53 protein-coding genes and 2 pseudogenes (2 of these 55 cut by a window edge) are annotated in these 56,623 nt (G+C 65.8%); 25 read left to right on the forward strand and 30 right to left on the reverse strand.

All coding sequences use genetic code 11. The features are described from left to right. From NFH66_RS12725 to NFH66_RS12760, 8 genes are all read right to left on the reverse strand, one after another. Nucleotides 1-163: the 5' end (the start) of a DUF192 domain-containing protein gene (locus NFH66_RS12725; RefSeq protein WP_349610595.1), read on the reverse strand. It extends 326 nt beyond the left edge of the window; 163 of the gene's 489 nt are visible here — the first part of the coding sequence; it begins with the start codon at nt 161-163; its stop codon lies off the left edge, out of view. Next, nucleotides 160-1,305 (reverse strand): ABC transporter ATP-binding protein, encoded by a 1,146-nt coding sequence (locus tag NFH66_RS12730; protein WP_349610596.1) that lies wholly within the window; start codon nt 1,303-1,305, stop codon nt 160-162. Before NFH66_RS12730 ends, NFH66_RS12725 begins: the two co-directional genes overlap by 4 nt. Next, nucleotides 1,298-1,966, reverse strand: coding sequence for a molybdate ABC transporter permease subunit (gene modB, locus NFH66_RS12735; protein ID WP_349610597.1), 669 nt, complete (start codon nt 1,964-1,966; stop codon nt 1,298-1,300). The genes NFH66_RS12730 and modB overlap by 8 nt, the downstream gene beginning before the upstream one ends. After that, nucleotides 1,966-2,820, reverse strand: coding sequence for a molybdate ABC transporter substrate-binding protein (gene modA / locus NFH66_RS12740; protein ID WP_349610598.1), 855 nt, complete (start codon nt 2,818-2,820; stop codon nt 1,966-1,968). Before modA ends, modB begins: the two co-directional genes overlap by 1 nt. A 209-nt stretch (nt 2,821-3,029) precedes the next feature. Continuing rightward, complete coding sequence (locus tag NFH66_RS12745; protein WP_349610599.1) at nt 3,030-3,761, reverse strand: GntR family transcriptional regulator; 732 nt, start codon at nt 3,759-3,761, stop codon at nt 3,030-3,032. A gap of 133 nt (nt 3,762-3,894) precedes the next feature. Beyond that, on the reverse strand, nt 3,895-5,385 hold the full coding sequence (gene pyk / locus NFH66_RS12750) for a pyruvate kinase (RefSeq protein WP_349610600.1): 1,491 nt from the start codon (nt 5,383-5,385) through the stop codon (nt 3,895-3,897). After that, entirely contained in the window at nt 5,382-6,725 is a 1,344-nt protein-coding gene (locus NFH66_RS12755) for a glycerate kinase type-2 family protein (RefSeq protein WP_349610601.1), read from the reverse strand. The genes pyk and NFH66_RS12755 overlap by 4 nt, the downstream gene beginning before the upstream one ends. 290 nt (nt 6,726-7,015) lie before the next feature. Continuing rightward, complete coding sequence (locus tag NFH66_RS12760; protein WP_349610602.1) at nt 7,016-7,501, reverse strand: ureidoglycolate lyase; 486 nt, start codon at nt 7,499-7,501, stop codon at nt 7,016-7,018. Nucleotides 7,502-7,678: 177 nt separating this feature from the next. On the opposite strand from NFH66_RS12760, the gene NFH66_RS12765 reads away from it, so the two are divergent. Continuing rightward, a complete protein-coding gene (locus NFH66_RS12765; protein ID WP_023006782.1) occupies nt 7,679-8,719 on the forward strand; it encodes an IS110 family RNA-guided transposase in 1,041 nt (346 codons plus the stop codon). A 379-nt stretch (nt 8,720-9,098) separates the two neighbouring features. Here NFH66_RS12765 and NFH66_RS12770 read toward each other — a convergent pair whose 3' ends face one another. Next, on the reverse strand, nt 9,099-9,932 hold the full coding sequence (locus tag NFH66_RS12770; protein ID WP_349610603.1) for a bifunctional allantoicase/(S)-ureidoglycine aminohydrolase: 834 nt from the start codon (nt 9,930-9,932) through the stop codon (nt 9,099-9,101). 169 nt (nt 9,933-10,101) lie between these two features. Further along, nucleotides 10,102-11,040 (reverse strand): allantoinase PuuE, encoded by a 939-nt coding sequence (gene puuE / locus NFH66_RS12775; protein WP_349610604.1) that lies wholly within the window; start codon nt 11,038-11,040, stop codon nt 10,102-10,104. A 333-nt stretch (nt 11,041-11,373) separates the two neighbouring features. Here puuE and NFH66_RS12780 point away from each other — a divergent pair. Then, nucleotides 11,374-11,691: pseudogene (locus NFH66_RS12780) on the forward strand (cytosine permease); the annotation flags it as partial. Between the two features lie 96 nt (nt 11,692-11,787). Here the strand turns inward: NFH66_RS12780 and NFH66_RS12785 are convergent. From NFH66_RS12785 to uraH, 3 genes are all read right to left on the reverse strand, one after another. Next, entirely contained in the window at nt 11,788-12,504 is a 717-nt protein-coding gene (locus NFH66_RS12785) for a GntR family transcriptional regulator (RefSeq protein WP_349610605.1), read from the reverse strand. A 128-nt stretch (nt 12,505-12,632) separates the two neighbouring features. Further along, the gene (locus tag NFH66_RS12790) at nt 12,633-13,838 is read right to left on the reverse strand and encodes a urate hydroxylase PuuD (RefSeq protein ID WP_349610606.1); all 1,206 of its coding nucleotides are present in this window, start codon (nt 13,836-13,838) and stop codon (nt 12,633-12,635) included. Nucleotides 13,839-13,890: 52 nt separating this feature from the next. Then, complete coding sequence (gene uraH / locus NFH66_RS12795; protein ID WP_349610607.1) at nt 13,891-14,244, reverse strand: hydroxyisourate hydrolase; 354 nt, start codon at nt 14,242-14,244, stop codon at nt 13,891-13,893. A 202-nt stretch (nt 14,245-14,446) separates the two neighbouring features. On the opposite strand from uraH, the gene uraD reads away from it, so the two are divergent. Both uraD and NFH66_RS12805 read left to right on the forward strand, forming a co-directional pair. Further along, a complete protein-coding gene (uraD, locus tag NFH66_RS12800) occupies nt 14,447-14,980 on the forward strand; it encodes a 2-oxo-4-hydroxy-4-carboxy-5-ureidoimidazoline decarboxylase (RefSeq protein ID WP_349610608.1) in 534 nt (177 codons plus the stop codon). 78 nt (nt 14,981-15,058) lie between these two features. Then, on the forward strand, nt 15,059-15,697 hold the full coding sequence (locus NFH66_RS12805; protein WP_349610609.1) for a phosphoribosyltransferase: 639 nt from the start codon (nt 15,059-15,061) through the stop codon (nt 15,695-15,697). 54 nt (nt 15,698-15,751) lie between these two features. Here NFH66_RS12805 and NFH66_RS12810 read toward each other — a convergent pair whose 3' ends face one another. Continuing rightward, nucleotides 15,752-16,459 carry a glutathione S-transferase family protein gene (locus NFH66_RS12810; protein ID WP_349610610.1) on the reverse strand — a complete coding sequence of 236 codons (708 nt, stop codon included), beginning with the start codon at nt 16,457-16,459 and terminating at the stop codon, nt 15,752-15,754. 335 nt (nt 16,460-16,794) lie between these two features. Here NFH66_RS12810 and NFH66_RS12815 point away from each other — a divergent pair, with 335 nt between their 5' ends. Further along, on the forward strand, nt 16,795-18,495 hold the full coding sequence (locus tag NFH66_RS12815; protein ID WP_349610611.1) for an L-lactate permease: 1,701 nt from the start codon (nt 16,795-16,797) through the stop codon (nt 18,493-18,495). A gap of 84 nt (nt 18,496-18,579) precedes the next feature. Here NFH66_RS12815 and glcC read toward each other — a convergent pair whose 3' ends face one another. Continuing rightward, entirely contained in the window at nt 18,580-19,359 is a 780-nt protein-coding gene (glcC, locus tag NFH66_RS12820) for a transcriptional regulator GlcC (protein WP_161430805.1), read from the reverse strand. A gap of 278 nt (nt 19,360-19,637) precedes the next feature. On the opposite strand from glcC, the gene glcD reads away from it, so the two are divergent. The 9 genes from glcD to NFH66_RS12865 all read left to right on the forward strand — a co-directional run bounded on the left by glcD (nt 19,638) and on the right by NFH66_RS12865 (nt 29,288). Next, the gene (glcD, locus tag NFH66_RS12825; RefSeq protein ID WP_349610612.1) at nt 19,638-21,143 is read left to right on the forward strand and encodes a glycolate oxidase subunit GlcD; all 1,506 of its coding nucleotides are present in this window, start codon (nt 19,638-19,640) and stop codon (nt 21,141-21,143) included. 14 nt (nt 21,144-21,157) lie between these two features. Beyond that, complete coding sequence (gene glcE, locus NFH66_RS12830; RefSeq protein ID WP_349610613.1) at nt 21,158-22,276, forward strand: glycolate oxidase subunit GlcE; 1,119 nt, start codon at nt 21,158-21,160, stop codon at nt 22,274-22,276. Nucleotides 22,277-22,297: 21 nt separating this feature from the next. Further along, nucleotides 22,298-23,542 carry a glycolate oxidase subunit GlcF gene (gene glcF / locus NFH66_RS12835; protein WP_349610614.1) on the forward strand — a complete coding sequence of 415 codons (1,245 nt, stop codon included), beginning with the start codon at nt 22,298-22,300 and terminating at the stop codon, nt 23,540-23,542. A gap of 158 nt (nt 23,543-23,700) precedes the next feature. Then, nucleotides 23,701-24,102 carry a GlcG/HbpS family heme-binding protein gene (locus NFH66_RS12840; RefSeq protein WP_349610615.1) on the forward strand — a complete coding sequence of 134 codons (402 nt, stop codon included), beginning with the start codon at nt 23,701-23,703 and terminating at the stop codon, nt 24,100-24,102. Between the two features lie 83 nt (nt 24,103-24,185). Then, the gene (locus tag NFH66_RS12845; protein ID WP_349611736.1) at nt 24,186-25,100 is read left to right on the forward strand and encodes a DMT family transporter; all 915 of its coding nucleotides are present in this window, start codon (nt 24,186-24,188) and stop codon (nt 25,098-25,100) included. Nucleotides 25,101-25,139: 39 nt separating this feature from the next. Further along, complete coding sequence (locus NFH66_RS12850; RefSeq protein ID WP_349610616.1) at nt 25,140-26,711, forward strand: GNAT family N-acetyltransferase; 1,572 nt, start codon at nt 25,140-25,142, stop codon at nt 26,709-26,711. A 4-nt stretch (nt 26,712-26,715) separates the two neighbouring features. Continuing rightward, the gene (locus NFH66_RS12855; RefSeq protein ID WP_349610617.1) at nt 26,716-27,555 is read left to right on the forward strand and encodes a M90 family metallopeptidase; all 840 of its coding nucleotides are present in this window, start codon (nt 26,716-26,718) and stop codon (nt 27,553-27,555) included. A gap of 27 nt (nt 27,556-27,582) precedes the next feature. Further along, the gene (gene ltaE, locus NFH66_RS12860) at nt 27,583-28,596 is read left to right on the forward strand and encodes a low-specificity L-threonine aldolase (RefSeq protein ID WP_349610618.1); all 1,014 of its coding nucleotides are present in this window, start codon (nt 27,583-27,585) and stop codon (nt 28,594-28,596) included. Further along, entirely contained in the window at nt 28,593-29,288 is a 696-nt protein-coding gene (locus NFH66_RS12865; protein WP_349610619.1) for a TVP38/TMEM64 family protein, read from the forward strand. Before ltaE ends, NFH66_RS12865 begins: the two co-directional genes overlap by 4 nt. On the opposite strand, the gene NFH66_RS12870 is transcribed toward NFH66_RS12865, so the two are convergent. After that, a complete protein-coding gene (locus NFH66_RS12870) occupies nt 29,289-30,593 on the reverse strand; it encodes a glycosyltransferase (protein ID WP_349610620.1) in 1,305 nt (434 codons plus the stop codon). Between the two features lie 115 nt (nt 30,594-30,708). Here NFH66_RS12870 and NFH66_RS12875 point away from each other — a divergent pair. From NFH66_RS12875 to NFH66_RS12900, 6 genes and pseudogenes are all read left to right on the forward strand, one after another. Then, nucleotides 30,709-31,033 (forward strand): annotated as a pseudogene (locus NFH66_RS12875) (transposase); the annotation flags it as partial. Between the two features lie 467 nt (nt 31,034-31,500). Beyond that, nucleotides 31,501-33,357, forward strand: a complete 1,857-nt coding sequence (locus NFH66_RS12880) for an ABC transporter ATP-binding protein (RefSeq protein ID WP_349610621.1) — start codon at nt 31,501-31,503, stop codon at nt 33,355-33,357. A gap of 99 nt (nt 33,358-33,456) precedes the next feature. Further along, nucleotides 33,457-34,989, forward strand: a complete 1,533-nt coding sequence (locus NFH66_RS12885) for an ABC transporter substrate-binding protein (RefSeq protein WP_502878677.1) — start codon at nt 33,457-33,459, stop codon at nt 34,987-34,989. An 86-nt stretch (nt 34,990-35,075) separates the two neighbouring features. After that, on the forward strand, nt 35,076-35,999 hold the full coding sequence (locus tag NFH66_RS12890; protein ID WP_349610623.1) for an ABC transporter permease: 924 nt from the start codon (nt 35,076-35,078) through the stop codon (nt 35,997-35,999). Between the two features lie 3 nt (nt 36,000-36,002). Beyond that, on the forward strand, nt 36,003-36,854 hold the full coding sequence (locus NFH66_RS12895; protein WP_349610624.1) for an ABC transporter permease: 852 nt from the start codon (nt 36,003-36,005) through the stop codon (nt 36,852-36,854). Further along, nucleotides 36,851-38,611: a M14 family metallopeptidase gene (locus tag NFH66_RS12900; protein WP_349610626.1), complete on the forward strand. Its 1,761-nt coding sequence runs from the start codon at nt 36,851-36,853 to the stop codon at nt 38,609-38,611. The genes NFH66_RS12895 and NFH66_RS12900 overlap by 4 nt, the downstream gene beginning before the upstream one ends. 69 nt (nt 38,612-38,680) lie before the next feature. On the opposite strand, the gene NFH66_RS12905 is transcribed toward NFH66_RS12900, so the two are convergent. The 11 genes from NFH66_RS12905 to ltnD form a co-directional block, all read right to left on the reverse strand. Next, on the reverse strand, nt 38,681-39,526 hold the full coding sequence (locus NFH66_RS12905) for a DMT family transporter (protein WP_349610627.1): 846 nt from the start codon (nt 39,524-39,526) through the stop codon (nt 38,681-38,683). Between the two features lie 74 nt (nt 39,527-39,600). Then, the gene (locus NFH66_RS12910) at nt 39,601-40,479 is read right to left on the reverse strand and encodes an NAD(P)-dependent oxidoreductase (RefSeq protein WP_349610628.1); all 879 of its coding nucleotides are present in this window, start codon (nt 40,477-40,479) and stop codon (nt 39,601-39,603) included. A 26-nt stretch (nt 40,480-40,505) separates the two neighbouring features. Further along, nucleotides 40,506-41,966, reverse strand: a complete 1,461-nt coding sequence (locus NFH66_RS12915) for an aldehyde dehydrogenase family protein (protein WP_349610629.1) — start codon at nt 41,964-41,966, stop codon at nt 40,506-40,508. Nucleotides 41,967-41,994: 28 nt separating this feature from the next. Beyond that, the gene (locus tag NFH66_RS12920) at nt 41,995-43,269 is read right to left on the reverse strand and encodes a TRAP transporter large permease (RefSeq protein ID WP_089676298.1); all 1,275 of its coding nucleotides are present in this window, start codon (nt 43,267-43,269) and stop codon (nt 41,995-41,997) included. Then, nucleotides 43,266-43,814 carry a TRAP transporter small permease gene (locus NFH66_RS12925; RefSeq protein WP_349610630.1) on the reverse strand — a complete coding sequence of 183 codons (549 nt, stop codon included), beginning with the start codon at nt 43,812-43,814 and terminating at the stop codon, nt 43,266-43,268. Before NFH66_RS12925 ends, NFH66_RS12920 begins: the two co-directional genes overlap by 4 nt. Before the next feature lie 62 nt (nt 43,815-43,876). Further along, entirely contained in the window at nt 43,877-44,869 is a 993-nt protein-coding gene (locus NFH66_RS12930; protein WP_349610632.1) for a TRAP transporter substrate-binding protein, read from the reverse strand. Nucleotides 44,870-44,915: 46 nt separating this feature from the next. Beyond that, entirely contained in the window at nt 44,916-45,878 is a 963-nt protein-coding gene (gene denD, locus NFH66_RS12935; RefSeq protein WP_349610633.1) for a D-erythronate dehydrogenase, read from the reverse strand. A gap of 86 nt (nt 45,879-45,964) precedes the next feature. Then, entirely contained in the window at nt 45,965-46,762 is a 798-nt protein-coding gene (gene otnI / locus NFH66_RS12940; protein ID WP_349610634.1) for a 2-oxo-tetronate isomerase, read from the reverse strand. Nucleotides 46,763-46,772: 10 nt separating this feature from the next. Continuing rightward, nucleotides 46,773-47,420, reverse strand: a complete 648-nt coding sequence (otnC, locus tag NFH66_RS12945) for a 3-oxo-tetronate 4-phosphate decarboxylase (RefSeq protein ID WP_349610635.1) — start codon at nt 47,418-47,420, stop codon at nt 46,773-46,775. Then, nucleotides 47,417-48,724, reverse strand: coding sequence for a 3-oxo-tetronate kinase (otnK, locus tag NFH66_RS12950; RefSeq protein WP_349610636.1), 1,308 nt, complete (start codon nt 48,722-48,724; stop codon nt 47,417-47,419). The genes otnC and otnK overlap by 4 nt, the downstream gene beginning before the upstream one ends. 2 nt (nt 48,725-48,726) lie before the next feature. Further along, nucleotides 48,727-49,656 (reverse strand): L-threonate dehydrogenase, encoded by a 930-nt coding sequence (ltnD, locus tag NFH66_RS12955; RefSeq protein WP_349610637.1) that lies wholly within the window; start codon nt 49,654-49,656, stop codon nt 48,727-48,729. 127 nt (nt 49,657-49,783) lie between these two features. On the opposite strand from ltnD, the gene NFH66_RS12960 reads away from it, so the two are divergent. Then, nucleotides 49,784-50,815, forward strand: coding sequence for a LacI family DNA-binding transcriptional regulator (locus tag NFH66_RS12960; RefSeq protein WP_349610638.1), 1,032 nt, complete (start codon nt 49,784-49,786; stop codon nt 50,813-50,815). A gap of 53 nt (nt 50,816-50,868) precedes the next feature. Here the strand turns inward: NFH66_RS12960 and NFH66_RS12965 are convergent, their stop codons facing one another. Both NFH66_RS12965 and NFH66_RS12970 read right to left on the reverse strand, forming a co-directional pair. Beyond that, entirely contained in the window at nt 50,869-51,087 is a 219-nt protein-coding gene (locus tag NFH66_RS12965) for a YMGG-like glycine zipper-containing protein (protein WP_349610639.1), read from the reverse strand. Between the two features lie 193 nt (nt 51,088-51,280). Further along, nucleotides 51,281-52,186 carry a LysR family transcriptional regulator gene (locus tag NFH66_RS12970; RefSeq protein WP_349610640.1) on the reverse strand — a complete coding sequence of 302 codons (906 nt, stop codon included), beginning with the start codon at nt 52,184-52,186 and terminating at the stop codon, nt 51,281-51,283. Between the two features lie 111 nt (nt 52,187-52,297). On the opposite strand from NFH66_RS12970, the gene NFH66_RS12975 reads away from it, so the two are divergent. The 3 genes from NFH66_RS12975 to NFH66_RS12985 all read left to right on the forward strand — a co-directional run bounded on the left by NFH66_RS12975 (nt 52,298) and on the right by NFH66_RS12985 (nt 55,254). After that, the gene (locus NFH66_RS12975; RefSeq protein ID WP_349610641.1) at nt 52,298-53,371 is read left to right on the forward strand and encodes a tartrate dehydrogenase; all 1,074 of its coding nucleotides are present in this window, start codon (nt 52,298-52,300) and stop codon (nt 53,369-53,371) included. A gap of 189 nt (nt 53,372-53,560) precedes the next feature. Then, nucleotides 53,561-54,895, forward strand: a complete 1,335-nt coding sequence (locus tag NFH66_RS12980; protein WP_349610642.1) for an NAD(P)/FAD-dependent oxidoreductase — start codon at nt 53,561-53,563, stop codon at nt 54,893-54,895. Nucleotides 54,896-54,906: 11 nt separating this feature from the next. Continuing rightward, on the forward strand, nt 54,907-55,254 hold the full coding sequence (locus NFH66_RS12985; RefSeq protein WP_349610643.1) for a hypothetical protein: 348 nt from the start codon (nt 54,907-54,909) through the stop codon (nt 55,252-55,254). Between the two features lie 25 nt (nt 55,255-55,279). On the opposite strand, the gene NFH66_RS12990 is transcribed toward NFH66_RS12985, so the two are convergent. Next, a complete protein-coding gene (locus NFH66_RS12990; RefSeq protein ID WP_349610644.1) occupies nt 55,280-56,155 on the reverse strand; it encodes a class I SAM-dependent methyltransferase in 876 nt (291 codons plus the stop codon). Nucleotides 56,156-56,406: 251 nt separating this feature from the next. Here NFH66_RS12990 and NFH66_RS12995 point away from each other — a divergent pair, with 251 nt between their 5' ends. Beyond that, nucleotides 56,407-56,623, forward strand: the 5' end (the start) of a protein-coding gene (locus NFH66_RS12995) for a succinylglutamate desuccinylase (protein WP_349610645.1). It continues 800 nt past the right edge of the window; 217 of the gene's 1,017 nt are visible here — the first part of the coding sequence; its start codon is at nt 56,407-56,409; its stop codon lies beyond the right edge, outside the window.

Below are 56,623 nucleotides of genomic sequence, written 5' to 3' on the forward strand. Positions count from 1 at the left end.
GGCGCTCGGCCGGATCATCCGCCACCTCGACCCGGAAGGCATGCTTTCCCGAGTCGCCGTGAACGGCGAGCCACCAGCGCTCCGCGGCTGTCTCGGCGCGGCTCGCCTTGGCGATCATGAGCGGCCCCAGAAGCAGGATGGCAACGTGAAGGAGGCGTTTCATGGCAGGCTCCTGGGATAATGACCGGAGGCGGGTGCATCCAGCATCAGGTGGATCCCGGCGGCGAGCAGCGAGACTCGCACCGCCTCGCCCCGGGCCAGGCCGTTGCGGCGGGCGGCATGGGTGGCAATCTCGAAGCCGAGCCGCCGCGGGGTATGGTCGAAGGCCAGGGTCACCGAGGTCATTCCGCCCAGCACCACCAACTCCTCGACGCGAGCACTCACCGGGTTCTCGCGCTCGCCGAGCGAAGGTCGCCCACGGCGATGCAGCACCACGTCGGAGGGCGGCAGATACCAGGTCACTCGAGCGCCCAGCGGCAACGACGCCAGCCCCTCGGCCACCTCCAGGCGCCATGGTCCCCAGGCCAGGCGGCGTTCGCCCCCCTCCTCCGCCACCTCGCCCTCGAAGACGTTGTGGCGATCGAGCAGTCGGGCCACCGCGGCAGAGGCCGGACGGCGGAACAGCGCTTCCGGCGGGCCATCCTGCAGGGTGCGACCGGCGTGCAGCACGCACAGGCGGTCCGCCAGCGCCGCCGCCTCATCGAGATCGTGGGTGACCAGCACGATGGGAATGCGGATCTCCTGACGCAGCAGCGCCAGCTCGCGCTGCAGGCGCCGCCGGGTGACCTGGTCCACCGCCGAGAAGGGCTCATCGAGCAACAGCACCTGGGGATTGCGCGCCAGCGCCCGGGCCAGCGCCACCCGCTGCCGCTGGCCGCCGGAGAGCTCGCCGGGGTGACGCCCGGCCAGGCCATCCAGGCGCACCCGGGAGAGCCACTCCCCTGCCCGCCGGCGGCGCTCGGCGGACGGCAGGTGTCCCAAGGCGATCATGACATTGCCCAACGCCGTCAGGTGGGGAAAGAGGGCATAGTCCTGGAACACCAGCCCGACACGCCGTCGCTGAGCGGAAAGGGAGAGTCGTCTGCCGGCATCGAACCACAGGGCACCACCGCAGGCGATGCGCCCAGCGGCCGGATGGTAGAGCCCGGCCACCGCGCGCAGCAGGGTCGTCTTGCCGCTGCCGGAGGGACCCACCAGGGCCAGCAGCTCGCCGGCCGCACAGTGGAACTCGGCGGCCAGCGGGATGGGCCCCGACTGGTGGAGGCTGACGGAGAGGCTGACGGCGGGGGCGGCAGGCTCAACCACGGCACCCCCTCCGTCGACCCGCCATGCCGTACACCACGCCGATGGTAAGGAAGGAGGCCAGCAGCAGCATGGCCGACATGATCCCGGCGCCGGCCTCATCGAAGGCCTGCACCCGGTCGTAGATGGCGATGGCCAGGGTGCGGGTCTCGCCATCGATGGCGCCGCCCACCATCAGGATCACCCCGAACTCGCCCAGGGTATGGGCGAAGGTGAGGGCCAGGGCCGAGACGATACCCGGCCACACCAGCGGCAGCTCGATGCGCCACAGGGTGTGCCATGGCGACAGCCCGCTGCACCAGGCCGCCTCGCGCAGGTTGGCCGGCACCGCCTCGAAGGCGCGCTGCACCGGCTGCACCGCGAAGGGCAGGTTGGCCACCAGGGAGGCGATCAGGATGCCCTCGAAGGTGAAGTTGAGCCCCTCTCCGAACAGCCGCTGCCAGAGCCCCCCGAAGGGCGCCTCGACGCCGAAGGCCTGCATCAGGTAGAAGCCCAGCACTGTGGGCGGCATCACCAGCGGCAGGGCCACCAGTGCCTCGCCAAGCGGCTTGGCCCGCGAGCGGCTGGTGGCCAGCGTGCGCCCCAGCCACAGCCCCACCGGCAGCAGCAACAAGCAGGTCAGGGCCGCCAGCTTGAGCGAGACCGAGAGCGCGATCCAGTCCATCAGGGACCAGCATCTTCAGGGAGGCGGAGGCCATCGCCGGGGGGGCGAAAACCATCATCGGGGGGGCGAAAACCATAGCCGGCCAGGATCGCGCGCGCCTCCTGCTGCTGCAGCCAGGCATAGAAGGCCCGCGCTGTCTCACCAGCACCCTCGACCAACGCCATGCGCTGGATGAGTGGCGCATGCCAGGATTCGGGAATCAACACATGCTCGCTGCGCGCGGCGATGGGCGGTGCCAGGGCCAACGACCAGGCCACCAGGCCGCCACGGGCATCACGGGTAAGGGCGAAACGGGCGGCCTGGGAGACGTTCTCGCCCAGCACCCGCAGCGGCGCGCTCGCCTCCCACAGCTCAGCACGCTCCAGTACCTGGCGCGCCGCTACCCCGTAGGGGGCGTGCTCCGGATTGGCCAGGGCGAGCCGCGGCCGGCCCTGACCCGCCGCATGGGCGTCGATCGCCTCGCGAACCGCGGCCAGGGGGGCCGACGCCGGGGGCAGCTCCCCCTGCCCTCGCGGCTGCAGCCAGGCCAGCCGTCCCACCGCATAGACCACCCCCGCATCCTCGAGGTGGCCCGCCTCGTGCAGCGCCAGCACATAGCCCTCGTCGGCGGAGAGATAGAGCTCGAACGGGGCCCCCTGGGCGATCTGGCGGCGAAAGTTGCCGGACGAGCCGAAATTCAGGCGCAGCTCGCGGCCGGTCTCGGCCGTGAAGCGTTCGGCGGCCTCGCCGAGGGCAAACTGCAGGTCGGAGGCCGCGGCCACGGTGGGTGGCTCAGCGGCGATAGCCAACGGTGACAGCAACAGGGCAAACCCCAGCAGCAGGGCGCGACACCCCGCGCGGGTGAAGGGTGACATGGCGAGGCTCCGCAAGGCATGGATGGCCGCATTGTCCGACACCCCGCCGACGCCCACAACCCGCCCGGTGTGCCTGTTGCCAGCGACGCCGGGGGCAGGTCTGGAGGGGGGCCGAGGAGCTGGGAAGGTCGAGGTAGCGCCCAGGGAGGGGGCACAGCGCCCCGAACAGGCCTGTCGCCGGATTCAGGCGCGGCGGCACCTGGCGCTGTTCAGCTCGTGGCGACGCCGGAGAAGATGGCGCGCAGGTCGATCTCTTCCTCACGATGGCCAAGGTCGAGCAGCTCCTCGAGGCTCGCCAGGTGGCCAACCACGGCTTCGCGGGCGCCCGCGGCATCGCCCTCACCCAGGGCGGCCAGCAACCGCGGATGGTCCCCCTCCAGGTAGCAGGAGGGCAGTGTCGGCCGCTTGTAGAGGGCGATGACGATGGAGGTGCGCATCACCAGGTCGGTGAGCATGGCGCCCAGCACGCGGTTGGGGGAGAGTGCGGCCAGGCGGTGGTGGATGGCCAGGGAGTGGGCGATGCGCGCCGGCTCGTCGCCGCGGCCGTGTGCCTCGGCCTCGGCCCGCGCCTCGGCCTCCAGGGCGACCAGCTCGCGAGACTCGATGCCCCGCCCCGCCAGCAGCGCGGCCACCTCGCCCTCCACCAGGCGGCGGGCGGCGAAGGTCTCGCGGGTCTCCTCCACGCTGGGCGCGCGTACCCGGGCGACCTGATTGGGACGCTGGTCGATGACGTGGTCGGCAGCCAGGCGAGCCAGGGCGCGACGCACCACCGAGCGGCTGACGCCGAAGACCTCACCCAGCGCCACCTCCGGCAGCCGCGTGCCCGGCGGCAGACGCTGACTGAGAACCGCCAGGCGAACCTGCTCGACGATATGGCGGTCGCCAATCCGTTCGCCGGCGCGCACGACGGCCTCGACCCCTTCCCTCCAGGACTGGCTCATGAGTGTCTCGCTGGTGATGGTCCCAGCGGAACCTTCGCACTTTTCAGGCAGAATGACTACATTCAGCGGACATCCTGTATACAGGATGTCCGCCATCAGCACACCTCGGCATGCCCGCCATCACTGCCCGCCATCACTGCCCGGGCAGATGGCCGGCATTGACGTCGAGGATCTTCATCGTGTTGGTGCCGCCATGGGCGTTCATCTCGTCGCCCCGAGTCAGGATCACGTGGTCCCCCGGCTCGGCGATACCCTTCTCCACCAGTAGGGCCAGGGCGCGGTCGTTGAGCTCCTCGGCCGTCATCTCGCTGGTATCGAAGGGCAGCGAGACCACCCCGCGGAAGAGTGCCATGCGCCGCTGGGCGATGGCGCTGTGGGCCAGGCCAACGATCGGCAGCCCCGAACGGATGCGCGAGGCGATCAGCGGCGTGTAGCCAGTGGACGTCATGCAGGCGATGGCCGCCACGCCGGAGAGATGGTTGGCGGCGTACATGGCGGAGAGCGCGATGGTTTCGTCCTTCTGGGTGAAGCCCTCGTGGATGCGGTGGCCCGATTCCTGGGCGATACGCTCGCGCTCGGCACCCAGGCAGACTCGATCCATGGCCTCGATGGTCTCCACCGGGAAGTCGCCGGCGGCGGTCTCGGCGGAGAGCATCACCGCGTCGGTGCCGTCGAGCACCGCGTTGGCGACGTCGAACACCTCGGCCCGGGTAGGCAGGGGCGCTTCGATCATCGACTCCATCATCTGGGTGGCGGTGATCACCGCGCGGTTGAGTGTGCGGGCACGCTTGATGATGCGCTTCTGGGTGCCGATCAGCTTCTCGTCACCGATCTCCACGCCGAGGTCACCGCGGGCCACCATCACCGCCTCGCAGGACTGGATGATGCCGTCCAGCGTCGCCTCGTCGGCCACCGCTTCGGCACGCTCGAGCTTGGCGACCAGGCCGATCTCGGCGCCGGCCTCGCCCAGCAGCTCACGGGCCTCGGCCATGTCGGCGGCGTTGCGCGGGAAGGAGACCGCCAGGTAGTCGACGCCGATCTCCACGGCGGTGGCGAGATCCGCGCGGTCCTTGTCGGTGAGTGCCGGGGCCGAGAGGCCGCCGCCCAGCTTGTTGATGCCCTTGTTGTTGGAGAGCTTGCCGCCCACCGTCACGGTGGTGTGGATCTCGCGCCCCTCGATGGCAATGACATCGAGCACCAGGCGGCCGTCGTCGAGCAACAAACGGTCACCGGGAGCGACGTCATCGATCAGCGTCTTGTAGTCGCAGCCGACGCGCTCCTGAGAGCCATCGTCGCTGCCCAGCGCCATGTCGAGGATAAAGGACTCACCCTCGACCAGTTCCACGGCCCCCTCGGCGAAGCGGGCGATGCGGATCTTCGGCCCCTGCAGGTCACCCAGGGCGGCGACACTCCTGCCCTGACGGGCGGCGATCTCGCGCACCTCGACCAGCCGGCGGCGGTGGTCGTCCGCCGAACCATGGGAGAAGTTGAGGCGTACCACGTCGACACCGGCTGCGATCATCGCCTCGAGGACCCCCGCACGGTCGCTGGCCGGGCCCAGGGTAGCGACGATCTTGGTACGGCGGATAGGGTCATGGATGGGGGCATGGGGGGGGTGCGTCATGGCGTCCTCGGCAGGATAAGGATGGCCCGCAGATCGTTGACGTTGGTTCGTGTGGGGCCCGTCACGATCAGTCGGTCCAGGGTCTGGAAGAAAGTGTAGGCATCATTGCGTGACAGAAAGGCGTCAGGGTCAAGCCCGAGGGAGTCGGCTCGTGCGCGGTCGCCGGCGCCGAACAGGGCCCCGGCGTTGTCCTCGGAGCCGTCGATGCCATCGGTGTCGATGGCCAGGGCGTGGATGCCCGAGGCGCCGTGGAGTGTCTCGAAGAGCCCCAGCAGATACTCGACATTGCGTCCCCCGCGGCCGTCACCTCGCACGGTGACACTGGTCTCGCCACCGGAAAGCAGCAGCAGCGGCCGCGCCAGCTCCTGCTGACAGCTGAGTGCCAGCCGGGCCTGGACGCGCCCCAGCTCGCGGGCCTCACCCTCCAGGTCATCGCCGAGCACGCGCACCTCCACATCGCTCGCCTCCGCGGCGGCCCGAGCGGCCGCCAGGGCATCGGCGGCGCGGGCCAGCACCCGGGCACGATCCCGTGCGAAGCCGGGGTCATCGGACACCGGGGCCTGACGGCCGGCACTCTCGAGGTGGTGCCGCACCGGGGCGGGAATGTCGATACCGTAACGCTCGAGGATCGCCAGGGCGTCCGCCGGGGTGGTGGTATCGGGCAGGGTCGGGCCGGAGGCGACCAGGGTCGGGTCATCGCCGGGCACGTCGGAGATCACCCAGGTCAGCACCGGCGCCGGATGAGCCGCGGCGGCCAGGCGCCCGCCCTTGATGGCCGAGAGGTGACGGCGCACGGTGTTGATCTCGCGAATCGGCGCGCCGCAGCGCAGTAACTCGCGGTTGAGCGCCTGCTTCTCGGCCAGGCTCACGCCCGGTGCCGGCAGGCTCATCAGCGACGAGCCACCGCCGGAGATCAGCGCGATCACCAGGTCGTCCTCGCCCACCAGCGCCACGGCCTCGAGCATGCGTCGCGCGGCCTTCTCGCTCAGGTCGTCGGGCATCGGGTGCGACGCCTCGAGGACCTCGATGCGCTGGCAGGGCGCCTCTCGATTTTCGATACCGTGCCCGTAGCGGGTCACCACCAGCCCCTCGAGAGGCGCCTCGGGCTGATGGGCCAGCCAGGCGCGCTCCAGGGTCGCGGCCATGGCGGCGGCGGCCTTGCCCGCGCCGACCACCACGGTGCGGCCGGCGGGCGGCGGGGGGAGTTCGCCGGGCAGCAGGCTGTCGGGGTGCACCGCGCGTACGGCCTCACCGGCCAGGCCGCGCAACCAGCACAGGAGCTCCGGCTCCGACAGGACGGCGATGGCATCGGGGGTGGATGGGGACGGCGTGGCGACCATGGGATTCTCCTCTATGCTGATGGCCCCACCGGGACCAACCATGGAATGCTTGGGTCGTGGCGTCGGGTACAGGCATCTGGAGCCTACCGGATTCTGCGGCGGTCATGCGGGCCATGACGACTCCCTGCCGAGGATCTTTTTATGGAAACACTTTCTGCATACCGAAACTAGGTCGGCGGGCACGGAGCGTCAAGCTCATTTGGAAAATATTTTCAAATACTCACCCGCCCAAAAAATACCCAAATCGCTGCAGCGGCTTGGGTACTCATAGGGAGGTCATGGATCCTGCGTTACAGGACGACTCGCATCGACAGGGGGGTCTCATCGCAGTTGCTGCCCTCGCCGCCACGATCGACGACCAGGAACTCCCCTTCCTGCTCCAGCACCGACTGGATGGCGTGCCAGGTGCCGGCGCGGTAGTTGACTCCCTGGCGCCCGTCGGTGACGAAGGCGCGCACCTCGGCAGGGTCGATCTCGTCGCCCGGTGGCGCCACCACCACCACGAACCTTTCTTGATGGAGCGGCATGAAGGCCTGGCTGCCCAGTGGGTGACGCTCCAGGAAGTCGAGTTCCAGTGGAATCTCGACGGGCTGGCTGACGAAGACGCTGATCAACGTCCGCGCACCCTCCCCCAGGGTCTCGACCTTGGCCAGGTCGTGGTGGCGCCGGGTACGCCCGGCGTTGATGGGAAACCACTCCGATGCCCGAGCGTCGATCACGTCGCCGAAGGGCGCGAAGGCCTCGGCGGTCAGCGGTTCGGCTTTCAGTTCCAGCATGTTCTTGTATCTCCGACGTTGGATGCGAGAGGCGCCGGGGACAGGCCTGGAGGGGGTCCTATGCCAGGGATGGCATCGGTAGCAATGGGATGGAGTCCTCCCCACCCTATATCGGCGTCGTTGCGCCACACTGGTGGGCGAGAACACCAACCAGCCTGAGGGTGAGGAGAACTCGTCATGAACATTACCCGTGTCGGCGTCGATATCGCAAAGTCTGTTTTTCATGTCCACGGCGTCGATCGCCATGATCAGGTGCAGTGGCAAGGTAAGTACACCCGCGAAAAATGGCTGAATGCGGTCAGCAAGCGGGTGCCGGCGGGAGCCGAGATCGGCATGGAAGCCTGTGCCTCGTCTCACTTCTGGGCGCGGGCCCTGCAGGCGCGGGGCTATCGCGTCAAGTTGATCGCCGCACAGTTCGTGACGCCCTACGTGAAGAGCAACAAGAATGACCGGGTCGACGCCGAAGCGATCTGTGAAGCCATGGGGCGGCCCAGTATGCGCTTCGTGGCCGTCAAGAGCGTCGCTCAGCAGGATACCCAGGCGGCACACCGCATTCGTGAAGAGCTGGTACGGCAGCGCACGGCCAAGGCCAACCAGATACGCGGGCTGGTGGGGGAGTATGGCCTGGTCGCTCCGGTGGGTATCGGTCAGTTGCGTGCCGCCCTGCCTCGCTGGCTGGAAGCGGCAGACAACGGGCTGACGGATGCCTTTCGTGTCCTGCTTGCCGGCCTTGCCGAGGATCTGCGCCACCTGGATGAGCGCATCGCGACGGTCACGGCAAGCCTCGAGCGACAGGCCAAGACCGACCCCGTGGCCAAGCGGCTGATGACGCTGCAGGGTATCGGTCCACTGACCGCCACCGCGCTGGCCGGCGCCCTCGGCGATGGCAAGAGCTTTCGGCGCGGGCGAGATTTTGCCGCCTCGCTCGGCTTGACGCCGCGACAGCACAGCACCGGGGGGCGAGACCGCCTGCTGGGCATCAGCAAACGCGGCGACAGTTACCTGCGCAAGCTACTGGTGCATGGCGCGCGCTCGGTGCTCCGGCATGTGGGCACCAAGGACGACGGCCTGAGCCAGTGGGTCAGGCACCTGGCCGAGCACAAGCATGCCAATGTGGCGGTCGTCGCACTGGCCAACAAGACGGCACGGATCGCCTGGGCGGTAACCCGCCATGAGACGGCCTATGATGCGTCGCTGGCGTCGCGGCTGTCGGCATGAAAAACGATTGGATTTAGCACGTTAGTGTAATATTGAGCATCGTCCACCACGATTGCTGAGCATGCTGCAGGATGGCGAACAGGTCGAACCGACGTCAGACAACCCCTTCTGGACGCTGAGCCTTTTGAGCTCGAGGTAGCGATTGGGAGCTGACGTGCGGATAGCCCATCAAGGTCCGATGCTCATCAGAGCATCATTAACGAGACCGGATATACGTGTGCAGTCGTACCTACCGACCATCGTGCCTCGTGCTTGCAAACGGGGAGGACTCCATATACGCCCAGGGAGGGGTTCACAGCGCCCCCGAACAGGCCTGTCGCCGGATCAGCCTCGAGCCCCGCCAACGCAGCTCGCGAGTCTCGGGCAGACGCCTGAATGCTCAGCGGCCACCCAGGCGCAGCTTGGGGTGGCGGTTGACGTCCTTGTAGAGCAGGTAGCGGAACGGGCCCGGGCCGCCGGCGTAGCAGGCCTGTGGGCAGAAGGCGCGCAGCCACATGAAGTCGCCGGCCTCGACCTCCACCCACTCCTGGTTGAGGTGGTAGACCGCCTTGCCCTCGAGCACGTAGAGGCCGTGCTCCATGACGTGGGTCTCGTCGAAGGGGATCACCGCGCCGGGCTGGAAGGTGACGATGTTGACGTGCATGTCGTGGCGCACGTCGTCGGGGTCGACGAAGCGGGTGGTGGCCCAGCGCCCCTCGGTACCCGGCATCTCGCTGGGGGCGATGTCGTTCTCGTTGACCACGAAGGGCTCGGGCACCTCGATGCCTTCGACCCGCTCAAAGGCCTTGCGCACCCAGTGGAAGCGCACCGGGGCGTCCGCTTCATTCCTCACCTGCCAATGGCAGCCCGGCGGCAGGAAAGCGTAGCCGCCGGGCACCATGCGGTGGCGCTCGCCGGCCAGGGTCAGGGTCATCTCGCCCTCCACCACGAAGAGCACTCCCTCGGCTTCGGGATCGGGCTCGGGGCGCTCGCTGCCGCCGCCTGGGGAGACCTCCATGATGTACTGGGAGAAGGTCTCGGCGAAGCCGGAGAGCGGGCGCGCCAGCACCCACAACCGGGTCTTCTCCCAGAACGGCAGGTTGCTGGTGACGATATCGCGCATCACCCCCCGGGGGATGAAGGCGTAGGCCTGGGTGAACACCGCCCGGTCGGAGAGCAGCTGGGTCTGGGGCGGATGCCCGCCGTGCGGGGCATAGTAGGTGCGTTGGTTCATGGTGTGTCCTGATCAGATAGGGCTCGTCTCCGGCGAGAGGCATCGGGGACAGGTCTGGAGGGGGTCCGAGGTCCAGGGACGGCCGAGGTAGCGTACAGGGACGTATTCACAGCGCCCCCGAACAGGCCTGTCGCCAGATCAGCCTCGAGCCACTCCGAATGGCCTGGGTTCAGCGCGCGGGCGCCGGGTGATGCTCCGCCCAGTGTCGGGCGATATCCACGCGGCGCGCCACCCACACCCGGTCGTGGGCCTCGATATGGTCGAGGAAGCGCTGCAGGGCGCGGAAGCGGCCGGGACGCCCCAGCAGGCGGCAGTGCATGCCGACGGAGAGCATCTTGGGGGCCTCCTCGCCCTCCGCGTAGAGCACGTCGAAGGCGTCACGCAGGTAGGTGAAGAAGTGGTCGGCGGTGTTGAAGCCCTGGGGCGCGGCGAAGCGCATGTCGTTGGTGTCCAGGGTGTAGGGCACGATCAGATGGTTGTGCTCGATGCCCTGGCTGTCGGCCTCGCGGGTCCAGAACGGCAGGTCATCGCCGTAGTAGTCGCTGTCATAGAGGAAGCCGCCTTCGTCGAGCACCAGGCGGCGGGTGTTGGGGCTGTCGCGGCCGGTATACCAGCCTTGGGGCTTTTCGCCGTAGAGGCGCTGAAAGATCGCCACGGCCTTCTGCAGGTGCTCACGCTCGACGTGTTCGGGCACGTTCTGATAGTGGATCCAGCGATAGCCGTGACAGGCGATTTCGTGCCCCAGTTCCTTGAAGGCGTGGGCCACCTCGGGGTGGCGCTCCAGCGCCATGGCCACGCCGAACACGGTCAGCGGCAGGCCGCGGCGCTCGAACTCGCGCAGGATGCGCCATACGCCGACGCGGGAGCCGTATTCGTAGATCGACTCCATGCTCAGATGGCGATCCGGATAGCTGGCCGCACCGATGATCTCGGAAAGGAACTGCTCGGAGCCTTCGTCGCCGTGGAGCACGCAGTTCTCGCCGCCCTCCTCGTAGTTGAGCACGAACTGTACGGCAATGCGGGCCTTGCCGGGCCAATTAGCATGGGGCGGAGTGCGGCCATGGCCGATCAGGTCACGGGGGTATTCAGTGGCAGAAACCAACGTCATGGCAGGGCTCCCGATTGTTATGGACAGAGAAGTAGCAGGCGAACACGGCAAGCACTTATGTATACAAGGATAAAAGTAAGCCGTTGCCATGCGGGCGGCAAGGGATGCAGCACGCCACATTTTGAATACAAAAGTATTATAAAAATGTCGCCATTCAAGCATTCACGAGCCTCATTAGACTAATGTCTCCCCCTCAGGCAGACCAGAGAGACCCGTCAAAACAGCCCTGAAGTCGCATGAAACGGCGCTTTCAGCGCGCTTCCCATGCCGGCCATCCGACTCTTGCCACACACACAAAATCAACTTACTTTGTGTACAAGACCATCCACCAGGAAGCTGGTTCAGCCCGACTCCGCCGCCGGCCTGCAGCTCTTCGTGCAGACCTAATCCGCCTTCCTCGGCCCGATCTTCGCGGTGCTGGTGGTGGACTACTTCCTGATCCGCCGCCGCACGCTGGACCTCGACAAGCTCTATGACGAGCACGGGCCCTACCGGGGCGTCAACCTGGCCGCACTGATCGCCACTGCCGTGGGCATCGTCACCGCCCTGAGCTTCTCCTCCATTTCCTGGTACGCCAGCCTGATCCCGGCGGGCCTAACCTACTACCTGCTGATGCGCCACTGGGCCCCCTGCCAGCGCTTCTGCCAGTAGGCCGACCAGGCATGAGCGCCAGCGCCCCGGACCAGGATCCGGGGCGCTGCGCATGGGGGACACGGTAGCCGCGGTGGATACCGCGGTCGAATCGAGTCAAGCGCCGAAGATGCGCTGCAGGTCGGGCGCCTCGTCCTCCTCCTCGAGGATCGACAGCGACGCCTCGATCGCCTTGAGATGCCGGCTCATGAAGGCCGTCGCACGCTCGCCGTTGCGATCCTCCAGGTAACCGATCAGGTCCTCGTGATCATGGGATTCACACCCCAGATGGCCTGGGTTGCCATAGACCGCCAGGATCAGGGAAGAGCGAAAGCACAGCCGCTCGACGAAATCGGCCAGGGTGGCGTTGCCGGCGATACGCGCCAGGCGGGTGTGGAAGTCGGCGGAGAATCGAATGGCAGTACTCTGCTCGCCGGCCCGCAGTGCCTCCCGTTCTCGCTGGGCCAGCTGACGCAGGTCGGCGGCCTCGTCGACAGTAATGCGTCGCGCCACTTCAGGCATCAGCCCACACTCCACCATCTGGCGAGCATCGAAGACGTCTCTGGCCTCCTCGGCGGTGGGTCGCGTGACGCTGGCACCGCGCCGCGGCGTGAGGGTGACCAGCTGCTCCAACGCCAGACGCTGCAGGATCTTGCGGATGCCGGTGCGGCTGACGCCGAACACCTCGGCCAGGGCATCCTCGCGTAGGCGCGCACCGGGCTTGAGACGGTGCTCGATGATGGCATCGCTGATCGCCCGGTGGATCGTCGCGTGGCGCTCGGCGCCGTCGCCATTCTTGCCGCGGCGGCTCGGGGCCTCCTGACGCTGGTTCATGTGGCCTGGTTCCCTGTGATTGGCTGCCCTCATTGTATACGTGATGCCGATGAAATCACGCCCCTGCCTCGGTGCAGGAGGAGCCGCCACGGGAGCGGATCATCTCGCTGGATGCTCAGAGCCAAGGCTCAGGGGGACCAGGTGGCGATGGTATCGCGCTCCTCCTCGGTCATGCCGGTGATATTGCCCAGCGGCATGTAGCCGCTCGCCACGACCTCCTGGATCTTGTGCCTCTGCTGCAGGATCTGCTCGTGGGTGTCGTAGGCCAGGCCCGCGGGCGGCGCATTGAAACCCTGCTGGGTGGGCTCGCTGGCATGGCAGGCGACGCAGCGGCTCTCGATGATCGGCTGCACCTCGGCCATGCCGACGGAAACCGGCACCTGGGCCTGCCCGGCGTTGCCACCGACGCTGGGCATGGCGATCCAGAAGGCCACCGCGATCAGCGCGGTGCCGGCCACCGGATAAGCCGGCTGGATCTTGCCGGCGTGCATCAGCACGAAGAACTGGCGGATCAGGGCGCCGGCGAAGATGAACAACGACATGACCACCCATGCATGCTCGTGGGAGTAGGCGAAGGAGTAGTGGTTGCTGATCATCAGCAACACCACCGGCAGGGTGAAATAGGTGTTGTGGACCGAACGCTGCTTACCGCGCTTGCCGTCCAGCGGGTTGGGTGCCTCGCCGGCCTTCATCGCCTTCACCATGCGGCGCTGACCGGGAATGATCCAGAAGAACACATTGGCCGACATGGCGGTGGCCATCACCGCGCCGGTGAGCAGGAAGGCCGCACGGCCGGAGAAGATCTGGGTGCTCAGGTAGGAGACCACCACCATCATCACCGCCACCGCGACACTGAGGACGCCATCACGCGTCATGTTGGGACTGATGCGCTTGCACAGCTCGTTATAGAGCACCCAGCCGCCGAGCAGGAACAGCAGCGTCACCACGTTGGCCTGCCAACCGCTCATGTTGGCGGCCCAGCCCCAGCTGGCATTAGGGTTGACCAGGTAGAAGCTGGGGCTGGCCATGTACAGCAGAACGAACAGCGCAAAGCCCGACAGCCAGGTGGTATAGGCCTTCCAGAACGACCAGTGCAGGTCCTCGGGAAGCTTGGCCGGCGCCGTGGCGTACTTCTGGTTGTGGTAGAAGCCACCGCCGTGAACCGCCCACATCTCGCCAAATACACCCTTGTCGCGCTCCTCTGCCGCCCTGGGCGTGCGCAGGCCGTTGTCCAGCATCACGAAGTAGATGGACTCGCCGATCCAGGCGATGGCCGCGATGACATGCAGCCAGCGCAGCATGAAGTTCCCGAAATCCAGCAGGTAGGCTTGCATAGGGGGCCTCGTCTAGCGTCTCGTCATGGGCACATCGACAGGGTGGTCCCCCTCAGCTGCCGCGATAGGTGGAATAGCCATAGGGCGAGAGCAGCAGCGGTACATGATAGTGCGCGCCGGCATCGGCCACGCCGAAGCGCAACGGGATGACATCCAGGAAGCGCGGCTCCTCGGCCACTACGCCCTGTGCACTCAGGTAGTCGCCGGCATGAAAGACCAGCTCGTACTGGCCGGTGGCAAACGCCTCGCCCTCGAGGATCGGCGCCTCGCAGCGACCGTCGGCGTTGGTCACCACTTCCTTCAGGCGGATGCGCTGCCCTCTCTCCAGGCGGTAGACCTCGATGCGGATGCCCTCGCCCGGGCACCCCTGGGCGGTATCGAGTACGTGGGTGGTCAGGCGTCCCATGCTGGACTCTCCTTGCGTGATGTAGTGAAGCGTATCGCGGTGAAGCTCGGGCTACGCTGTCGAAGACGGGGTGGCGACCACCACCCTCACTCATGAAGACAGCTTTATCCATCTTTGGGGTACATTTCAAAATATTTTTTGTATACATTCACTCGAAGCACACGATCGAACATCACCCGCCCCCGCCAGGAGGAGCATGACCATGAGCGACAGCACCCTGAGCCCACCCCCCAGTCAGCTGGATCAGGCCGCCTTCGTGGCTGCCTATGGCGAGATCTACGAGCACTCCCCTTGGGTGGCCGAGCTGGCCTGGGAACAGGGGCTGGGCCCCGCGCATGACTCCCCGGCGGGCCTGGCCGAGGCGATGAGCGCCGTACTCACCGGCGCCCCGGCCGAGCGCCAGTTGGACGTGATCCGCGCCCACCCCGACCTGGCCGGCAAGGCGGCCATCGCCGGCGAGCTCACCGACGACTCCACCCGGGAGCAGGCCGGCGCCGGCCTCGACCAGTGTTTGCCGGAAGAGATGGCACGCTTCGAGCGGCTCAATGCCGCCTATAAGGCGAAGTTCGGCTTCCCCTTCGTGATGGCGGTCAAGGGCAGCGACCGCTACGCCATTCTCGACGCCTTCGAGACGCGCCTGGAGAACACCCCGGCCGAGGAGCGCCGTACGGCAGTGGCGCAGATCAACCGCATTGCCCGCTTCCGCCTGGAGGCCAGGGCCAACACCAGGCAGTGACACCACCCACCCCGGGCAGGCGTGAGGCGCACCCTCTTCTATAGTGAAGAGAGGCACGCACCTAAGGGGAGGCTCGCCATGTTTCGACACCGCCTTGAGGCGGCCGAGCGTTTGGCCGAACGCCTGGGCCATCTGGCCGGCCAGCACCCGCTGGTGCTGGCCATACCCCGTGGCGGGGTGCCCATGGGCCGGGTCATCGCCGACGCCCTCGAGGGCGAGCTGGACGTGGTACTGGTACGCAAGATCGGTGCCCCCGGCAATCCGGAATACGCCATCGGCGCGGTGAGCGAGGACGGCAGCGTGCACCTGGAGGAGACGGCAGGGGAATACCCCGGCGACTGGATTGCCCGCGAGGTGGAGAGGCAACAGGCGCTGATCGGCGAGCGCCGCCGACGCTATACGCCGGTGCGCTCGCCGATCGACCCGTCCGGGCACACCGTGGTGGTGGTGGACGACGGCAGTGCCACCGGGGCGACCATGGCCGCGGCCCTGACGGCCCTGCGCCAGCGCGGGCCGGCACGCCTGATTGCCGCCCTGGGGGTGGCCCCGCCGGACACCCTGGCACGCCTGAAGGCCCTGGCCGACGAAGTGGTCTGCGGCGAGGTCCCCGAGCGCTTCGGTTCCGTAGGCCGGTTCTTCGCCGACTTCGACCAGGTCAGCGATGACGACGTGGTGCGGCTGCTCGGGGCAGGCCCCGGCGGTCGCCCGGCAGGGTAATGGCCCGACCAACGCCCGCCGTCCTCGACCAGCGCCTGCCCCTTCACGGTCACCTCAGCGATAGGCTCCTTCGACGTCGGTGATGCGCAGCGCCCGCCGCCCCAGCCCGTCGTGCTGATCGAGCATGCGCTCGATCCAGGCGTGTACCGGGTCGGCGTTGGAGACCAGGTCGGCGCTGGAGACGCAGCGGGCCCACATGAAGCAGCCGAAGACCAGGTAGTCGGCACCGGCCGGGGCGTCACCGTCCAGGAACGTCGCCTCCTTGAGCCGGCCGCGCAGCGGCTCGAGGCCGGCATCCAGCTGGGAGAGCCCCTTCGACGGCGAGTGGAACTCCTCCAGGGTGCGGCCGAAGCGCTGCTCGCGGCTCTCGCGGAAGTAGGCCCGATCGTCGGGGTGGATGGCGTTGAACAGGTCCATGATGATGGTGCGCATGATGGCCGGCTGCAGGGTGCGCTCGGCATAGTGGCGCAGGAAGCGCGCGCGCCCCTCGGCCAGGTCGTCGCCCAGCAGTGGCGCCTCGGGGTAGGCACGATCCAGGTAGCGCAGGATCTCGTAGCTGTCGGTGACCACCGTCTCGCCGTCGACCAGCACCGGCACCTTGTCATGGTCCGCAAAGGCCAGTGCCGCCTTGTCGGTGAAACGCCAGGGGCGGGTCTCCACCTCCAGCCCCTTGTGGGCCAGGGCGTAGCGCACGCGCCAGCAGTAGGGCGAGAAGCGCAGCCCCTCGTCGACGCCACACAGGTCATAGAGCACTCGTGTCATGCCATCTCCTCGTTCGCGTAACCGTCAGGGTGATACCGATGCAGTCTGGCAGCGATTGCCATGGCCGCCAATAGCGGTCACCGCCTGTCCATTAGTCTAACAATTATCATCGCGCGCCCCCCTCTGTCCCGCCGACACCACGACTTTTCTCCTGATCTGACAAATGGTTAGGATTTATATCAGCACTCCCGCCAGCTCATCACAATTTGGTCATACCAATTTCCCAACTATGGAAAGCACACCGATCAGGCCTTAAGGTCCCGCTGACCAACTCACCCGGCCGGCTCACCGCCGGTTGGACACCACACTGACAGCTGATCGAGGTAACCTGCCCCATGAATGACACCCTCCTTGCACTGCTGGCCTTCGTGCCCCTGGTGCTGGCCGGTGTGCTGCTGATCGGTCTGCGCATGGCGGCCAAGACCGCCATGCCCATCGTGTTCGTGGTCACCGTCATCATCGGCCTGTTCGCCTGGGAGATGAGCGCCACCCGCGTGCTGGCCTCCACCCTGCAGGGCCTGATCCTCACGGTCTCGATCCTGTGGATCATCTTCGGTGCCATCCTGCTGCTCAACACCCTGAAGCACTCCGGCGGCATCAAGGCGATCCGCAACGGCTTCTCCGGCATCAGCCCTGACCGCCGCGTGCAGGCGATCATCGTCGCCTGGCTGTTCGGCTGCTTCATCGAGGGCGCCTCTGGCTTCGGCACCCCCGCCGCCGTGGCCGCCCCGCTGATGGTGGCGCTGGGCTTCCCGGCGCTGGCCGCCGTGGTGGTGGGCATGATGATCCAGTCCACCCCGGTCTCCTTCGGCGCGGTCGGCACGCCCATCGTGGTCGGTGTCTCCGGCGGCCTGGACCGCGCCGGCATCACCGAGACCCTGGAGGCCGGTGGCGCCGGGTGGATGGAGTACTTCCGCCTGATCGCCGGTGAGGTCGCGGTGATCCACGGCATCGTCGGCATCCTGATGCCGCTGATCATGGTGGTGATCATGGTGCGTTTCTTCGGCGCCAACCGCTCCTGGAAGGAGGGGCTCTCCATCGCCCCCTTCGCGATCTTCGCCGGCATCAGCTTCGTGGTGCCCTATATGCTGGCCGGTGTACTGCTGGGGCCGGAGTTCCCGTCGATGATCGGCGCCATGGTCGGCCTGGCCATCGTCGTGCCGGCGGCCCGCCGCGGCTTCCTGATTCCCAGGGACAACTGGGACTTCCCCGAGTCCTCTGCCTGGCCCGACCAGTGGATCGGCAAGCTCGAGATCAAGCTGGACGATGTCACCGGCAAGGCACCGATCTCCACCCTGATGGGCTGGGTCCCCTACGTGCTGCTGGCGGTGATCCTGGTCGCCTCGCGCACCATCGAGCCGTTCAAGAATGCGCTGACCTCCTTCGCCTTCGGCTGGAGTGACATCCTGGGTGAAGCCGGCGTCTCCGGCAGCATCCAGCCGCTCTACCTGCCCGGCGGTATCCTGCTGATGGTGGTACTGCTCACCGCCCTGCTCCACCGCATGCGCCTGGGTGAGCTCAAGGCGGCCTTCGGCGAGTCCACCCGCACCATCTTCGGCGCCGGCTTCGTGCTGATCTTCACCATTCCCATGGTGCGGATCCTGATCAACTCCGGCGTCAATGCCGCCGACCTGGTCTCCATGCCGGTGGCCATGGCACAGCTGGTGGCCGACAGCGTGGGCGGAGTCTATCCGTTCTTCGCCCCGGCCGTGGGTGCCCTGGGGGCCTTCATCGCCGGCTCCAACACGGTCTCCAACCTGATGCTGTCCGACTTCCAGTTCAACGTGGCGCAGCAGCTCGGTCTCTCCACCGCCTTCATGGTGTCGCTGCAGGCCGTGGGGGCCGCGGCGGGCAACATGATCGCCATCCACAACGTGGTAGCAGCCTCGGCCACCGTGGGTCTGCTCGGTCGCGAGGGCGAGACCATCCGCAAGACGATCCTGCCGACGATCTATTACCTCGTCTTCACCGGGATCATCGCGCTGGTGGCCTTCTATGTGCTGGGCATCAGCGACCCGCTGCTCGGCCTCGGCTGATCGGGCCACGCCCGTTGCAAATGCATCGCCCCCGGCATGGCCGGGGGCGTTTGCGTTTCTGCGGCGCCAGGCTCGGTCGCCGGACTACTCCCACCCCTCCAGGCGCATCGCCGAGCGCTCCAGGCGCTCATCCTCCGCCTCGATCTCGCGCAGCGCCTCGCCGAGGCCATTGAGATGCTCCAGCGCCACGCGCTGGGCCAGCTGCGGCTTGCCCTTGACCACGGCGTCGTGAAGCCTGGCGTGCTGGCGATTGATCATCTCCCGGGGCTCCGGGCGGTGATAGAGGTTCTTCACCGAGGCGAACACCGAGCTCAGCAGCAGGTCGGTAAGGCTCTGCAGGGTATGCACCAGCACCGGGTTGTGGGAGGCCTGAGAGATCGCCAGATGGAAGGCGTGGTCGAGGCGCGCCAGGCGCTCGACGTCGATGGGGTCGGCGCTTGCCACGTAGTCGGCCATCTCGCGATAGCGCCGCGTGATCAGCACCCGGTCCGCCGGATTGCCGCGGCTGGCGGCCAGCCGCGCCGACTCGCCCTCGAGCAGGGCACGCACCTCGAGCAGGTCGAACAGGGTGCGCGGGTGGTCGCGGAAGAGGTGCATCAACGGGCTCTGCTCCCGGGCCGGCAGCAGCGAGGCCACCGTGGAACCTCTTCCCTGCCGGGTCTCGATGATGCCCTTGCTGCGCAGGATGCGCAGGCCCTCGCGCAACGAGGCGCGCGACACCCCCAGCCTCTCGCACAGTCGCCGCTCCGAGGGCAGCAGCTGCCCGGTGCGAAAGATACCGTCGAGGATCAGCCGCTCGAGGCGAGCGGCGACCCCTTCCGGGGTGCGCTGGCCGCTGAAGGGTTCATCGGGGGTCGACAACATGGGCACCTCCATCTGGCTGGCCGCCGATATCATGGGCCCGGCCGCCATGGCGAGGACAGCGGCGGACGGTTAGGCTGGGAGTGTACATTGGAAAAGCCTTCCATATAGCAGGTACACCAGTAGACCAATGGCTGGTCTGACCAGTGCACCACAGGCTGGACAGTACCACCAGCGTTGCCACGATAATGTAACAAGTGATGAGTGCCGAGAGACGCGCCACGGATGCGAGAGCCGCCATCCCGGCCATTCCGCCCTGACGAGACGCATGGGGAGCCACGATGAACACCCAGTACGACGCCCGGCTCGACGGCGAGCCACCCCGCATTGCCCAGGCCGAGGTCCTCGCCGACCTGCGCCAGGCACTGCCCGGCATGACCCTGCTGCATCGCGAGGAGGACCTGCGCCCCTTCGAGTGCGACGGACTCTCCGCCTATCGCGCCCTGCCGATGCTGGTCGCGCTACCCGAGACCCTCGAGCAGGTCGAGACCCTGCTCAAGCGCTGCCACGCCCTGGGCGTGCCGGTGGTCACCCGCGGCGCCGGCACCGGCCTCTCCGGTGGCGCCATGCCGCTGGAGCACGGCGTGCTGCTGGTGCTGTCGCGCTTCAACCGCATCCTCGAGATCGACCCCGACGCGCGCACCGCCCGGGTCCAGCCCGGAGTGCGCAACCTGGCGATCTCCGAGGCGGCCGCCCCCCACGGGCTCTACTACGCCCCGGACCCCTCCTCCCAGATCGCCTGCTCCATCGGTGGCAACGTCGCCGAGAACGCCGGCGGGGTGCACTGCCTCAAGTACGGCCTCACCGTGCATAACGTCATCAAGCTCGAGGTGCTGACCATCGAGGGCGAGCACATGACCCTGGGATCGGACGCCCTGGACGCCCCTGGCTTCGACCTGCTGGCACTGTTCAACGGCTCCGAAGGGATGCTCGGGGTGGTCACCGAGATCACCGTCAAGCTGCTGCCCAAGCCCGAAACCGCCAAGGTGCTGATGGCCAGCTTCGATGATATCGAGAAGGCCGGCGACGCCGTGGGTGCCATCATCGCCGCCGGCATCATCCCCGGGGGCCTGGAAATGATGGACAATCTGGCGATCCGTGCCGCCGAGGACTTTATCGGCGCCGGCTACCCGGTGGAGGCCGAGGCGATCCTGCTCTGCGAGCTGGACGGCGTGGAGGCCGACGTCGATGACGACTGCGCCACCGTTCGCCGCGTGCTGGAGCAGGCCGGCGCCACCGACATCCAGCAGGCCCGCGACGAGGCCGAGCGGGCGCTGTTCTGGGCCGGGCGCAAGAACGCCTTCCCGGCGGTGGGCCGTATGTCTCCGGACTACTACTGCATGGATGGCACCATCCCCCGCCGCGAGCTGGCCAGGGTGCTCAAGGGCATCGGCGACCTCGGCGAGGAGTACGGCCTGCGCGTCGCCAACGTCTTCCATGCCGGCGACGGCAACATGCACCCCCTGATCCTCTTCGATGCCAACCAACCCGGCGAATTCGAGCGCGCCGAGGAACTGGGCAGCCGCATCCTCGAGTTGTGCGTGGAGGTGGGTGGCACCATCACCGGGGAGCACGGGGTGGGCCGCGAGAAGATCCACCAGATGTGCGTTCAGTTCAGCCCCGGCGAGCTGGTCACCTTCCGCGCCGCCAAGGCGGCCTTCGACCCGGATGGCCTGCTCAACCCCGGCAAGAACATTCCCACGCCGGCGCGCTGCTCCGAGTTCCGCCTGACCAAGAGTGCCGGTGACGCCCCCGCCCCGACCCGGGCCCCCGAGAGCCAAGGCTGAGAGAGTTCGACGACATGGTGACCACACCCGATATTCCGAGCCGCGACGTTGTGAACCACGATGCCAGCGAGGCGCTGGCCGATCGCATCCGCCGCGCCGAGGCCGAGGGCACCCCGCTGCGCCTCGTCGGCGGCGACACCAAGGCCTTCTATGGCCGTACCGTGGAAGGCGAGACCCTCTCCACCCGCGAGCACCGCGGCATCACCGAGTACGACCCGGTGGAGCTGATCGTCTCGGTGCGCGCCGGCACCCCGCTGCGTGAACTGGAGGCCGCCCTGGCGGCCAACGGGCAGATGCTGCCCTGCGAGCCTCCCCACTTCGGCGACGACGCCACGGTGGGCGGCATGATCGCCACCGGCCTCTCCGGCCCGCGCCGGCCCTGGGCCGGCAGCGTGCGCGACTTCGTGCTGGGTACCCGCATCATCATGCGCCAGGGCAGCGAGCAGCGCTTCGGCGGCCAGGTGATGAAGAACGTCGCCGGCTACGACCTCTCGCGCCTGATGGTGGGCGCCCAGGGCACCCTGGGGCTGATCACCGAGGTCTCCATGAAGGTGCTGCCGCTGCCCGGCGCCAGCCGCAGCCTGCACCTCGACATGCCGCTGGCCGATGCCCTGGACAAGCTCGCCGAATGGGGCCGCCAGCCGCTGCCGATCACCGCTGCCGCCTGGCTTGAAGGAGCCCTGCACCTGCGCCTGGAGGGCGGCCCCAGCTCGGTGGCCGCCACCGCCGAGCGCCTGGGCGGCGACGAGTTGCTCGACGGCTTCTGGGAGGCCCTGCGCGAGCAGCGGCTGGACTTCTTCGCCGCCGAGGACCCGCGCGCGCTGTGGCGGCTCTCGCTGCCCCACCACACCCCGGTGCTCGAGGTACCCGGCGTCACCGCCGAGACCGACGTGCTCTACGACTGGGCCGGCTGCCAGCGCTGGGTACGCAGCGACGCCGACGCCGAGGCGATCCGCGCGGTGGCACGCCAGGCCGGCGGCCACGCCAGCTGCTGGCATGGCGCCGGCGGCGTCGCGGTGGACGAGCCCTTCACCCCGCTCGACCCGGTGGTCGAGAAGTACCACCGCAACCTCAAGGCCCAGCTGGACCCTCAGGGGATCTTCAATCCGGGCCGGCTCTACGCGGCATTCTGAGACACACGGGGAAACGCCACCATGCAGACGCACTTCACCGCGGAAGACCTCCAGAAGCCGCATATCCGCGAAGCCGACCGGGTGCTACGTAGCTGCGTGCACTGCGGCTTCTGCAACGCCACCTGTCCTACCTACCAGTTGCTGGGAGACGAGCGCGACGGTCCACGCGGGCGCATCTACCTGATCAAGGAGATGCTCGAGGCCCCGGAGGGCAGCGACAAGGTCACTGAGGAAACCCGGCTACACCTCGACCGCTGCCTCACCTGTCGCAACTGCGAGACCACCTGTCCCTCGGGGGTGGAGTACCACAAGCTGCTCGATATCGGCCGCGCCGAGATCGAACGCCGAGTGCCACGCAAGGCACCGGAGCGTGCGCTGCGCTACGCCCTGCGCAAGGCGCTGGTGGAGCCCAGCCGCTTCCAGGCACTGCTCAGGCTGGGTCTAACCTTCAAGCCGCTGATGCCGAGCACTCTCCGGCAGAAGATGCCCCCGCCCCCGGTGGATGCCGGCCAGCGCCCCGAGGGCAAGCAGCACGCCCGCCGGATGCTGATCCTGGAGGGTTGCGTGCAGCCCGGCCTCTCGCCCAACACCAATGCGGCCACTGCGCGGGTGCTCGACCGGCTCGGCATCGGCCTGACCCCGGTGGCCGAAGCCGGCTGCTGCGGCGCTGTCGACTTCCACCTGAACGCCCAGGATGATGGGCGCGCCCGCGCCCGCGCCAACATCGACGCCTGGTGGCCGCATATCGAGAAAGACGGTGAGGCGGGGATAGAGGCCATCGTGCAGACCGCCAGCGGCTGTGGCGCCTTCGTCAAGGAGTACGCCGAGATACTGGCCGACGACCCCGACTACGCCGCCAAGGCCACCCGGGTAAGCGAGCTGGCCAAGGACCTGGTCGAGGTGATGCGCGACGCGGCCCTCGACTCCCTGGAGGTGAAGCAGGGCCGCCGGCTCGCCTTCCACTGCCCCTGCACCCTGCAGCACGCCCAGAAGCTCGGCGGCGCCGTGGAGGGCGTGCTGACCCGGCTCGGCTTCGCGCTGACCCCGGTGGCCGACGCCCACCTCTGCTGCGGCTCGGCGGGCACCTACTCCATCACCCAGCCCGAGCTCTCGACGCAGTTGCGCGACAACAAGCTGGACAACCTCGAGGCCGGCAACCCCGAGGTGATCGTCACCGCCAATATCGGCTGCCAGACCCACCTCAACGGCGCCAACCGCACCGAGGTGCGCCACTGGATCGAGATCGTCGATGAGGCCTTGAGCTAGGCGCCGAGATGAGCGCCGGGGACAAGGTGGAGCGAGGGTCTTTTGCCAGGGAAGGCAAAAGTAGCGCCCAGGGAGGGGTTCACAGCGCCCTCGCGAAGGCTTGTCGCCGGTAAAGCTCATCATCTGTCATACCCAGCAGTCCCACCCAAGGAGTTCCCATGAAGACCAAGCCTGCCCTGACCCTGACCGACGTCAACGCCATCCTCGATGCCGCCCAGCAGGAGGCCGAGGCCAACGGCTGGGGCGTCACCATCGCTGTGGCCGACGACGGCGGCCACTTGCTCGGCCTGCGCCGCATGGACAGCGCCCCCCCCTTCAGCGCCGAGGTGGCCGCCCAGAAGGCGCGCAACGCCGCCATCGGCCGCCGCGAGACCCAGGCCTTCGAGGAGATGATCAACGGCGGCCGCACCGCCTTCGTCACCGCCCCCATGCAGTCACTGCTGGCCGGCGGCGTACCGGTGCTGGTAGATGGCGAGGTCGCCGGTACCGTCGGCATCTCCGGCGTCAAGCCCGACCAGGACGTGCAGATCGCCCGTGCCGGTGTCGCCGCCATCGCCTGAAGCCATCGCCTCTGCCGAGGCGCTGCAGTAAGCTACAGGGCCCCCGCCATGCGGGGGCCCTTGCGTTGGAGAAGAGGATGAAGATGCCACTGCTCGCCTTCCTGGCACCGCTCGGCGCCGTACTGATCTGGTCGGGCAACATGACCATCAACCAACTCACCGTCGGCGCCATCGCGCCGAGCAGCATCGCCTTCCTGCGCTGGGTGCTGGCGCTCGCCGTGCTGACGCCCTTCCTGGCCCCGGCCGCCTGGCGACAGCGCGCGACGATCCGCCGCGAATGGAAGAAGCTGGCACTGCTGGGACTGCTCGGCATGGGACTGTGGCAGGGGCTCGCCTATGTGGCCGCCGAAACCACCAGCGCCACCAATATGGGCATCCTGGCCGCCACCGTGCCACTGCTCACCGTGCTACTCAGTGCCCTGGTCCTGCGCGAACCGCCGAGCCTCGGCGGAGTGGCCGGCGGCGCCCTGGCCCTGATCGGCGTCACCATCCTGCTGGGACACGGCAACCCGCTCTCACTGCTGACACTGACCGTGGCCAAGGGTGATGCCCTGATGCTGGTGGCGGCGACATGCTATGCACTCTACGGGGTGATGCTCAAGCGCTGGCCCATCGGCCTGCCGCCTTGGGTGCTGCTCTACGCCCAGGTGATCTTCGCCGTGCTCTTCCTGCTGCCACCCTACCTGATGGGGCCCATGACCCCGGTGGATGCGAGCAACATCGGCCTGATCCTCTACGCCGGCATCCCCGCCTCCATCATCACCACCTTCCTGTGGATGCTGGCGATCCGCCAGCTAGGCGCCAGCCAGGCGAGCATCTTCATCAATCTGATGCCGCTGTTCAGCGCCATCATCGCCATGCTCGCCCTCGGCGAGAGCATCGCGATGTTCCACTTCCTGGGCGGTGCGCTGATACTCGCCGGCGTGGTCATGGCCCAGACCCTGACCCGGCCGCTGCGGCACCCCCGCGTCAGCCGTGACGCCAACGGCCCGTGCTAGACTCTTCGCTCGACTCCCCGACGACCAGAAGGATGCGCCATGTCCCTCGATGACCTGCTCCTCACGCTTCGCAACCTGACGCTTGCGGACTATCCCCAGCTCGAGTCGCTGATGGACGCGGTGTATCACGACATCGGCGGTGCCTGGTCGCGGCACACCATCGAGAAGCTGATCGAATCCTTCCCCGACGGCCAGATCGCCATCGAGGACGACGGCCGGCTGGTGGGCATCGCCCTGACTGTGCGGGTCGACTACGATGCGTTCACCAACCCGCACAGGTACGACGACCTGATCGGCAAGCGCGAGGTGATCCTCGACGCCCCCGAGGGCGACGCCATGTACGGCCTGGACGTGCTGATCCACCCCGACTACCGCGGCTACCGCCTGGGCCGGCGCCTGTATGACGCGCGCAAGGAGCTGTGCCGTTCTCTCAACCTGCGCGCGATCCTCGCCGGCGGCCGCATCCCCCAGTACCACCAGCATGCCGAGACGCTGACTCCGACCCAGTACATCGACCGGGTGGCGCGCAAGGAGATCCACGACCCCATCCTCTCCTTCCAGCTGGCCAACGACTTCCAGGTCAAGCGCCTGCTGCGCGACTACCTGCCCGAGGACGCCAAGTCCCAGGGCTATGCCACCCTGCTGGAGTGGAACAACTTCCTGTTCGAGCCCGCCGAACTGGTGCTCGACACCCGCAAGACCCAGGTCCGCGTCGGCGCCGTGCAGTGGCAGATGCGCGAGTTCGACTCGGTGGAGGCGGTACTGCAGCAGGTGGAGTACTTCGTCGACGCCCTGTCCGACTACAAGAGCGACTTCGCGGTCTTCCCGGAGCTGTTCAACGCCCCGCTGATGGGGCTTCAGGACCGCGCCGCCCAGCAGGATCAGATGGCCGCGATCCGCTTCCTGGCCAGCTTCACCGAGTCGTTCAAGACCGAGCTCTCGCGCATGGCGGTCGCCTACAACATCAACATCATCGCCGGCTCGATGATCGAGGTGGGCGAGGATGAGCGCCTCTACAACGTCGCCTACCTGTGCCACCGCGACGGTACCCTGGAGCGTCAGGCCAAGCTGCACATCACCCCCCAGGAGCGCCGCGACTGGGTGATCGAGGGCGGCGACGACCTCCAGGTGTTCGACACCGACGCCGGCCGCATCGGCATCCTGATCTGCTACGACGTGGAGTTCCCGGAGCTGCCGCGGCTGCTGGCCGAGCAGGACATGGACATCCTCTTCGTACCCTTCTGGACCGACACCAAGAACGGCTATCTGCGGGTGCGCCATTGCGCCCAGGCGCGGGCCATCGAGAACGAGTGCTATGTGGTGCTGTGCGGCAGCGTGGGCAACGTGCCCTCGATCGAGAACATGGAGATCCAGTATGCCCAGTCGGCGGTGTTCTCCCCCTCGGACTTCGCCTTCCCCCACGACGCCGTCCTCAACGAGACCACCCCCAACACCGAGATGATGCTGTTCTCGGACCTCGACCTGACTCGGCTGACCATGGTGCGCAACGAGGGCTCGGTGACCAACCTCAAGGATCGCCGCCAGGACCTCTTCGACCTGCGCTGGCGCGACTGGTCGTGGAAGTCCGGGGCAGCTCTCGACGAGGGCTGAGCCGATGCTGAGGCGCTTAAGGCGCTGGCGCGAACGGCGCTTCGTGACGCACCACCCCTTCCCCACGGACGCCTGGATCGAGGCCTGCGGGCGGGTGGCACTGCTCGCCACCCTGACCGAGGAGGAGGCCGAGCGCCTGGCCCGGCGCGCCTGGCGCTTCCTGCATGCCAAGCGCATCACCCTGCACCCCGAGCTCGCCGAGGGCACCCCCTTCGACCTGCCCGCCCGGTTGGCGCTCGCCGCCCAGGCCTGCCTGCTGACGCTGGGCTGGTCCGACGAAGAGCATATTGATGCCTTCGCCAACGTCCACGAGGTACTGGTGCTGCCCGACGTCTTCCAGCGCCGGGTCGAGGAGCTGGACGAGTTCGGCGTGATGCACGAGTACGACGACGAGCGCGCCGGCGAGACCTCCCACCAGGGGCCGGTGGTGGTGGCCTTCCCCGACCTGATGGCAAGCGGCGGTTTCACGGGCTTCAACGTGCTGATCCACGAGTTCGCCCACAAACTCGACCTGGGCAACTCGCTGGACGTCGACGGCTTTCCGCCGCTGCCCGCCGACATCGACCCGCAGGAGTGGTATCGGGTGTTCATGGGCGTCTGGCAGGACCTGCAGGCCCGCCTCGCACGCGGCGCTGCCACCCCCATCGACGACTATGCCGCTACCCATCCGGGGGAGTGCTTCGCGGTATGCTGCGAGGCCTTCTTCAGCGCCCCCGACCTGTTGCATGATGCCTACCCGGCGCTCTTCGCGCTGCTTGGCCGCTACTTCCGCCAGGCGCCGCTGGCCCGCCTGCCGGCCGAGTATCACGCGCGGCCGCTCGCGGCCCATCCCGAGCGCCACTGACCCACCGCCCGTCCCCAGGAGGCGCCGATGATCGACCTGCGCAGCGATACCGTCACTCGTCCCAGCGCCGCCATGCGCGACGCGATGCACGCCGCCCCGGTGGGCGACGACGTCTGGGGCGACGACCCCAGCGTGGCGCGCTTCGAGGCCGCCGTGGCCGAACGCGCCGGCAAGGCCGCCGCCCTGCTCTTCCCCAGCGGCACCCAGGGCAACCTGGCCGCCCTGCTCGCCCACTGCCAGCGCGGCGACGAGTACCTCGCCGGCCAGCAGGCCCACACCTACAAGTACGAGGGCGGCGGCGCCGCGGTGCTCGGCGGCATCCAGCCCCAGCCGCTGGAGCACGCCGAGGACGGCTCGCTGCCCCTGGAGCGCATCCGCGCGGCGATCAAGCCCGACGACTTCCACTTCGCCCGCACCCGCCTGCTGGCGCTGGAGAACACCATCGGCGGTCGCGTGCTCGACCCCGACTACGTGGCGGCGGCCACCGCGCTGGCCCGGGAACACGGCCTCGCCACCCACCTCGACGGCGCCCGGCTGTTCAACGCCGCGGTGGCAAGCGACACCTCACTGGATGAGCTCTGCGCGCCCTTCGACTCGGTGTCGCTGTGCTTTTCCAAGGGGCTAGGCGCCCCGGTGGGCTCGGCCCTGGCGGGCTCCCGCGAGCTGATCGACAGCGCCCGGCGCTGGCGCAAGGTGCTGGGCGGCGGCATGCGCCAGTCCGGCATCATCGCCGCCGCCTGCCACCATGCGCTGGACCACCACGTGGCCGACCTCGCCGGCGATCATCGCCGCGCCGCGCGCCTGGCCGAGGGGATCCGCGCGTTGCCCGACCTCGAGGTGGCCTACCAGGCCACCAACATGGTGTTCCTGCGCGTGCCCGAGCGCCACGTCGCCCCGCTGCGCGCCTGGCTCGCCGAGCGCGGGATCCTGGTCGAGCTGCTCTACGCCACCCGCCTGGTGGTCCACCGCGACCTCGACGACGACGCCATCGAACAGGTGCTCGAGGCGCTGGGCGACTACCTGGCACAACAGCGGACATGAGGGCGTTGCGCCGCTTCCCCGCCGCGCTGTGGCTGCCGCTGGTGGTGGTGCTGACGCTGCTGCTCCTGGCGCTGGGCTGGCAGTGGCTGGCCCGGGAGGGAGTGCTGTCCCTGGAGGCGCTGCAGGCGCTGGCCGCCTCGGCCCCCAGCTGGCGCGACGCCCCTTGGGCAGTGCTGGTGGTGATGGCGGTCTACGCCGGTGCCTCGCTGGTGATGTTCCCGCTGAGCCTGCTGGTAGGCGCGACCGGGCTGCTGTTCGGCCCCTGGTGGGGCTTCGGCTACGCCCTGGCAGGCACCCTGGGCGCCTCGCTGGTCACCTGGTGGGTGGGCCGGCGCATCGGCCGCGAGGCTCTGCTGCGCCACGGCGGCAAGCGCCTCAGGGGGCTCTCGCGCTACCTCTCCGGCCGCGGCATCCGCACCATGACCGTCGTCAACCTGCTGCCGCTGGCCCCCTTCACCCTTACCAACATGATGGCCGGCGCCTTTCGTCTGCGCCTGCGCGACTACCTGGTGGGCTCGGCGCTGGGGATCGCCCCCGGGCTCGCCGGGGTCACGCTGCTGGGCAGCCAGCTGGGGGAGCTGGCCACCGCCGAGAGCCGCGGCGAGCTCGCCTGGGGTGCCGGAGGCCTGCTGCTGGCGGTGCTGCTGCTGGTGGCGCTCAAGCGCTGGGCCGATCGTCGCCGGTGGCGCTGATCACTTCGCCGGCCCGCCGGGCCACCAGTCCGGACGCTCCTCCTCCCAGGTGGCGTGGACCAGCTTGCCCAGCACCCGGCCACGATGGCGAAGCATCTGCCACTCCGCCCCCAGGCGGTGTCTCACCCGCTCCCAGCCCCCCTCCTCGGCATGGGTGAAGGGGCCACCGGCGGCGATGGCACGCCGGTAGACGTCGAGGCAGCGCTCGGCGCAGCGGGCCTCGTCGAAGGCCGCCGCGGTCCGCTGCGCCCCCTCTGCCAGGGGCGAGCGCGCCGCGGGCTCGACCAGCGCCGTCAGGGCCTCGGCCATCGCCTCGGCATCGTCGCCCTCCAGCAGGCGACCGTTCTCGCCGTCCCGCACCACCTCGCGCACCCCGGGGGCATCCAGGGCCACCACCGGCAGCCCGGTGGCCATCGCCTCGGCCACCACCATGCCCTGGGTCTCGCTGTGGGAGGCGAAGGCGAAGAGGTCCATGGCGTGGTAGGCATCGATCAGCGCCTGACCCTGCAGCCGCCCGGTGAAGTGCACCCTGGCACCGACCCCGGCCTCCTCGAAGCGCGCCTCCATGGCCGCTTGCGCCTCCCCCTCCCCCACCACCAGGCAGTGGAGGTGCGCGTCGCGTCCCAGCGCCAGGCCGATGGCGCGCGCCAGGAAGTCGAGGTTCTTCTCGAAGGCCAGCCGACCCAGGTGGCCGACCACGCAGGCCTCCTCGGGAATCCCCAGCCGCTCGCGCCAGGCCCGCCCGTCGCCCGCCGCGAAGCGGCGCGTGTCCACGCCGCTCGGCACCACGCTGATCGCCAGGTTGGTCCCGCGCTCGATCAGCAGCCGGCGGATGCTCTCGCTGGGCGCGATCACCTCGTCGCACAGCCGGGTGTACTCGGTGGCCAGCGCCACGGCGAAGCGCTGCATGCGCGGCGAGTCGCCGGGCACGTAGTGGGTGTAGTGCTCGTAGAGGGTGTGGTGGGTGAACACCAGCGGCAGGCCGTAGGTCTCGGCGGTGCGCGCCGCGGTGTCGCCGAGCAGGAAGGGGTGATGAGAGTGCACGATGTCCGGGTCGAAGGCCTCCACCGCCTCGTGGAGCTGACCGGGGATCGGCACCGGCAGCGAGAAGTCGCTGCCGTTGAAGTGCTGCACCGCCGCGACCCGCACCACGTCCTGCTCCGCCTCCGGCTGGCCATCCAGGCGCGGCGCCACCACCAGCACCCGGTGGCCGAGCTCGCGCAGGCTCACCGCCAGGCGCTGCACCGACTCGCTCACCCCGCCGACGATCGGCAGGTAGGTGTTGGTAAACATGATGACGTTCACGGCCGGGGGCTCCGCTGCTCGGGGTGAAGACAGTGTAACCCTCGTCGCCAGCCGTTCACACGACCGCAGGGGCAGGACGATCACACGGCGCACTCCATCGCGGTGCGCCCGCCATAGGGTCCTGGCGCCCTACCGCAAGCGCGGCAGCGCCGAGGCGCACATGTGCGAGGTGAAGTCGGCGCTCGAAGTACACCTCTCGTCGACCGATCGCGGCGCTTCCACCGTTCAGGACATGAGGGTGCGCAACGAGATGAGCCTGCAGCTCAGCCTCTACGCCTACCTGGTCTTGCATGGCCTGCGCTGCCCGCTGGAGCGGCAAACTCGGCAAGGCTGGAGCCTGAGTCGAATGCGCGAGCAGGTGCTCAAGGTTGCCGCCACGCTGAGACTGCTTGCTCGGCGCATCACCGTTCATCACGGGTGCCGCCGCCAACAAGTGCTAGCCGGCGCTGCTAAAAGGGCTGCCGAAGCTGACCGCACTGAGCTGACGCCCGGCGAGACCACCACAGCATCAGAACGCGAGCGACCGGAGCGGCGTCCGGCGATCACGACTGCTTGGATGGCCGAATTTGATTCCAAAAAGATATAAGAAGGCGGGAAGGCCGCGTAATGGCATTTTTCAACGGCCACTCGCGCTGAAGAGGCCGATCCTGAGAAGCGATGCCGCCAGCCAGCACCTTCAGACCGCCCGATCAGCACCCTCGTGAATGAGGCGAGTTCATGTCTGATGCATTACCCAGACTAGCCGAATTGACAAACAATTCACGTCATGGATAGAGTGACTAATGTTAGAGAAAATCAATGCTGAACTCGTATCCTGGCAGTGGCATCATTTTCAACAGTGCCAACTAACAACCAACACCATGCGCCACACCATCTTAAGCGCTGACTATTGGGAGGATCCATTCCCGTGACAACGGCACCCACTCTTTCGGTACGGTCACTGAGCGTGAATTTCGGATCCAATCGCGTAGTTGACAAGCTAAGCTTTGATGTTTTCCCCGGAAAAACCACCGCCATTGTTGGGGAGTCAGGGTCAGGGAAGTCGATGACTTCCTTGGCCATCATGCGATTGGTGGAATACCTCAACGCAACTATCAGCGAAGGGTCCATTCAATTTCGAAGTGAGGAAGGCACCTCTTCTCCTATTGAATTAACAACTCTGTCAGAAAACGACATGCGCAAGGTTCGTGGAAAAGACATTGCGATGATTTTCCAAGAACCAATGACATCATTGAACCCTGTCTATACCATCGGTGATCAAATCGCTGAAGTACTGATGCTTCACGAGAAGCACACCAAGAAATCAGCATATACCGAAGCCCAGAAACTCTTGGAACTGGTTCGCCTCCCGGATGCCGGAGCATTACTTGACCGATATCCTCACCAGCTTTCAGGAGGCATGCGCCAGCGCGTGATGATCGCCATGGCGCTGGCATGCAGGCCCAAAGTGCTGGTTGCTGACGAGCCCACCACGGCACTGGACGTCACGATACAGGCACAGATTCTGACCATCATGCGTGACTTGCAGCAAGAGTTAGGCATGGGCGTGATCTTCATTACCCACGATATGGGCGTGGTCGCCGAAATGGCCGATCAGGTCGTGGTAATGCGCAAAGGTAAAAAAGTAGAAGAAGGTACGGTGGAGAGCATCTTTTCCAAGCCAAGCCATCCATATACCCAAGCGCTGCTTGCCGCTGTGCCAAAACTCGGCAGCATGAAGGGTGAAACGTTTCCGCGCATGGATCCCTTGATCGAAATAGAAGGCGACACGACACGCACCGTCGGTGAGAGTCGACAACAGGACACCGCACGAACAAGTGAGCCACCCGTCGTAGAAATCGAAAACCTGATAACCCGGTTTGAAATACGTAAAGGTTTTTTTGGTGGGGTTAGTCACAGAGTTCACGCTGTGGAGAATGTCAGCTTCAACATTTACCCTGGAGAAACACTTGCGCTGGTAGGAGAATCAGGTTCCGGCAAATCAACCATAGGCAGAACCATACAAAAACTTCAAGAATCTACTAGCGGTGCTATAAGATTTAACGGCAAGAACATCGCCGATATGTCACGTATCGAAAAGATGAAACTCCGACAACAGGTACAATATGTCTTCCAGGACCCCTTTGCATCGCTTGACCCCAGGAAAACTGTAGGTTTTTCCATTGCGGAACCGATCCGCACACACGGACTGCTGAAAGGCAATCAACAGATCAAGGATCGTGTCAATGAATTACTTAAGCGCGTCGGGTTGACTGCCGCGCAGGCAGACCGATATCCGCATGAATTTTCGGGGGGGCAACGCCAGCGTATCTGCATTGCGAGAGCACTGGCGTGCAAACCAAAACTGATCATCGCTGATGAAGCACTTTCTGCTCTGGATGTATCAATCCAAGCTCAAATTATTCATTTGTTGATGGAACTGCAACAAGAAGAAGGCCTCGCCTACCTCTTCATCAGTCACGACATGGCGGTCGTAGAGAAGATGAGTCATCGAGTAGCGGTGCTTCACCTAGGCCAAATCGTGGAAATGGGTGAACGCCAAGCCGTCTTCGACAGCCCACAACACTCTTATACACGCAAGTTACTTAGCGCCGTACCAGTAGCGGACCCAAGCAAGCGACGCACACGAACCCTGCTACAAGGCGACATTCTCAGCCCAATCCGAAAAGTCGGTGATGAGCCGGAACATCTCACACTCATCGAACACGGGCCAGGCCACTTTGTGGCACAAGAACCAGAGAGTTCAGTAAGCTATGCTTCCTGAACTCTACTGTGGTGACACATACTCAACAACCACGTTGAGCTGTGTGGATATTAGACTCAAGCAATGTCTTGAGATGGACAAACCCAGGAGTCGAACATGTTGAAAATAAAGAAGACTGTGTTAGCAAGCCTCATTGCCGGCGCTGCGCTGGGAGTGTCGCTTTCCGCCACCGCGCAAGCGAGCTCGTTAACCTTGTCCTCGCCTCAGGATCCGGGCAGCTGGGATCCCATCGATACGTTTTTGGTGAACTGGGCATCCGTCGCGACCAATATTTTTGATGGATTAACCTACCGGGGCCCTGATCTTGAGCTCGTCCCTGGCCTCGCAACAGACTGGGAAGTGCTGGATGACGGCACGCGCATTCGCTTCACACTGCGTGAAGATGTCACCTTTCACAATGGTGAACCTTTCAATGCCGAAGCGGTGAAATTCACGTTTGATCGTTTGTTAGGTGATGAAGGTGCACAAGGGCCTCAGCGCTCAAATTATACTGCCATTGACAATGTTGAAGTCATAGACGACGTGACTGTCGACTTTCATTTGAATGAACCCGACCCAGTGCTGCTAACCAAGCTCGCAGGTTATGGGGCCATGATCGTGCCTCCGCAGTACATTACTGAACATGGTGATGATCACTTCAACACTAACCCGGTGGGAACGGGTCCATTCCAGGTTGTGGAGTATACACCCAGGGAATCGGTGGAACTTGAGGCCTTCGAAGATCACTGGGCAGGCGCACCAAAGCTAGACGAAGTGACGTATCGCTTTATCACAGAGCCCTCCACTGCGGTGGCAGAACTTCAGGCTGGCCGTGTTGATATCGTCATTCCGCCCACTATCCCCATTGGAATGATTGAAACGATAGAAAACGATGAAGACACACAGGTCATGAGTGTGGCTTCCCCTACCGTCGAAGCCATTCGATTCAATACGCAAAATGGTATTACGGCTGATGAGCGTGTCAGGAAAGCAATGATCATGGCTGTTGATCGACAGGCTATCATCGATGCCATTCTTGCTGGCGAAGGCCAAATGATTGCCAGCTTCCAAAGTGCTCAATCCTTTGGTAATGATCCGGAGATGGAACCGCTGCCGTATGACCCACAGCGTGCTAAGGAGCTGCTCAAGGAGGCAGGGGTAGAACCGGGCGCTAGTGTCCAAATTGATGTGCGAGGCAACGATGCCACCTTTGGCGAGGTAGCCCAGGTAGTGGCGTCTTATCTCCAAGCTGTCGGCATCAATGCCTCCATCCAGCCCTACGAAACCAATGTACTGCTCAACGACATCATTCCGCCAGGTCGCACTGGCGAAATGTTCCAGCAGAAATGGGGTGGCTGGACATTTGACTACGACAACACCGCCTATCTGATGTATCACACCGGCGAGCGTTGGAACCCGTACGACAGTGATGAAGAATTGGATGCAATGCTCGAAGAGCAGCGCAGTATTACGGACCAGGAAAAACGTGAAGACCTCCTGCAGTCGATTGCCCGCTATACGCAAGATAGAGCACTGGAAATGCCGCTCTACAGCATCAATGCCCTCTACGGTGTTCGCGACAGGGTACAAAACTTTGAACCTGCACCCGATAATCGTATTCGCCTGACCAACGTTGATGTAGCAGACGAATAATCGACGTCATGTAGCCGGCCTCATAGCGAGGCCGGGTATGTTTTTTCCCAACAGTCTATATATTTGGGATCAATTGAGAGGTCAAAGTGGCAAAGTTTCTTCTATACCGAATACTGCAAGCCATTTTTGTGGTGATAGCGGTCACGCTGATCGTCTCATTCGCTATTCGGTTGACCGGTGATCCTGCTGTCATGCTGGCACAAGGGGCAGGCAGCATCACCGAAGCGGATCTGGACAGAATTCGCGAAGCGCTGGGATTAAACCAACCATTCATCACACAATACCTTAATTTCTTGAAAGGCATTCTGGTAGGTGACTTTGGGCGAAGCTTCATGGGAGGCACACCGGTCAGTGACCTGATCAGTCGCGCCTTGCCAGCCACCCTCTCGTTGGCATTCGCCTCGCTATTGGTGTCTATCGTCGTCTCAATACCCTTGGGCATCAAAGCGGCCACATCCCGGGGCCGTTGGCCAGATCAAATGATCCGGATTTTTTCGCTAATCGGATTATCATTCCCGAACTTCTGGCTTGCCATCATGCTGGTACTGCTATTTTCCATTACATTTAACCTGCTACCACCGAGCGGTATGGAAGGTTTTGCCAGTTTTATCATGCCGGCTGTCACCATGGGCATTATCCTCACGGCCACCAATGTCCGGCTGGTCCGTACCACGATGCTGGAAACTCTGCGCTCGCAGTACATCATGGTGGCTCGCGCCAAAGGGCTGTCCAACACCAAGGTGTTGTATAAACATGCGCTGCGTAACTGTTCCATCCCGCTGATCACGTACTTTGGCCTTCAGTTTGGCGGCTTGTTGGGTGGCATTGTTGTGGTGGAACGTGTTTTCAATTGGCCCGGATTGGGCACATTAGCATTTGAAGCCGTCTCAGCACGTGACTATCCGGTCTTGCAAGGTGTAATCACAGTCCTTTCCCTGCTGATTATCTCCATCAACTTAGCGGTTGATATTGCGTACGGCCTGGTCGACCCCCGAGTGCGGAAGGATTAAACCATGACAACGGATGCAAAGACCAATAAGCTGCAGCGCTTTAAGAACCTAGAGTTTATACTCGGTATATTGCTGGTAGGTAGCATAGGCCTCGCCGTCATATTTTCTGGTTGGCTTTTCCCTGGTGGCTCCGAGCTTAATCTCGCCTATCGGTTAACCCCTCCGCTCGCTGAGCCAGCCTTTCCGCTTGGAACGGATCCACTAGGTCGTGACATCCTCACCCGTGTCATTATCGGTGGTGAGATTTCATTGAAGGTAGGCGTCTATTCGGCACTCGGCGCTGTCATTGTCGGCATTATCATGGGACTAGTATCAGGCTACTATGGTGGGTTTATTGACGTCATCGTCATGAGGTTTGCTGATGTACAGCTTGCCTTGCCGTTCATCTTGCTTGCCATCACTTTCATTGCGGTGATTGGTGGTGGCCTGACTAACATGATCATTCTTCTTATCATCTCGCAGTGGGTACAGTATGCCCGCCTGGTTAGGGGCTCAGTACTGTCATTACGAGACCGTGAGTTCATCTTGTCAGCCAAGGCGATAGGTGTGAATGATGTCAGAATCCTTTTCCAACATCTGCTACCCAACTTGATTGGTCCGGTAATCGTTTTAATGACGCTCAATGTGGCTAACAACATTCTTCTCGAAAGCAGCCTGACATTCCTGGGACTGGGGGTTGATCCCGTAATTCCCAGCTGGGGCGGCATGCTGGCAGAGGGCCGAACCTATCTTCAAACCGCATGGTGGGTCAGCGTATTTCCAGGTCTCGCCATTCTCTTCACGGTACTGGGGTTAAACCTTCTCGGCGACTGGCTACGGGATGCCCTTGATCCAACTGGACGGACTTCATTATGACCACATTCCTGCAAAATACGGCGTCTACGCTCTTGGAACGCGACTTCCCTCGGACGACACGTTCGCTGGTTGACGAGTACGCAACGGGTGAATACGAGGGTTACAGCCTAGATGCATGGGTATTCGATGACCGCCAGGAGCGTCAATGGGCAGAAAACACGCTGAAGAAGGCCGGCCTAAAGGCTCATGTACGCAGTGCATATAAACCCTTGGTGCATTTCTTCATTGAAGAGTTTACCTGGAACGACTTATCCAGTCTGACCATTGAATATCCTACCCTCGACAACGCACCACAGCGCTTCTTGTTGGAAGCGTATCCACTCTCGGCGATGTTACCTGATGGCGTCACGCTTCATTGGATAGCGATTGAGACCTCCACCCCGTACTACCGTGTGAAAGCAACGAGAGCGTCGGGAACCGACGATATCCATGTCGTCGCCGCACCTAATCGCCACCACACCGATCACGTGGGTCAGGCTCAGTGCTCACCCTGCGGCTGGCTGCAGCTAACCTCACCTGATGGCACTGTAGAACAACGTGAAGTACTGACAGATTATGAAGCGCTGTTTCAAAGTGCAATTCGTGTGATATCGCAGCACCCTTGGGGGGCTCATGCGCCTTACTTTGACACGCTGAAGTTCACTGTACACCTCCCCTGTCATGATCAACGTCTCAATTGGGGTGATGAGCATATCAGCCTTGCCGAGGCCCTCCACGAGGACCTTTACTTTTCCGTCCTTGAATACTTTCAGCACTACGCCGGGCTGCCGCTGGGAGACCGCTCCATTCAACCGGGCCAGATTGTCCCTGAGGTACTGACAAAAGGTAGTGCCCCCTACCTGGGGATTACCCTAGAGCCTCTAACACTTGCTGATCCCTCGCGCGAGCGCGTATCGCTTGATACGGCACAAAGTGCTCTCGGTGTTGAACAACTGACGGAGATACTTGATGCGCTGGGAGGCCAACCGCTAGAGGCCCAAACCCGTGCCGGTCGCCGCGTAAACGCGCGGTATATTGAGGGAAGTGATCGTCCCGTCATCATCAGTGCCGGGCAACATGCCAATGAGCCGTCTGGCATCGTTGGGGCGTTGCGGGCCGGAACCGCCCTATCGCAACGTCCCGGTGCGCATTTCGTGCTCTCTCCCTTGGAGAACCCGGATGGCTATGCCTTGCAAGGCCACCTGGTGGCATCACAGCCCCGCCACATGCACCATGCGGCGCGCTACACCGCTTTCGGTAACGATTTACAGAACCAACCACTGGGTGAGCCCTTCGAGCTGGCGATTCGCGAGCAAGCCGTTGCGACGTCCGGCCCAGCTCTCCACGTCAACCTGCATGGCTACCCTGCGCATGAATGGACTCGCCCCTTGACTGGCTATGTGCCACGGGGGTTTGACATGTGGACGATTCCCAAGGGTTTTTTTCTGATTGTGCGCCATCGGGCAGGTATGCAAAACGCAGCGGAACAGTTGATTGAGGCCGTCACACGTTCACTTTCCAAGGTACCCGGTCTCGTCGACTTCAATGCGACACAGGTGGCGCACTTCGAAGCCCATGCCGGGTCACTGACATTTCCCATGCGACATGGATTCCCCTACCTGCTAGCCGAGGACGACGACCAGCTCACGCCCTTAATGCTCATCACCGAGTACCCCGATGAAACACTGAGCGGCCACGCCTTCGTTCAAGCGCATACTGCACAGATGGAAACTGTGCTCAGTGCCTACACGGCCTATCAGGATTTGCGATTTGAGTAGCGCGATACCATGAAACGGCTCTCGGGGTGTTGTAGCACCCCGAGGACTCGGCAACGGATGGAGATGGCGTTATTCGAGCGATACACGCTTACGTATGTTGAGCTCCAACTGACGCTCATATAATCCTTTCGCTGTCAGCGTCCCCAGCACCAGGGCGCCGCCCAACAGCGCCACGGCACTGGGCTGCTCACCCAGGATGCCCCAGGCCCACAGCGTGCCCATCACCACCTCGTGCAACAGCAGCAGGCCCACCTCGGCCGCCGGCAAGTAGAGCGGCCCGCGCTGCAGCAGGGTGACACCGACCGGCACGATGAACAGGCACAGCAGCAGGACATAGGCGCCGCTTTGCAGGCCGGGCAGAGGTAGCTGCCCTCTGCCAATCAGCAGCACCAGCGCCGCCCCGCTGCCGACGATCAGGCCGTTGAACACCAGCATGGGGCTCATGTCGATCCCCGGTCGGCGTCGGCACAGCGTGAAGTTGAGCGCCAGTGTCGTCGCGGCTATCAGGGCGAAGCCGTTGCCAAGCCAGCTTCCCGCGCCGGCATCATCGATCACGATCATGCCGATACCCAGCATGCAGGCACCGATCGCCAGCCAGGTGCGCCGCGGCAACCGCTCGTCGAGGATGAGGCGCGAGAGCAGCGCCGCGATCAGGGGCGCGGCGGCAAGGATCATCAGGACATTGCCGGCCTTGGTGTACTGGTTGCCCAGCACGAAGCCGCAGGTGGTCAGGCTGAACAGCAGGGCCACGGCGATGCCGGTGCCGCCGCATCGGCGATAGATGCCCAGGGTGCCGCGCCCATGACGGGCCAGGGTAATCAGGAAGAAGCCCAGCCCGGAGAGAAAGCCTCGCCACATCAGGATCTCGGCATCGGGCAGCGCGGCAAGCTTGATCAGCAAGGCATCGGGGGACATGACAAGGGCTCCGCCACCGGTCAGGAGCAGGCCCTGCTGCCGGTGGGAGAGCCCCGATGAAGCCCCTGGCGCCATCAGCAGCGGGTATCGGCCAGCACGCCGATCACCTCGGGCACCAGCAGGTCCTGTGGCTCGACGCCACGATACAGCCCCTCCACCGCCAGGGCGACGTCACGCCGCGCCCCCAGCGCTTCCGTCATCGCGTGGTAGTAGCCCAGGTCCTTGGTGGCATTGGCCACGCTGAACCGGAACCCGGAGGCGTCACCGCTCTCGATGAAGGGACGCAGGCGCTCGAATACCACGCCGCCGCCCCCGCCCTTGCCCAGCACCTCGAGCAGCGCGGCATCGTCGATGCCTGCCTGGCGAGAGGCCGCGGTCGCCTCGGCGAGTACCGCCGAGAAGCCCAGGGAGACGAAGTTGTGCAGCAGCTTCAGGGTATGACCGGCGCTGACCTCGCCGGCATGGGCGATGTTCTCGGCGAAGGTCTCGAGCAGTGGCCGGGTGGCGGTGAACAGCGCCTCCGGGGCCCCGACGATCAGGTTCAGCCTTCCCTCCTCGGCCTCCTTAGGCGTCCGAGTCATGGCGGCATCCATGAAGCGGCCCCCCGCCTCGGCGATGCGCTCGGCAATGGCCCGGGTGGCACTCGGGATGGCCGTCGAACAGTCGATGACCAGGGCGCCTTCTCGCAATCCCTCTGACACGCCATCGGTATCGAAGAGCACGCTCTCCACCTGGGGGGTGCCCGTCACGCAGAGAATGACCACCTCCGAGCGCTCGGCCACCTCGCGCGGCGTGGCCGCCAACGTGCCACCGGCCGACAGCAGGTCGTCCAGCGGCTGATTGCCGGGGTGATCCAGAATGACCAGGGGATAGCCGGCCTTCAGGATATTGCGGGCGATACCGTGCCCCATCAGGCCCGCCCCGATCAGGCCTATGCGCTGACGATTCTCCATGCGTTTCTCCTCTCCTGTCCGTGGCCTCAGCCGTGGTGCAATGCCACCGTCTTGATTCGTGTGTAACTGCGCAGACCCTCGAACCCCTTTTCGCGACCATGGCCGGAACGGCCCACGCCGCCGAAGGGCAGCTCGATGCCGCCGGCGGCCCCATAATTGTTGACGAATACCTGGCCGCTGCGGATCCCCTTCGCCAGTCGCAGCTGACGGCCACCATCGCGTGTCCAGATGCCGGCACACAGACCGAAGTCCGTTGCATTGGCAAGCGAGAGCGCCTCTGCCTCGTCATCGAAGACCTGGACCGCCAGCACCGGGCCGAAGAGCTCCTCGCGTAGCACCTCGTGGCCTGCGGGGATATCGGTCAACACCCTAGGGGCCACGAAGTGCCCCCCTGCCGGCGCCCCCTCTGCGATCCGGCCCTGGGCCAGGGAGCGGATGCCATCACGGGCCGCCGCCTCCAGCCGTGCCTCCAGCTTGGCCTTCTGCCGGGCGTTGATCAGCGGACCACAGTCGGCGTCGGCCTCCCCCACGTCACAACGCAGCGCCGAGAAGCGTTCGGCAAGCCGTTCCAGCACCCGGTCGGCGATCGACCGCTGCACCAGCAGGCGGCTTCCGGCCGAGCACGTCTGACCAGCATTCTGGATGATGCCACGCACCAGGAAGGGCAGCGCGGCGTCGAGGTCAACATCTGCGAACACCAGCTGGGGCGACTTGCCCCCCAGCTCCATGGTCACCGGCACATGATGCTCGGCGGCCGCCTGGGTCACCAGGGTGCCCGTCTCCGGTGACCCGGTAAACGACAGGTGGTCAACCTCCGGATGCGCCGACAGCGCGGCGCCCGCCTCGTGTCCCAGGCCGGGCACGAGGTTGAGCGCGCCGGGTGGCAGCCCTTGCTCCACCGCCAGCTCCGCCAGTCGCAGCACGCTGAGGCAGGCATCCTCCGCCGGCTTGAGCACCACGGTGTTACCCGCCGCCAGGGCCGCCGCCACGCAGCGCCCGAAGATCTGGGCAGGGTAATTCCAGGGGATGATCTGCGCACAGACCCCATAGGGTTCACGCAGGGTCATGACCGCGAAGTCATTCTCGAACGGGATGGTCTCGCCATGCAGCTTGTCGGCGGCACCGCCGTAGAACCGGAAGTAGCGCGCGCAGGCGGTGATATCCCCCCGCGCCTGGGTCATCGGCTTTCCGGTGTCGGCACACTCGAGACGGGCCAGGCGTTCATGATCCGCCTCGATGGCGGCGGCGAACCCCAGCAACCATTCGCTGCGGCGCCGTGCCGTCCAGGACGCCCACTCGCCCAGTTCACCGCTGAAGGCCTGGCGCGCCGCCTGAACGGCCGCCCCCACCTCAGCGGCCTGGCAGCGTGCTATCCGTGTGATGACCTCGCCGTAGGACGGCGTCTCCACCTCCAGGGTATGCGGCGTGGTGACCCACTCCCCACCGATCAACGCCTGCGGGCGGGGGTACTCGAGCGGTTCCGTCATCTGTCACTCCTTGTTGTTGTCGACGATATCAATAGAGCAGATCCACCAGCCCCAGGGAGATCCAGGGCATGTAGGTGATGGCCAGCAGACAGGCCAGCACCACCAGCACAAACCTCACCAGCCAGGGCAGCAGCTGGTCGATAGAGAGCTTGGCCACCGCGCAGGCGGCGAACAGGTTCACGCCCAACGGCGGGGTGAACATGCCGAGCGCCAGGTTGACCACCACGATCAGCCCGAAGTGGACCGGGTCGATCCCGTACTGCATCGCGATCGGGGTGAAGATGGGCGCGAGCACCAGGATGGCGGCGGAGGTCTCGATGAACATGCCGATCACCAGCAGCATGACGTTGACCGCCAGCAGGAAGGTCCAGGGGCTCTCGAAGACCTGGGTGACCCACCCCGCCACCTGGGTCGGCAACCCCGAACGGCTGATCAGGAAGCTGAACAGCGCCGCGGCCGAGATGATCAGCATCACCGCCGCGGTGGAGATCACGCTCTCCTTGAGGATGGGCACCAGCTCCGCCCAGCTGAGCTCGCGGTAGACCAGCCCGCCCACCACCAGGGCGTAGACCACGGCGACGGCGGACGCCTCGGTGGGGGTGAACACCCCGCCGTAGATCCCTCCGATCACCACCACCGGCATCAGCATCGCGGCCCAGGCTCGCTTGAACGCGGTCGGGAAGGCCTCCCGGTCCTCCCGATCCTTGAGGCCGTAGCCCCGGACCTTGCAGAACAGGTAGAGGAACAGCAGCAACGCGCCCCCGATCAGCAGCCCGGGACCAATACCCGCGATGAACAGCTTGCCGATCGAGGTATCGGTGCTGACGCCGTAGAGGATCAGCGGGATCGACGGGGGAATCAGCACCCCAAGCTCGGCCGAGGAGGCCTGGATCGAGGCCGCCAGCGGCCGAGGGTAGTCATGCTTGACCATCGCCGGGATCAGGATGGAGCCGATGGCGAAGGTCGTCGCCACGCTGGATCCCGACACCGCGGCAAACATCATGCAGGTGAGCACGCAGGTCATGGCCAACCCGCCCTGCAGGCCACCGACGATGGACTTGGCCAGATCGACCAGGCGCCGCGAGATGCCCCCCGCCGCCATCAGGTTACCGGCCAGGATGAAGAACGGGATCGCCATCAGCGGGAAGTGGTCGATGCCGACAAACATCTGCTGGGGGACCAGCAGCAGGGGCAGGCGCGAGAAGAACTCGATGCCGATGATCGAGGCCAGCACGATCGAGACGGCAATCGGCACGCCCAGGGCAAACAGGATGATCAGCGACAGGCCGATGGCAGCATTCATGGGGTATCACTCCTCTCTGCCACGATGGGCGTTTCCTGCAGGGTGTCTTCGGTCACCGGGCCGATCTGGTCGATGCCCAGTGCCTGGGCAACGAGGCGGGCCAGCACGGCGATCAAGGCGAACGCAGAGCCCACCGGCATGGCGGCATAGGCCCAGGCGATGGAGATCTCGAGGCCGGAGAGCATCTGGTTGCGCACGCGCAGCATCATGGCGATGCCGAACACGATCAGCACCACCAGCACGATGGCACAGCACAGCGCGATGAAAGCCTCGAGCCAGATCAGCCTGCGACGGGGAAGCAGGCGATAGATGACCTCCACCGACATCATGAAACCACCACGAAACCCGGCGGCCGCGCCGAGGAAGACGCACCAGATCATGGTCGAACGCGAGATCACCTCGGACCAGGTCGACGGCGCGTCGAACACGAAGCGGGTCAGCACCTGGTAGAAGCCCAGGCTGACGGAGATGATCAGCATCACGATTGCGCCGAGCAGCGCCAGACGTGTCGTCTGCTGCTCGAGGCGCAGAAAGAGTCGCAGCATTACGGCCACCTTTCGCTATGGGGCTCCCGGCCCTGAATGGGCCGGGCTATCGTCATGGCGGGTCAGCAGTCGCTGGCACGAATGCGGTCCAGCATCTCGCTGCCGTACTGCTCGGTGTAGATCTCGTAGGCCGGCTGTACCGCTTCCTGGAAGGGAGCCTTGTCGATCTCCGTCTCGACGCTCATACCGTTCTCGCGCAGCAGCGCAATACCTTCACGCTCGAGGCGCGAGACCTCTTCACGCGTCGCCTCCGCGGCAGCCCGGGATGCCTCGACGAACCAGCCACGCTCCTCGTCGGAGAGGCCGTCGAGCAGGATCGGCGAGCCCAGCACGGCGGCCGGCGAGTAGACGTGACCGGTCAGTGACAGGTGGTCCTGTACCTCCCAGAACTTGGTGGCCACGATGACGGTGATCGGGTTCTCCTGGCCGTCCACGGTACCCTGCTGAAGTGCGGTGAACACCTCCGGGAACGCCATGGGCGTCGGATGCACGCCCATCTGCTCGAAGGCCGCCATATGCACCTTATTCTCCATGGTGCGCACCTTGAGGCCTTCGGCATCCGACGGCGTCTTGACGGAGCGCTGGCTGTTGGTCATGTGGCGGAAACCGTTTTCCGACCAGGCCAGCCCCACGATGTCGTGATCGCTCATCTTGTCGAGCAGTTCCTGGCCGATCTCGCTGTCCAGCACACAGCGTGCCTGGTCGTAGTCCTCGAACAGGAACGGCAGGTCGAGAACGTAGGTTTCCGGCACGAAGTTGCCGAGCGGCCCGGTGGAGGTGATCACGACATCCACCGTACCGATCTGCAGCCCCTCGATCATCGCGCGCTCGCCGCCCAGCGCCCCGGCGGTATGCTCGACTACCTCGAACTCGCCATCACTCAGGCGCTCGAGGGTCTCCTTGAAGGCATCGGCACCCACGGAGTAGTGGGAGCTGTCCGACAGGGCGTGCCCCAGGTTGACGGTCTGCGCCGCCTGGGCATGCAGGGCCAGAAAGGCCAGGCTGGCACCGGTGATGGCGGTGGTAAGCGTCTTGCGTGCAAAGTGAGCTGTCATTGTTATCACCTCGGTTGGGTTGGACACGCTTGAGTGACCCCGGGGGTCAGTGGCGCTCTTCCTGAAACGCCTGGAGGATGTCGCGAAAGTCCCTGTCGCGCGCGAAGCCCAGCGCAGCGGCGCGCCGGGTATGGAATCGGGTGGGCCAGCCGCCCACGATGGTCTGGATCTGCGTATCCGGCTCGTGGCGAATCCGCTCGACCGCCTGCGGGCCAGCCACCTCCCCCAGGGTTTCGATCATCTCGGCGACGCTGACGGTGATACCGGGCAGCATGAAGGCGCGAAACGGGCCGAGCGCCTCGCCGTCGATCTCGGCGCCGTGCACCAGGGCATCGACGACCTTGCCGGGCGACATGACGAAGAGCTCGAGCTCCGTAGGTACCGGGCAGATGGCCTCTTCTCCGCTCAAGGGCTCGCGCATGATGCTGGAGGCGAAGCTTGAGGCGGCGGCATTGGGCCGGCCGGGACGGATCACGATGGTCGGCAGCCGCAACACCAGGCCATCGACCAGGCCACGCCGGCTGTAGTCGTTGATCAACAGCTCGCAGATGGCCTTCTGTGCGCCATAGGAGTTCTGGGGATGGAGCGCCGTCATGTCGTCGAGCGTCTCCGGCAGCTCGCCGCCGTAGGCCGCGACGGAGCTCGCCATGATCAGGCGTGTTGCCGCCAGATCACGCTGTCGGCACCCCTCGAGCAGGGCCCGGGTGGCGTCCAGGTTGACGGCAAGGCCAAGGTCGAGATCGGCCTCGGCCGCCGAGCTGACCACCGCCGCCAGGTGGTAGATCACGTCCGGTCGCGCGTCGAGCATCGCGTCGAAGGCCCCGTCCGCGGTGATGTCGCACGCCTGGGTAACCACCTCGACACCCGACCCGCCGGGCGCCTCGGCCTCCACCTGGTCGAGCAGCGTAAGCCTCGTGATGGCGTGCCCGCGCAGCTCTCCGCGATCGAGTAGCCGTTGGATCAGGCGTTGTCCGAGAAAGCCGGCGGCGCCGGTAACCGCGATATGCATGGCCTTTGCGTCCTCTGATGGTAGTGGTAGTAGTCGTGGTAATGCGGGTAGGAACCGATGACCGGAACATGTCCGTGGGCCTTGTGTCAGCCCGACCTCAGCCCGAAGGCCTCGCCCCACGCCAGCCCCGATCGGGTAGCGGCGGCGGGCCGGTACTCGCAGCCGATCCAGCCCTCATAGCCCAGCGCCTCCAGGCGCTCGAAGAGGGCGGGATAGTGCACCTCCCCACGGTCCGGCTCATGGCGCTCCGGCACACCGGCGATCTGGACATGGCCGATGTCACCGAACTGGCGCTCGAGGTGGCGTGTCAGGTCCCCGTCCATGACCTGGCAGTGATAGAGGTCGAACTGCAGGCGCAGGTTGGGCTCTCCCACCGCCTCCAGCACCGCCATCGCCTGGGCCTGGCGCGACAGGAAGAACCCCGGCATGTCGCGCGTGTTGATCGGCTCGATCAACACCTCGCGCCCGAGGCGGGCCGCCTCGCGGGCGGCAAAGCGCAGATTCTCGATATAGGTGGCCTGGTGCGCCTGGCGGGTCGGCGCGTCCGCGCCTTCCGGGAGCAGGCCCGCCATCGCATGCACCCGAGGACAGTCGAGGGCTTCGGCATAACGCAGTGCCTCTACCACCGAGTCGCGAAACTCGGCCTCGCGACCGGGCAGGCTGGCCAGGCCACGCTCCCCGGCCTCCCAGTCGCCCGGCGGCAGGTTGAACAGCACCTGCTGCAAATGGTTCGCCTGAAGGGCATCCCGCAGGGTGTCGGGGGAGTAGGCATAGGGGAAGAGGTACTCCACGCCACGAAACCCGGCCTCGGATGCGGCAGCGAAGCGCTCCAGGAAATCATGTTCGGTGAACAGCATGCTCAGGTTGGCCGCCAGGCGAATCATCTCGGTCTCCTCAATCGCGGGGAAAACGGGCTTCCAGCTCGGCCACCTGCTCGGGCGTCAAGGCACGAGGGTTGCGGCCTTGCAGCAGCAGGAAGAGCTTGGCGGTCTCCTCGAGCTCCTCGGTGGCATAGACGGCCGCCTCGAGGCTCTTGCCCGCCACGACGGGTCCGTGGTTGGCCAGCAGCACGGCGCTATGCTTGCCGGCCAGGCCGCGCACCGCATCACCCAGCGTGGGGTCGCCGGGCACGTGATAGGGCACCAGCGGCAGCCGGCCCACGCGCATCACGTAGTAGGCGGTCAGCGGGGGGATGCAGTCGCAGGGATCGATATCGGGCAGGCACGACACCGCCACCGAGTGCGTCGAGTGCAGGTGCACGATCGCCCCGGACTGGGGGCGCTCGGCATACATGGCCATGTGCAGGAAGTGCTCCTTGGTGGGCTTATCGCCATCCAGCCACTCCCCTTGGCGGTCCAGCCGCGAGAGCGTGGCGGGGTCCAGACGCCCCAGGCAGGCATTGGTGGGCGTCATCAGCCAGCCGCCGTCCTCGGTGCGCACGCTGATATTGCCGCTCGAGCCCATGGTGAGCCCGCGGTCGAACAGCGATTGCCCCAGGGTGGCGATCCGTTCGCGCAGCCGGGTCTCGTGATCACGGCTCATGGGCTGCCCTCCCCGCCGGTCATCTCTTCCAGCACCTCGAAGGCACGGGTGAAGAAGTCTTCCCCCCCGAAATTACCGGACTTCAGCGCCAGGGAGAGCGGCGCCTCGCGGCCCGGCACGGGCGCCTGGGTCCAAGGCACCCCCGGATCGATCTGCCCACCGATGCGCAGCTGACGCACCCCCAGCGCCGACACCACCGCGCCGGAGGTCTCGCCACCGGCGACCACCAGCCGGCCGACGCCCTCCTCTACCAGGCGGCTGGCGAGCTGCCCCATGGCGTGTTCCACCAGCTCGCCCGCTCTCGCGACCCCCAGCGCCGCCTGCGCCGCCGTGACGCGCTCGGGATCGGCAGAGGCATACACCAGCACGGGGCCACCCGATGCCAGGCGCTCGCGGGCGAAGGCCAGCGCCTCGGCCAGGTGCGCGTCTCCCTCCGCCAGTGCCAGCGGATCCAGGGAGATACCAGGATGCTGTTTCAGGAAGTGCGCCACCTGGGAGAGGGTGGCGCGGGAGCAGCTTCCCGAGATTACCAGGGCACGGCCCGACGCCCTGGCCAGTCGCCCCGGGTCGGCAACCGGCTCGAGCCAACCACGCCGGCGATACTGCTCCGGCAGTGCCTGGCCGAGCCCGGAGCCACCAGTGACCAGCGGGGTGTCCACCAGCGCTGCGGCGAGCACATCGAGATCACCGTCGTCGAGGGTGTCGCAGATCACGTGACGGACCCGTTGCTCTCTCAGGGCATCCAGATGGCGGCGCGTGGCGCTAGCCCCCTGCGACAGGACCTGGCGTGACACAAGGCCGACCGGATGGGGCGTCTGATGCCCGAGGAAGCGCACCAGGTCCGCATCCGTCATGGGATTGAGTGGGTGGTGTTCCATGCCGCTCTCGTTGAGCAGCCGGTCACCGACAAAGAGGTGGCCCTGGTAGACGGTGCGGCCGTTGACGGGAAAGGCGGGTACCATGACGGTCTGGTCACTCGCCAGCCGCTCCAGCAAGGCATCGGCGACGGGGCCGATGTTGCCGGCCTGCGTGGAATCGAATGTCGAGCAGTACTTGAAGAAGATCTGGCGGGCGCCATGCGCCTGCAGCCACTCCAGCGCGGACAGAGACTCCGCCACCGCCTCCTCGGCCGGCGTGGAGCGTGACTTCAGGGCAACCACCACGGCATCGACCTCGGACGGCTCGACGGAGGCATCGGGAACGCCCAGTACCTGCACGCAACGCATGCCGGCCCTCACCAGATTGTTGGCCAGGTCGGTCGCGCCGGTGAAGTCGTCGGCGATGGCGCCAAGCAGCAGTGTCATGGTCAGGCCCCCTGCGGATCATTGGCAGCGGCGGGCAGGTCGATCCCCGAAAGGCGCTGGTAGACCTTGATCACCGCGGCATCGTCCTCGCGCCCGAAACCGGCGCCCCTGGCCGCCGTGAACTGCTGAAGCGCGCTGGACGCCACCGGTGTGGGCAGCGCCAGGTCCCGCCCGGTCTCGTGCACCAGGTTGAGATCCTTGACGAAGATGTCGACGGCCGAGAGCGGCGTGTAGTCCCCCTTGAGGATGTGAGGGACCCGATTCTCGAACATCCAGGAGTTGCCCGCCGAGTGGGTGATGACCTCGTACACCGTCTCGGGATCGAGCCCGAGGCGGATGCCAAGCGCCATCGCCTCCGCGGCGGTGGCGATATGGACCCCGGCGAGCAACTGGTTGACCAGCTTCATGCTGGAGCCGACACCCGCGCTTTCGCCCAGGCGGTAGACGGTGGTGGCCATGGCCTCCAGAACGGGTTCGGCCTTCTCGAAGGCGCCATGGTCACCGGAGGCCATCACCGACAGCTCACCGCTGCGTGCCTTGGCGGCGCCACCGCTGACGGGAGCATCCAGCATCGACAGCCCCAGGCCTCCCAAGCGCGCCCCCAGTTCACGGGCGAAGGCGGGGGCAACGGTGGCGCACTGGATCACCAGGCTCCCCGGCGCCAGGTGCCACGCCACTCCCTGCTCACCGAACAGCACCGACTCGACCTGGTGAGCATTGACCACCAGCACCACCACGACATGGCATTCGGCCAGACGAGAGGGCAGCGCAACGCTGCGCCCACCACCGGCGGCGAAGGCCTGACGGGCCTGTTCGGTGATGTCGCAGCCCACGACATCGAGGCCGCGCTCATGAAGCGCCAGTGCGGTGCCTTTGCCCATGGCACCCAGGCCGATCACGCCGATTTTCAGGCCATGCTTTAGTTGGCTCACCTGGCTCCCCCGTCGTGGTGTTATTGCTTGTTTTAGGGTTCAGCTGGTAGCGCTAACATGTTAGCGCTAACATCTTTGTAGAGGATCGCTCCTCACCCAGCAAGCGCCACGACAGGGAGTGCGACCAATGTCTAAACAATCGCCTCGACCACGTCACCGCAAGGGGTCGGATCAGCCCACCCTGGCTCAGGTCGCTGACATGGCCGGGGTCTCCTCGATCACGGCATCCCGGGCATTGAATGCCCCGGAGCGGGTCAATGACGCGACGCGTCAGCGTGTGCTGGATGCCATGGATCGCCTGGGCTATGTCCCCAACCTCGTGGCGGGTAGCCTCGCCTCCTCGCGTTCACGCTTCATCGCCGTCATCGTGCCATCGCTGGTCAACACGGTGTTCATCGAGGTGATCAAGGGCTTGCAGTCCACCTTCGAGGCGGCGGGCTACCAGATCCTGCTGGGTAACACGGATTACGATATCGAGCGCGAGCACCGACTGGTCAGGACCTTCCTGGGCTGGTCCTGCTCTGCACTGGTCACCGCCGGGCTTCGCCATACCGATGCCTGCCGCAAGCTCCTGAAAGACTGCGACCGCCCGGTGATGGAGGTGATGGAGCTGGGCGAGGCCCTTGACCTCAACGTGGGGTTCGACCATAGGGAGGCAGGACGCGCCATGGCGCGCCACCTGGTCGACAAGGGGTATCGGCGCCCGCTCTTCGTGGGTGCCAGGCTAGAAGACGACTATCGGGCACAGATGCGCTATCACGGCCATGCCGAGATCTTGGAGGCGGCCGGCATTCGCCCAAGGGTGCTGGAGCTCGACCGGCTGGGCAGCCTGGAAGCGGGAGCCACCGGTCTCGAGCGGGCAAGGCGCGAGGCCCCCGAGGCCGATGCGATCCATTTTGCCAACGACGACCTCGCCAGCGGCGCCCTCCTCCACGCCCTGCGGCTCGGTATAGGGGTGCCGGATGACGTGGCGATCGCGGGCTTCAATGGCCTCCCGCTCGGGCAGTTCATTACCCCGCGCCTGACCACCATCCAGTCACCCCGGGATACCATCGGCCGACTGGCGGCGCAGGAACTCCTCAAGCGTCTGGAAGGCAAGCGTGTCACCCGTCGTCAGCATGATGTCGGGTTCGAGCTGGTGGAGGGAGACAGTACCTGAGAGTTGACGCAGCCGATCCCGCCATGGGGGATCGGCTGTGCCACACTCACTTATCAGTCATCATCGACCTGGTGGCCGATAACGCCGCCAACCACGGCACCGCCGATGGTACCGGCCGTGCTGCCGCCCGTCAGGATCGAGCCACCGACGGCACCGGCACCCGCACCGAGGGCAGTGTTCCTGTCCTGCGTCGACATCCCGGAGCACGCCGCGAGGCCCAGCATAAGGGATACCGCCAATGCACCAAGCGTCAATCTTTGCGTCCTGTTCATCATCCACCTCCATAAGTACCCGTCGCACGCCGCGACATCGTGGCCGAAAGCCAAGTGATACAACGCCCTGTGCACTACCATTCGTGTCCTAGCGACTCTACTTTGTGGCTGAAGTTCCCATCTTGCAAATTGGTTCCTCATATCGCCCCGTGGCTGACGCATGATCTCGAGGGAGCCCTGTGAAAGGTCCAGCTCACCCCACCCGCCTCGGCAGCTCTCGACGAAGCAGGTCCACGAAAGCACGAATCCGTGCAGGGACATGGCGCCGCTGGCGATAGACCGCATGGAAGTCGGCGCGCACGCCCTGCCACTCGGGCAGCAACTCCACCAACCGCCCGGCCGCCAGGTGCGACTGGACATCCCACCGTGACCGCAGGATGACCCCGTGGCCATCCAGCGCCAGCCGTACGATCACCTCGCCGTCGTTGCTGGCCAGCGGCCCCGAGACCTTGACCGCCTGCTCCTGGCCGCCGCCGTCGCGGCGTCGGAAGCGCCACAGCGCGAAGTCACTGTCGTTCTCGCGCAACACCAGGCAGGGGTGCCCCGACAGGTCCGCCGGCTCCGCCAGGCGGGGCATTCGCTCGGCATAGGTGGGCGCCGCACACAGGATCCGCCGGTTGTCGAGGACGCGCTGGGCGACGAGGCGCGAATCGGGGAGGGCACCGACCCGGATACTGATGTCCACGCCCTGCTCACCCGGCGTCATGGGGAAGTTGGTGAGCTCGAGGGTGCCCTCCACGCCCGGGTGGCTGGCGCAGAAACAGGAGAGAAGCGGCGCCACGTGGCGCCGTCCGAAGCCGAAGGTGGCATTGATCTTGAGCGGTCCACACAGCTCGGAGCGCTGGGCGCCGAGCGCCTCCTCCAGCTCGGCCAGCTCGTCGAGGATCGCCCCGCCATCGGCCAGGTAGCGCTCCCCTTCCGCCGTCAGGGTCAGGCGCCGCGTGGTACGACTGGCCAGGCTGACCCCCAGGCGCGACTCGAGCTGCTTCAGGCGCTTGCTGACCGCCGACAGGGAGAGCCCCAGGTCGCGGGCGGTCGCCGTCAGGCTGCCGGCACGCGCCAGGCGCTGGAAGAAGGCGAGGTCATCTAGCGGCGCCATGGAACTCTCCACTCAGGGTCAACAATGCCTTGCATCCTAGCCTGATTATCTCTTGGCTGTCAGGGGCTAGAGTAGGCACATTTCCGGCACAGAGAATAAGGAGAAGGATACATGGCACAGCGTATCGCAGTGATCCCCGGCGACGGCATCGGCAAGGAGGTGATGCCCGAGGGCGTGCGCGCCCTGAAGGCCGCCGCCGAGCGCTTCGGCATCGAGATCGAGCTTACCTCCTTCGACTTCGCCAGCTGCGACTACTACGCCGAGCACGGCCAGATGATGCCCGATGACTGGTTCGAGCAATTGAAGGACTTCGATGCGCTGTTCTACGGCGCCATCGGCTGGCCGGAGACCGTTCCCGACCACGTCTCGCTGTGGGGCTCGCTGCTGCAGTTTCGCCGCCAGTTTGATCAGTACATCAACCTGCGCCCCTGCCGGCTGCTGCCCGGCGTCAAGAGCCCGCTGGCCGGCCGCCAGCCCGGCGATATCGACTTCTATGTGGTACGCGAGAATACCGAGGGCGAGTACTCCAGCGTCGGCGGCAAGATGTTCGAGGGCACCGAGCGCGAGGTGGTGATCCAGGAGACGGTGATGACCCGCCACGGCACCGACCGGGTGCTGCGATTCGCCTATGAGCTGGCCCAGTCACGCCCAAGGAAGAAGCTCACCTCGGCCACCAAGTCCAACGGCATCGCCATCACCATGCCCTGGTGGGACGAGCGCGTGAAGGCGATGGGGGCGAACTATCCGGAGGTAAGCGTCGACCAGTTCCATATCGATATCCTCACCGCCAACTTCGTGATGCACCCCGACTGGTTCGACGTGGTGGTGGCCAGCAACCTGTTCGGCGACATCCTCTCCGACCTGGGTCCGGCCTGCACCGGCACCATCGGCGTGGCGCCCTCGGCCAACATCAACCCGGAAGGCACCTTCCCGAGCCTGTTCGAGCCGGTACACGGCAGCGCCCCGGACATCGCCGGGCGCGGCATCGCCAACCCCATCGGCCAGATCTGGTCGGCGGCGATGATGCTCGAGCACCTGGGCCACCAGGAAGCGGCCGATGCCATCGTCGACGCCTTCGAAGCGGTGCTTGCCGCGGGCGACAGGGAGGTACTGACGCCGGATGTGGGCGGCCAAGGCACCACCGAGGGCCTGGGCCGGGCCATCGCCGAGCGAATTGCGCGCTGACACTCGCACCTTGAGTGGGCGACGGCGGCCGTAGCCATTGTGATGGCCCAGGACGGCCCGCGGCCTGGTGGATTCGGCATCGAGCGGCAAGTTGCCGCAGACCAAGGAACCACAGACGACTTCTCGGCGAAGAGCTATTCATAAGCTTATATCCGGCTTATCGGCTATCGTCGCCGCAGGAGTCCCGTCATGTCATCTCTTCCTCTGTCAGGGCCGCGCCTGGGGCGCCGCCAGCTGCTCAAGCTGGGGCTGGGCGCCGGCGCCGCCGGTCTGCTGCCCCTGGCCGCTCTTCAGGCCGAAACGGTCGCGACTCGCGCCCGCGTGGTGATCCTTGGCGGCGGCGCCGCCGGCATGGCCATGGCCAACCGCCTGGCCATGCGGCTCAACGGCGCCCGCATCACCGTAGTGGAGCCTCGCGAGACCCACCACTATCAGCCCGGCTGGACCCTGGTCGCCTCGGGGGTCTGGGAGGCTGACCGCACCACCCGCCCCAACACCGACTTCCGCCCCGCCGGCATCGGCTGGGTCAAGGGACCGGCGGTGGGCATCGATGCCGGACAGCGGCGCATCACCCTGGCCGATGCCAGCACCCTGGAGTATGACCTCCTGGTGATCGCCACCGGCCTGCAGCTCAACTATCACCTGATCGAGGGCATGTCACCGGAGCTGGTCGGTAGCCACGGCATCGGCAGTGTCTATGCCGGCCTGGAAGCGGCCAGCCGTACGCGGGACGCCATCGACGCCTGGCTCGCGCAAGGCGGCGGCCAGGGGCTCTTCACCACACCGCCCACCGCCATCAAGTGTGCCGGCGCACCGATCAAGATGACCTTTACCACGCTGTCGCGCATCAAGGCCGCCTCTGACCGTGACGCCTTCAAGCTGGACTACTTCACGCCTAGCGACGGCATGTTTAGTCAGCCCTGGATCAGCGACTTCCTCAAGCAGCGCTTCGATCACGAAGGCATCACTCGCCATCATGGACGCCACTTGTCGGCCATCGACCCGCAAGCACGCCAGGCCGAGTTCACCGCACGCGACGGCACGACCGAGGTGCGCGACTACGACTTCCTCCATGTGGTGCCGCCCATGAGCGCGCCGGACTTCGTCAAGGCCAGCGATCTGATCGCCCGTGACGGCCCCTTCGCCGGCGAGTGGCTGGATACCGACATCCACACCCTGCAGCACAACCGCTATCCGGAGGTGTTCGGCATCGGCGACGTGATCGGCGCACCGATCAACAAGACCGCGGCCAGCGTCAAGGCCCAGGCACCGGTGGTGGAGGCCAACATCGCAGCCTTCCTGCAGGGGCGTCAGTTGCCGGCCCGGCACAACGGCTACACCTCCTGCCCGCTGATCACCGATATCGGCAAGGCGATGCTGGTGGAGTTCGGGTATGACAACGACATGGCCTTCCTACCCTCCTTCTCGTTCATCGACCCGAAGGAGGAGTCATGGGCCGCCTGGGTGCTCAAGGACTATCTCCTGCAGCCCGCCTACTACGCCATGCTCGAAGGCCGCGTTTAAGGAGATCTGCCATGACATTCTCACTTGCCGGCATCCTCGCGGTGCTCTCTCACGCCCTCCCACCTTTCCTGCCGCTGATCCTGGCGATCCTCGCCGTGCTCGCCCTCGCCCAACTGGCCGGACGGCTGCGCGGCTATCGCCTCATCGACTATCGCTGCCGGGCGGCCGATGGCATCGCCCTGCTGGTGGGCCTGTCGACCTTATGGTGGTTACCTGTGCTGACCCATTCGAGGCTCGCCTTCGTGGCCACCGCCACCGACTGGGCCGCGCTGATCGCCGCTGCACTTGGTGTCGCCCTGATCACGTGGCTGGTGCTCCACCCGCTGAGCTATCTGGTGCGTGGCTCCCGCCTCAGCTGAACATGCTGCCATCGGACGGCCCGCCTCAGGCCAAGCGCCAGCAGCCGGCCAGGATGCGCACCTTGTCCGCCGCCAGGTTGTCGCGCAGATTGCGCCCCATGGCGGCGAAGCGCTCGCCGAAGATCAGCGCCGGCCCCGGCAGCGCCGGGGCGGCGGGCAGCTCTTCGGCAGCCTCGCGACGACTGTGCTTCTGGCGCCAGGCCAGGGCCGTCGCGGTCACGTCCTCCAGCGACTCGCTCACGAAGCCCGCCGCGGCCAAACGCGCCTCGAAGGCCGCTCGGGAGCATAGATGACTCGCCGCCGGGTCGCTGGCCCAGGGCACCGGCAGCGCGATGGGCTCGGGGTTGTCACCAGACACCACCTCATGCAGCAGCACCCGACCACCGGGCTTCAGCAGCCGCCGCCACTCCGCCAGCACCGCGGCCACGTCAGGCATGTTCATCAGCGCATGCTGGCACCACACCGCGTCGAAGGTCGCCTCCGCAAGCGGCGTGCGCGCTGCGTCCGCGCACAGGAAGCGGGAACTCTCGGCCAGCCCGGTGGCACGGCTCAACCATTCGGCCACCTCGATAAAGGCGGCGGTGATATCTACTCCCAGCGCCTCGCAGCCAAACTCCTGCGCCAGCAGACGGCTGGCCCCGCCGGTGCCGCAGCCAACGTCCAGCACCCGCTCACCGGGCACCAGCCTCCCCAGCGCCGCCAGGTGGCGACTTGCCCGACGCCCGCCCAGGTGCAGCTGATCGATCCCGGCGATCTCGTCGAGGCCGAGATGCTCGGGATCATGCCCCGCCGCACGGAAGGCGGCCGCCAGGCGCACCATCAGCGATTCGCCACCGGCCTGTGCCGCGCCGTCGTAGTGGCCTGCCAGGGTGGCAGGTGACAAGGCGGAGGGATCGGGCATGACAGGCTCCTCTGACGTGATTAAGGGGGCGTGGTTAAAGGGAGGGTGTGGCTGAGGGGTGGCGTGGATGAAGCGAGCAATGCGCGGCACCCAGCATAGCGCCGCACCACCGGCCGCCCCATAGGCCAAAAGTCCCGCCGACGGCGACTTTCACCCTCGCACCGGTACTTTCACGCCATCGACGCCCCCCTTGCCTGGCGCCGCCGCCTGGCGGAAGGTAGTCATATGACCCACCGCCGAGGAGCTGTTCCATGCCCCCATCGCGCCCCCAAACGGCATCGAGCGAGTCGCTGTCAAGCTGGATTCGACGCAGCCTCGACGACGACCCCATCGACGCCTTCACGCTGCCCGGAGGACGCGCCGAGCCCCGCGGTCCCGGCCTGCTGGAGCTGATACCGGACGCCCCCGCCGTCGAGGCCCCGGCCGGCGTGATCTCGGTGGGCATTCACGGCAACGAGACCGCCCCCA

The organism is Halomonas sp. H10-9-1 (genome assembly GCF_040147005.1).
In the GTDB taxonomy this organism is placed as follows: domain Bacteria; phylum Pseudomonadota; class Gammaproteobacteria; order Pseudomonadales; family Halomonadaceae; genus Halomonas.

Excerpts from the sequence above, each read along its gene's own strand:
- NFH66_RS12965 (WP_349610639.1), bottom strand. The coding sequence starts at position 51,087 with ATGAACAGGACGCAAAGATTGACGCTTGGTGCATTGGCGGTATCCCTT.
- glcE (WP_349610613.1), top strand. The coding sequence starts at position 21,158 with ATGGTGACCACACCCGATATTCCGAGCCGCGACGTTGTGAACCACGAT.
- glcC (WP_161430805.1), bottom strand. The coding sequence starts at position 19,359 with ATGTTGTCGACCCCCGATGAACCCTTCAGCGGCCAGCGCACCCCGGAA.
- otnI (WP_349610634.1), bottom strand. The coding sequence starts at position 46,762 with ATGATTCGCCTGGCGGCCAACCTGAGCATGCTGTTCACCGAACATGAT.
- NFH66_RS12905 (WP_349610627.1), bottom strand. The coding sequence starts at position 39,526 with ATGTCCCCCGATGCCTTGCTGATCAAGCTTGCCGCGCTGCCCGATGCC.
- NFH66_RS12850 (WP_349610616.1), top strand. The coding sequence starts at position 25,140 with ATGTCCCTCGATGACCTGCTCCTCACGCTTCGCAACCTGACGCTTGCG.
- pyk (WP_349610600.1), bottom strand. The coding sequence starts at position 5,385 with ATGACGCACCCCCCCCATGCCCCCATCCATGACCCTATCCGCCGTACC.
- uraD (WP_349610608.1), top strand. The coding sequence starts at position 14,447 with ATGAGCGACAGCACCCTGAGCCCACCCCCCAGTCAGCTGGATCAGGCC.
- NFH66_RS12760 (WP_349610602.1), bottom strand. The coding sequence starts at position 7,501 with ATGCTGGAACTGAAAGCCGAACCGCTGACCGCCGAGGCCTTCGCGCCC.
- ltaE (WP_349610618.1), top strand. The coding sequence starts at position 27,583 with ATGATCGACCTGCGCAGCGATACCGTCACTCGTCCCAGCGCCGCCATG.
- denD (WP_349610633.1), bottom strand. The coding sequence starts at position 45,878 with ATGCATATCGCGGTTACCGGCGCCGCCGGCTTTCTCGGACAACGCCTG.
- NFH66_RS12910 (WP_349610628.1), bottom strand. The coding sequence starts at position 40,479 with ATGGAGAATCGTCAGCGCATAGGCCTGATCGGGGCGGGCCTGATGGGG.
- NFH66_RS12990 (WP_349610644.1), bottom strand. The coding sequence starts at position 56,155 with ATGCCCGATCCCTCCGCCTTGTCACCTGCCACCCTGGCAGGCCACTAC.
- modA (WP_349610598.1), bottom strand. The coding sequence starts at position 2,820 with ATGTCACCCTTCACCCGCGCGGGGTGTCGCGCCCTGCTGCTGGGGTTT.
- modB (WP_349610597.1), bottom strand. The coding sequence starts at position 1,966 with ATGGACTGGATCGCGCTCTCGGTCTCGCTCAAGCTGGCGGCCCTGACC.
- NFH66_RS12815 (WP_349610611.1), top strand. The coding sequence starts at position 16,795 with ATGAATGACACCCTCCTTGCACTGCTGGCCTTCGTGCCCCTGGTGCTG.
- puuE (WP_349610604.1), bottom strand. The coding sequence starts at position 11,040 with ATGACGTTGGTTTCTGCCACTGAATACCCCCGTGACCTGATCGGCCAT.
- uraH (WP_349610607.1), bottom strand. The coding sequence starts at position 14,244 with ATGGGACGCCTGACCACCCACGTACTCGATACCGCCCAGGGGTGCCCG.
- glcF (WP_349610614.1), top strand. The coding sequence starts at position 22,298 with ATGCAGACGCACTTCACCGCGGAAGACCTCCAGAAGCCGCATATCCGC.
- NFH66_RS12810 (WP_349610610.1), bottom strand. The coding sequence starts at position 16,459 with ATGACACGAGTGCTCTATGACCTGTGTGGCGTCGACGAGGGGCTGCGC.
- NFH66_RS12770 (WP_349610603.1), bottom strand. The coding sequence starts at position 9,932 with ATGAACCAACGCACCTACTATGCCCCGCACGGCGGGCATCCGCCCCAG.
- NFH66_RS12805 (WP_349610609.1), top strand. The coding sequence starts at position 15,059 with ATGTTTCGACACCGCCTTGAGGCGGCCGAGCGTTTGGCCGAACGCCTG.
- glcD (WP_349610612.1), top strand. The coding sequence starts at position 19,638 with ATGAACACCCAGTACGACGCCCGGCTCGACGGCGAGCCACCCCGCATT.
- NFH66_RS12895 (WP_349610624.1), top strand. The coding sequence starts at position 36,003 with ATGACAACGGATGCAAAGACCAATAAGCTGCAGCGCTTTAAGAACCTA.
- NFH66_RS12755 (WP_349610601.1), bottom strand. The coding sequence starts at position 6,725 with ATGGTCGCCACGCCGTCCCCATCCACCCCCGATGCCATCGCCGTCCTG.
- NFH66_RS12975 (WP_349610641.1), top strand. The coding sequence starts at position 52,298 with ATGGCACAGCGTATCGCAGTGATCCCCGGCGACGGCATCGGCAAGGAG.
- NFH66_RS12845 (WP_349611736.1), top strand. The coding sequence starts at position 24,186 with ATGCCACTGCTCGCCTTCCTGGCACCGCTCGGCGCCGTACTGATCTGG.
- NFH66_RS12930 (WP_349610632.1), bottom strand. The coding sequence starts at position 44,869 with ATGACAGCTCACTTTGCACGCAAGACGCTTACCACCGCCATCACCGGT.
- NFH66_RS12915 (WP_349610629.1), bottom strand. The coding sequence starts at position 41,966 with ATGACGGAACCGCTCGAGTACCCCCGCCCGCAGGCGTTGATCGGTGGG.
- NFH66_RS12840 (WP_349610615.1), top strand. The coding sequence starts at position 23,701 with ATGAAGACCAAGCCTGCCCTGACCCTGACCGACGTCAACGCCATCCTC.
- NFH66_RS12980 (WP_349610642.1), top strand. The coding sequence starts at position 53,561 with ATGTCATCTCTTCCTCTGTCAGGGCCGCGCCTGGGGCGCCGCCAGCTG.
- NFH66_RS12985 (WP_349610643.1), top strand. The coding sequence starts at position 54,907 with ATGACATTCTCACTTGCCGGCATCCTCGCGGTGCTCTCTCACGCCCTC.
- NFH66_RS12785 (WP_349610605.1), bottom strand. The coding sequence starts at position 12,504 with ATGAACCAGCGTCAGGAGGCCCCGAGCCGCCGCGGCAAGAATGGCGAC.
- NFH66_RS12925 (WP_349610630.1), bottom strand. The coding sequence starts at position 43,814 with ATGCTGCGACTCTTTCTGCGCCTCGAGCAGCAGACGACACGTCTGGCG.
- otnK (WP_349610636.1), bottom strand. The coding sequence starts at position 48,724 with ATGACACTGCTGCTTGGCGCCATCGCCGACGACTTCACCGGCGCGACC.
- NFH66_RS12865 (WP_349610619.1), top strand. The coding sequence starts at position 28,593 with ATGAGGGCGTTGCGCCGCTTCCCCGCCGCGCTGTGGCTGCCGCTGGTG.
- otnC (WP_349610635.1), bottom strand. The coding sequence starts at position 47,420 with ATGAGCCGTGATCACGAGACCCGGCTGCGCGAACGGATCGCCACCCTG.
- NFH66_RS12765 (WP_023006782.1), top strand. The coding sequence starts at position 7,679 with ATGAACATTACCCGTGTCGGCGTCGATATCGCAAAGTCTGTTTTTCAT.
- NFH66_RS12960 (WP_349610638.1), top strand. The coding sequence starts at position 49,784 with ATGTCTAAACAATCGCCTCGACCACGTCACCGCAAGGGGTCGGATCAG.
- NFH66_RS12920 (WP_089676298.1), bottom strand. The coding sequence starts at position 43,269 with ATGAATGCTGCCATCGGCCTGTCGCTGATCATCCTGTTTGCCCTGGGC.
- NFH66_RS12790 (WP_349610606.1), bottom strand. The coding sequence starts at position 13,838 with ATGCAAGCCTACCTGCTGGATTTCGGGAACTTCATGCTGCGCTGGCTG.
- NFH66_RS12900 (WP_349610626.1), top strand. The coding sequence starts at position 36,851 with ATGACCACATTCCTGCAAAATACGGCGTCTACGCTCTTGGAACGCGAC.
- NFH66_RS12745 (WP_349610599.1), bottom strand. The coding sequence starts at position 3,761 with ATGAGCCAGTCCTGGAGGGAAGGGGTCGAGGCCGTCGTGCGCGCCGGC.
- NFH66_RS12855 (WP_349610617.1), top strand. The coding sequence starts at position 26,716 with ATGCTGAGGCGCTTAAGGCGCTGGCGCGAACGGCGCTTCGTGACGCAC.
- NFH66_RS12970 (WP_349610640.1), bottom strand. The coding sequence starts at position 52,186 with ATGGCGCCGCTAGATGACCTCGCCTTCTTCCAGCGCCTGGCGCGTGCC.